General features: G+C 61.3%; 52 protein-coding genes and 1 pseudogene (1 of these 53 cut by a window edge). 33 read left to right on the top strand and 20 right to left on the bottom strand.

The window, feature by feature from the left end:
* Window positions 1-262: 262 nt before the first annotated feature.
* On the top strand, window positions 263-613 hold the full coding sequence (locus OLZ32_RS08885) for a hypothetical protein (protein ID WP_003542353.1): 351 nt from the start codon (window positions 263-265) through the stop codon (window positions 611-613).
* A 206-nt stretch (window positions 614-819) separates the two neighbouring features.
* Here OLZ32_RS08885 and OLZ32_RS08880 read toward each other — a convergent pair whose 3' ends face one another.
* Entirely contained in the window at window positions 820-1,098 is a 279-nt protein-coding gene (locus OLZ32_RS08880; RefSeq protein WP_264397475.1) for a GNAT family N-acetyltransferase, read from the bottom strand.
* A 55-nt stretch (window positions 1,099-1,153) separates the two neighbouring features.
* On the opposite strand from OLZ32_RS08880, the gene OLZ32_RS08875 reads away from it, so the two are divergent.
* A complete protein-coding gene (locus OLZ32_RS08875) occupies window positions 1,154-1,720 on the top strand; it encodes a paraquat-inducible protein A (protein ID WP_017961758.1) in 567 nt (188 codons plus the stop codon).
* A 23-nt stretch (window positions 1,721-1,743) separates the two neighbouring features.
* Here the strand turns inward: OLZ32_RS08875 and sciP are convergent, their stop codons facing one another.
* Window positions 1,744-2,019, bottom strand: coding sequence for a CtrA inhibitor SciP (sciP, locus tag OLZ32_RS08870; protein WP_007533628.1), 276 nt, complete (start codon window positions 2,017-2,019; stop codon window positions 1,744-1,746).
* Between the two features lie 398 nt (window positions 2,020-2,417).
* Between sciP and OLZ32_RS08865 the strand changes: the two are divergent.
* Window positions 2,418-3,263, top strand: a pseudogene (locus OLZ32_RS08865) (LuxR C-terminal-related transcriptional regulator).
* Window positions 3,264-3,393: 130 nt separating this feature from the next.
* Here OLZ32_RS08865 and OLZ32_RS08860 read toward each other — a convergent pair.
* Both OLZ32_RS08860 and cysQ read right to left on the bottom strand, forming a co-directional pair.
* Entirely contained in the window at window positions 3,394-4,119 is a 726-nt protein-coding gene (locus OLZ32_RS08860; protein ID WP_026158830.1) for a sugar transferase, read from the bottom strand.
* A 649-nt stretch (window positions 4,120-4,768) separates the two neighbouring features.
* Complete coding sequence (gene cysQ, locus OLZ32_RS08855) at window positions 4,769-5,566, bottom strand: 3'(2'),5'-bisphosphate nucleotidase CysQ (RefSeq protein WP_003542343.1); 798 nt, start codon at window positions 5,564-5,566, stop codon at window positions 4,769-4,771.
* 543 nt (window positions 5,567-6,109) lie between these two features.
* On the opposite strand from cysQ, the gene OLZ32_RS08850 reads away from it, so the two are divergent.
* From OLZ32_RS08850 to OLZ32_RS08825, 6 genes are all read left to right on the top strand, one after another.
* Complete coding sequence (locus OLZ32_RS08850) at window positions 6,110-7,012, top strand: branched-chain amino acid ABC transporter permease (protein WP_003542342.1); 903 nt, start codon at window positions 6,110-6,112, stop codon at window positions 7,010-7,012.
* Between the two features lie 4 nt (window positions 7,013-7,016).
* Entirely contained in the window at window positions 7,017-8,408 is a 1,392-nt protein-coding gene (livM, locus tag OLZ32_RS08845) for a high-affinity branched-chain amino acid ABC transporter permease LivM (RefSeq protein ID WP_264420552.1), read from the top strand.
* Window positions 8,408-9,283, top strand: a complete 876-nt coding sequence (locus OLZ32_RS08840; protein ID WP_020486809.1) for an ABC transporter ATP-binding protein — start codon at window positions 8,408-8,410, stop codon at window positions 9,281-9,283. The genes livM and OLZ32_RS08840 overlap by 1 nt, the downstream gene beginning before the upstream one ends.
* Entirely contained in the window at window positions 9,283-10,026 is a 744-nt protein-coding gene (locus OLZ32_RS08835; protein ID WP_018073714.1) for an ABC transporter ATP-binding protein, read from the top strand. The genes OLZ32_RS08840 and OLZ32_RS08835 overlap by 1 nt, the downstream gene beginning before the upstream one ends.
* Before the next feature lie 19 nt (window positions 10,027-10,045).
* A complete protein-coding gene (locus OLZ32_RS08830; RefSeq protein WP_017961754.1) occupies window positions 10,046-10,399 on the top strand; it encodes a DUF6867 family protein in 354 nt (117 codons plus the stop codon).
* 120 nt (window positions 10,400-10,519) lie between these two features.
* The gene (locus tag OLZ32_RS08825; protein ID WP_003542332.1) at window positions 10,520-11,641 is read left to right on the top strand and encodes a branched-chain amino acid ABC transporter substrate-binding protein; all 1,122 of its coding nucleotides are present in this window, start codon (window positions 10,520-10,522) and stop codon (window positions 11,639-11,641) included.
* A 317-nt stretch (window positions 11,642-11,958) separates the two neighbouring features.
* Here OLZ32_RS08825 and OLZ32_RS08820 read toward each other — a convergent pair whose 3' ends face one another.
* A complete protein-coding gene (locus OLZ32_RS08820) occupies window positions 11,959-12,876 on the bottom strand; it encodes a response regulator transcription factor (RefSeq protein ID WP_264397477.1) in 918 nt (305 codons plus the stop codon).
* Window positions 12,869-16,255: a hybrid sensor histidine kinase/response regulator gene (locus OLZ32_RS08815; RefSeq protein ID WP_264420548.1), complete on the bottom strand. Its 3,387-nt coding sequence runs from the start codon at window positions 16,253-16,255 to the stop codon at window positions 12,869-12,871. The genes OLZ32_RS08820 and OLZ32_RS08815 overlap by 8 nt, the downstream gene beginning before the upstream one ends.
* A gap of 179 nt (window positions 16,256-16,434) precedes the next feature.
* Here OLZ32_RS08815 and OLZ32_RS08810 point away from each other — a divergent pair, with 179 nt between their 5' ends.
* The 18 genes from OLZ32_RS08810 to ureG all read left to right on the top strand — a co-directional run bounded on the left by OLZ32_RS08810 (window position 16,435) and on the right by ureG (window position 33,151).
* Complete coding sequence (locus OLZ32_RS08810) at window positions 16,435-18,339, top strand: acid phosphatase (protein WP_264397479.1); 1,905 nt, start codon at window positions 16,435-16,437, stop codon at window positions 18,337-18,339.
* A 196-nt stretch (window positions 18,340-18,535) separates the two neighbouring features.
* Complete coding sequence (gene urtA / locus OLZ32_RS08805) at window positions 18,536-19,828, top strand: urea ABC transporter substrate-binding protein (protein ID WP_003542328.1); 1,293 nt, start codon at window positions 18,536-18,538, stop codon at window positions 19,826-19,828.
* A 114-nt stretch (window positions 19,829-19,942) separates the two neighbouring features.
* Entirely contained in the window at window positions 19,943-21,595 is a 1,653-nt protein-coding gene (gene urtB / locus OLZ32_RS08800; protein ID WP_017989232.1) for an urea ABC transporter permease subunit UrtB, read from the top strand.
* Window positions 21,592-22,755: an urea ABC transporter permease subunit UrtC gene (gene urtC / locus OLZ32_RS08795; RefSeq protein WP_264420545.1), complete on the top strand. Its 1,164-nt coding sequence runs from the start codon at window positions 21,592-21,594 to the stop codon at window positions 22,753-22,755. Before urtB ends, urtC begins: the two co-directional genes overlap by 4 nt.
* A 5-nt stretch (window positions 22,756-22,760) precedes the next feature.
* On the top strand, window positions 22,761-23,516 hold the full coding sequence (gene urtD / locus OLZ32_RS08790; protein WP_264420543.1) for an urea ABC transporter ATP-binding protein UrtD: 756 nt from the start codon (window positions 22,761-22,763) through the stop codon (window positions 23,514-23,516).
* 224 nt (window positions 23,517-23,740) lie between these two features.
* The gene (gene urtE / locus OLZ32_RS08785; protein ID WP_003542323.1) at window positions 23,741-24,436 is read left to right on the top strand and encodes an urea ABC transporter ATP-binding subunit UrtE; all 696 of its coding nucleotides are present in this window, start codon (window positions 23,741-23,743) and stop codon (window positions 24,434-24,436) included.
* Window positions 24,437-24,587: 151 nt separating this feature from the next.
* On the top strand, window positions 24,588-25,409 hold the full coding sequence (locus tag OLZ32_RS08780; RefSeq protein ID WP_026159992.1) for an urease accessory protein UreD: 822 nt from the start codon (window positions 24,588-24,590) through the stop codon (window positions 25,407-25,409).
* Window positions 25,410-25,442: 33 nt separating this feature from the next.
* A complete protein-coding gene (locus tag OLZ32_RS08775; RefSeq protein WP_003542318.1) occupies window positions 25,443-25,745 on the top strand; it encodes an urease subunit gamma in 303 nt (100 codons plus the stop codon).
* Window positions 25,746-25,755: 10 nt separating this feature from the next.
* The gene (locus OLZ32_RS08770; RefSeq protein WP_264420541.1) at window positions 25,756-26,007 is read left to right on the top strand and encodes a DUF1272 domain-containing protein; all 252 of its coding nucleotides are present in this window, start codon (window positions 25,756-25,758) and stop codon (window positions 26,005-26,007) included.
* 10 nt (window positions 26,008-26,017) lie between these two features.
* Window positions 26,018-26,323 carry an urease subunit beta gene (locus OLZ32_RS08765; RefSeq protein WP_003542314.1) on the top strand — a complete coding sequence of 102 codons (306 nt, stop codon included), beginning with the start codon at window positions 26,018-26,020 and terminating at the stop codon, window positions 26,321-26,323.
* A gap of 22 nt (window positions 26,324-26,345) precedes the next feature.
* Window positions 26,346-26,753, top strand: coding sequence for a lysozyme inhibitor LprI family protein (locus tag OLZ32_RS08760; RefSeq protein WP_003542308.1), 408 nt, complete (start codon window positions 26,346-26,348; stop codon window positions 26,751-26,753).
* A 16-nt stretch (window positions 26,754-26,769) separates the two neighbouring features.
* A complete protein-coding gene (locus tag OLZ32_RS08755) occupies window positions 26,770-27,393 on the top strand; it encodes a glycosyltransferase family 29 protein (protein ID WP_264420643.1) in 624 nt (207 codons plus the stop codon).
* Window positions 27,394-27,396: 3 nt separating this feature from the next.
* Entirely contained in the window at window positions 27,397-29,109 is a 1,713-nt protein-coding gene (gene ureC / locus OLZ32_RS08750; protein ID WP_025395685.1) for an urease subunit alpha, read from the top strand.
* A 31-nt stretch (window positions 29,110-29,140) separates the two neighbouring features.
* Window positions 29,141-29,812: a TIGR02117 family protein gene (locus OLZ32_RS08745; protein ID WP_003542302.1), complete on the top strand. Its 672-nt coding sequence runs from the start codon at window positions 29,141-29,143 to the stop codon at window positions 29,810-29,812.
* A gap of 331 nt (window positions 29,813-30,143) precedes the next feature.
* On the top strand, window positions 30,144-31,007 hold the full coding sequence (locus OLZ32_RS08740) for a GGDEF domain-containing protein (protein ID WP_003542300.1): 864 nt from the start codon (window positions 30,144-30,146) through the stop codon (window positions 31,005-31,007).
* An 85-nt stretch (window positions 31,008-31,092) separates the two neighbouring features.
* Entirely contained in the window at window positions 31,093-31,671 is a 579-nt protein-coding gene (gene ureE / locus OLZ32_RS08735) for an urease accessory protein UreE (RefSeq protein WP_003542298.1), read from the top strand.
* A gap of 6 nt (window positions 31,672-31,677) precedes the next feature.
* On the top strand, window positions 31,678-32,349 hold the full coding sequence (locus OLZ32_RS08730; RefSeq protein WP_264397483.1) for an urease accessory protein UreF: 672 nt from the start codon (window positions 31,678-31,680) through the stop codon (window positions 32,347-32,349).
* Between the two features lie 190 nt (window positions 32,350-32,539).
* Window positions 32,540-33,151, top strand: coding sequence for an urease accessory protein UreG (gene ureG, locus OLZ32_RS08725; protein WP_003542294.1), 612 nt, complete (start codon window positions 32,540-32,542; stop codon window positions 33,149-33,151).
* 58 nt (window positions 33,152-33,209) lie between these two features.
* On the opposite strand, the gene OLZ32_RS08720 is transcribed toward ureG, so the two are convergent.
* The 7 genes from OLZ32_RS08720 to OLZ32_RS08690 all read right to left on the bottom strand — a co-directional run bounded on the left by OLZ32_RS08720 (window position 33,210) and on the right by OLZ32_RS08690 (window position 43,200).
* A complete protein-coding gene (locus OLZ32_RS08720) occupies window positions 33,210-33,893 on the bottom strand; it encodes a Crp/Fnr family transcriptional regulator (protein ID WP_003542291.1) in 684 nt (227 codons plus the stop codon).
* Window positions 33,894-34,059: 166 nt separating this feature from the next.
* The gene (locus OLZ32_RS08715) at window positions 34,060-37,389 is read right to left on the bottom strand and encodes an efflux RND transporter permease subunit (RefSeq protein ID WP_003542289.1); all 3,330 of its coding nucleotides are present in this window, start codon (window positions 37,387-37,389) and stop codon (window positions 34,060-34,062) included.
* 12 nt (window positions 37,390-37,401) lie between these two features.
* A complete protein-coding gene (locus tag OLZ32_RS08710; RefSeq protein ID WP_264397484.1) occupies window positions 37,402-38,592 on the bottom strand; it encodes an efflux RND transporter periplasmic adaptor subunit in 1,191 nt (396 codons plus the stop codon).
* 505 nt (window positions 38,593-39,097) lie between these two features.
* Window positions 39,098-40,069 carry an ABC transporter substrate-binding protein gene (locus OLZ32_RS08705; protein WP_003542286.1) on the bottom strand — a complete coding sequence of 324 codons (972 nt, stop codon included), beginning with the start codon at window positions 40,067-40,069 and terminating at the stop codon, window positions 39,098-39,100.
* Between the two features lie 59 nt (window positions 40,070-40,128).
* Window positions 40,129-41,256 (bottom strand): ABC transporter permease, encoded by a 1,128-nt coding sequence (locus OLZ32_RS08700; RefSeq protein ID WP_264397485.1) that lies wholly within the window; start codon window positions 41,254-41,256, stop codon window positions 40,129-40,131.
* Entirely contained in the window at window positions 41,253-42,182 is a 930-nt protein-coding gene (locus OLZ32_RS08695; protein ID WP_264397486.1) for an ABC transporter permease, read from the bottom strand. The genes OLZ32_RS08700 and OLZ32_RS08695 overlap by 4 nt, the downstream gene beginning before the upstream one ends.
* Before the next feature lie 241 nt (window positions 42,183-42,423).
* Entirely contained in the window at window positions 42,424-43,200 is a 777-nt protein-coding gene (locus OLZ32_RS08690; protein ID WP_020486807.1) for an ABC transporter ATP-binding protein, read from the bottom strand.
* A gap of 94 nt (window positions 43,201-43,294) precedes the next feature.
* Between OLZ32_RS08690 and OLZ32_RS08685 the strand changes: the two genes are divergently transcribed.
* Complete coding sequence (locus OLZ32_RS08685; RefSeq protein ID WP_138386806.1) at window positions 43,295-43,708, top strand: cupin domain-containing protein; 414 nt, start codon at window positions 43,295-43,297, stop codon at window positions 43,706-43,708.
* A 58-nt stretch (window positions 43,709-43,766) separates the two neighbouring features.
* On the opposite strand, the gene hydA is transcribed toward OLZ32_RS08685, so the two are convergent.
* Genes hydA through OLZ32_RS08670 form a run of 3 tightly spaced genes read right to left on the bottom strand, consistent with a single transcriptional unit; the run spans window position 43,767 to window position 47,061 of the window.
* Complete coding sequence (gene hydA, locus OLZ32_RS08680; RefSeq protein ID WP_264397487.1) at window positions 43,767-45,221, bottom strand: dihydropyrimidinase; 1,455 nt, start codon at window positions 45,219-45,221, stop codon at window positions 43,767-43,769.
* A gap of 2 nt (window positions 45,222-45,223) precedes the next feature.
* Entirely contained in the window at window positions 45,224-45,808 is a 585-nt protein-coding gene (locus OLZ32_RS08675) for an endonuclease domain-containing protein (RefSeq protein WP_264397488.1), read from the bottom strand.
* Complete coding sequence (locus OLZ32_RS08670) at window positions 45,808-47,061, bottom strand: Zn-dependent hydrolase (protein ID WP_264397489.1); 1,254 nt, start codon at window positions 47,059-47,061, stop codon at window positions 45,808-45,810. Before OLZ32_RS08670 ends, OLZ32_RS08675 begins: the two co-directional genes overlap by 1 nt.
* Window positions 47,062-47,337: 276 nt before the next feature.
* Between OLZ32_RS08670 and OLZ32_RS08665 the strand changes: the two genes are divergently transcribed.
* Window positions 47,338-48,015: a TetR family transcriptional regulator C-terminal domain-containing protein gene (locus tag OLZ32_RS08665; RefSeq protein ID WP_221967311.1), complete on the top strand. Its 678-nt coding sequence runs from the start codon at window positions 47,338-47,340 to the stop codon at window positions 48,013-48,015.
* A gap of 4 nt (window positions 48,016-48,019) precedes the next feature.
* On the opposite strand, the gene OLZ32_RS08660 is transcribed toward OLZ32_RS08665, so the two are convergent.
* The 3 genes from OLZ32_RS08660 to OLZ32_RS08650 form a co-directional block, all read right to left on the bottom strand.
* Window positions 48,020-50,587 carry an HWE histidine kinase domain-containing protein gene (locus tag OLZ32_RS08660; protein ID WP_264397490.1) on the bottom strand — a complete coding sequence of 856 codons (2,568 nt, stop codon included), beginning with the start codon at window positions 50,585-50,587 and terminating at the stop codon, window positions 48,020-48,022.
* Window positions 50,584-51,120, bottom strand: a complete 537-nt coding sequence (locus tag OLZ32_RS08655) for a biliverdin-producing heme oxygenase (protein WP_003542268.1) — start codon at window positions 51,118-51,120, stop codon at window positions 50,584-50,586. Before OLZ32_RS08655 ends, OLZ32_RS08660 begins: the two co-directional genes overlap by 4 nt.
* Before the next feature lie 140 nt (window positions 51,121-51,260).
* Window positions 51,261-52,160, bottom strand: coding sequence for a LysR family transcriptional regulator (locus tag OLZ32_RS08650; protein ID WP_264397491.1), 900 nt, complete (start codon window positions 52,158-52,160; stop codon window positions 51,261-51,263).
* Between the two features lie 102 nt (window positions 52,161-52,262).
* Between OLZ32_RS08650 and OLZ32_RS08645 the strand changes: the two genes are divergently transcribed.
* Entirely contained in the window at window positions 52,263-53,285 is a 1,023-nt protein-coding gene (locus OLZ32_RS08645) for a zinc-dependent alcohol dehydrogenase family protein (RefSeq protein ID WP_264397492.1), read from the top strand.
* 58 nt (window positions 53,286-53,343) lie between these two features.
* Here the strand turns inward: OLZ32_RS08645 and OLZ32_RS08640 are convergent, their stop codons facing one another.
* Window positions 53,344-53,754, bottom strand: coding sequence for a rhodanese-like domain-containing protein (locus tag OLZ32_RS08640; RefSeq protein ID WP_264397493.1), 411 nt, complete (start codon window positions 53,752-53,754; stop codon window positions 53,344-53,346).
* A gap of 68 nt (window positions 53,755-53,822) precedes the next feature.
* On the opposite strand from OLZ32_RS08640, the gene ftrA reads away from it, so the two are divergent.
* The 3 genes from ftrA to prfH form a co-directional block, all read left to right on the top strand.
* Window positions 53,823-54,824: a transcriptional regulator FtrA gene (gene ftrA / locus OLZ32_RS08635; protein ID WP_264397494.1), complete on the top strand. Its 1,002-nt coding sequence runs from the start codon at window positions 53,823-53,825 to the stop codon at window positions 54,822-54,824.
* Between the two features lie 233 nt (window positions 54,825-55,057).
* Window positions 55,058-56,248, top strand: a complete 1,191-nt coding sequence (locus OLZ32_RS08630) for an RNA ligase RtcB family protein (RefSeq protein WP_264397495.1) — start codon at window positions 55,058-55,060, stop codon at window positions 56,246-56,248.
* Window positions 56,235-56,716, top strand: the 5' portion of a protein-coding gene (gene prfH / locus OLZ32_RS08625) for a peptide chain release factor H (RefSeq protein WP_094087574.1). The gene runs 133 nt beyond the window's last position; 482 of the gene's 615 nt are visible here — the first part of the coding sequence; its start codon is at window positions 56,235-56,237; its stop codon lies beyond the right edge, outside the window. Before OLZ32_RS08630 ends, prfH begins: the two co-directional genes overlap by 14 nt.

The following is a 56,716-nucleotide window of genomic DNA, read 5'->3' as shown; positions in this document are numbered from 1 at the left end:
AAAAGGTGCTCCTCAACTTTAACATTAGGAAACAGCGCTAAGTGATTCATCCGACTCGCCAATGAAAAGGTTCGAACTTCATGCCTCGGCATTTACCGACCCTTAAATCATCGGGGCTATCATTAACGATGCCCGTAAACGAAAGGTTACCAGCGGTAGGTATTTGTTAATATCGCAGGAAATTTTTTAGCAAACCGTGTCAAAGCGGCGCGCAGGGCGGTTTCAAGTTGAGCCGGGGTCTCGCATCACGGGAGTAATGCGTATGAAGTCGCGAGAAAGTCTCGTTCGCCTGAAGGAATTTCAGGTGAACGAAAAACGACGTCAGTTGCAGCAGTTGCAGATGATGATGTCCGAATTCGAACGGATGACGAAGGATCTGGAGAGCCAGATCGTCGTCGAGGAAAAGAAGTCCGGTATTTCCGACCCGAATCACTTTGCTTATCCGACCTTCGCCAAGGCCGCGCGTCAGCGGGCCGACAACCTGCAGGTTTCGATCAAGGAACTGAAGATGCAGGAAGAGACGCTGGAAATGGCGCTCGAGGAGATGCAGGCGGAATATGCAAGGGCCACAGCGCTGGAAGAGCGTGACGGCGGCGCCAGAGCAAGGGCGTAACAGAAACGGCTGGGTGCCGGCTTCGGCGCCCTGGGATCGCCACTGAGAAGCCATGTATGATGGGCGCGCTGTCCGTTATACATGGCTTTTGGTGTTTGCCTTATGGCGTCGCTCCCATGCGAAACGAGATTCGTCTCCCGCGGGGATGATTTGTCTTATGCATGTCCTTGTCCCAAAACCCGCTGTGCGTTTTTGGGCGACATGGATTAATTCACGACATCCTTCCATTCCGGATGGTGTTGCGCCTGCGCCTTGAAAAATGGGCAGAGCGGGAAGATCTTCCAGCCGCCGGTGCGGGCTGCCTCTACGGCGTGGAGCGCCAGTGCCTGGCCGACACCTTTGCCGCGCAGCGCATCGGGGACGGCGGTGTGATCGATGATGACCAGCTTCGGCGATGTGCGCGAATAGGTCATCTCCGCCTCGTGCCCTTCGACCTCGGCCACATAGCGGCCGCCGGAGACGCCTTCCTCACTTCGAATGTCCATTGTCTTTCCTCATAACCGATATTGTCGTAGCGGACCGTGACATGGCGGCGCGGTCGTGCCAAGCCGTGGAGGCAATACAGGCAGGAGACAGAGTGTTCATGCAAAATGTCGGATCGATGAGAGGTTCAGGGCAATGAGTGCGCTTTCGATGGCTCGCCCCGTGCTTCTCGTGGCTGCGCCGTTCTTCCTGGCGCTCGGCCTCGTCTTGCCTCTGGTCCGTTTCGAGACGCTGTATTTCTTCGACGAAACGCCGTCGCTCATCGAAATCATCGTCTCGCTTTGGCAAGGCGGGGACGGGCTGCTGGCGGCAATCGTCGCCCTGGTTTCGATTCTGCTCCCGTTTCTGAAGATGATCGGCATCACCGTGGAGGCGATGGGGATCACCGCAGAAGCGACGGCCGCCGGAGGTGGGGCCGGCAGCCTGTTCTATCGTCGCGTCGTACCGCATCTGTCCAAGTGGTCGATGATGGATGTGCTACTCGTCGCGATCGTCATTGCGGCGGCGAAGACGACGGGGCTGGCGGATGCCTTCACGCAGCCCGGCCTCTGGTGCTACGCGGCCTCGTCAATGATTTCGGGCCTTCTTCATTCCCTCATGGGAGATGCGTCCGGCCCGAAATAAATGTCGTCAATGCTGGGGTGTGATCAGTGACGATATTGCTGAATGCGCGTGGTGCGCAGGCCGGCAAGACCGTGGCTGTTGATCGACGACTGCCAGGACAGGAATTCTTCGACCGTGAGCGTGTAACGCTCGCAGGCCTCTTCCAAGCTCAACAAGCCACCGCGGACAGCCGCGACAACCTCTGCCTTCCGGCGAATCACCCAGCGCCGCGTATTGGGCGGCGGAAGATCCGCGATCGTCAGGGGGCTGCCATCGGGGCCGATGACATATTTTACTCGGGGACGTATCATTTCGGTCATTGGACTCTCTACACAACGCAAGACCACGAGCCCCACTCTAGCCTGCCACATTTAAAAATTGCCTAAACCCATCGTAAGACTTTGATAACAAATTTAGACGCCCGCTCTGGCAGACGATCGGGGCGGCTGCCTGCCGCTACGTCAATTTGTAGCGCCTGCGTGAGAGCCATGCGGAATAAATATCAGCTGATTTTCCGGGACGATCTTGTAAGGGCGGCACATAAGAATGAGCGCAAGACTTCGTCTCCGTTCTTCCCGCTGTATCAGTCCAGTTCGCGTTTTTGATGCTTCGTATCCTTGGGATGCGGGCAGAAGCCGCCTTTTGCTGATGCCCCGGCGCGAAGTTTTCGCCGCCGGCAGCGAGGCCGAACCGAAGCTGGCCATACGAGGATACGAAGATGAAAAGACGTGAACGCGCAGTCGGCGACTGCGCTGAGGATGCTGCATTTTCGCCTTCGCAGGCCGATGGCGCCGGGGTTTCGGCCGACGACGGCAAGGAACGGCTCGACGCGATGGCGAAGCTTGCGGGCTTCGATTTCTATCTGCTCTCGGCTTTCCCGCGGGGCGACCGCACAGCTTTCACCGAAAACCGGTTGATCAGCAATTGGCCGCAAAGCCTTGTCGGCTCTTACGAGGCTGCCGATCTCTTCTATTGCAGCAGATTGGTGACCGCGATGAAGCGGACGATCGTGCCGATCTTCTGCGAGGAGGGGTCGTTTGCGGGCAGCGCCGCCAATCAGGAAAACCGCAAACTCAACGTGCTCCTTCAGATGCATGGGCTGAAGAATACCTTCGCCTTCACGCTGCACGACGCTGACCTGAAACAATACATCTTCGCCTTCTGAGGCGGCTGTCCCATACCCAAGCGAGAGCAGGCGATGGCGCTGCTCTATGGCTGCATGGAGCTTCTGGACAAAGTTTCGCGTAGCAGCAGCGTGGAGGATGGCCCGTTGGAGACGCTCACCCGGCGCGAAATCGAATGCCTGCGACGCTGGCTGATTCCCTAAATCGGAATCGATTTAAGGAATCAGCCAGCAATTCAAAGTGCTACAGCGTCCTTTGCGCGTCTAAAAAGACGCGCGGCGCTGTAGTCGGCGGCCGGCAAGAGCAGCGACGAGATCGCGATCATTCTCGATCTCTCGTCGCATACGGTGGTGGGTTATCTGAAGAGCGCGATGCGCAAGCTCGATTCGGTCAGCCGCATGCAGGCGGTCGCCGGAGCATTCCGGTACCGGCTGCTCTGAGGCAGCCGGCCCTTTCTCACAAAGCTAAAGCTGGGTAGCATGTCGCGCAAAGTGTGCATCACTTTTTGTGCGACATGCGCAAAACAAAGCCTAAAGCGCGAGGAGCGAATCTGAAAGATCGCGACGTGCTTTAGAAGCCCTTTCCGCGGGTCAGCTCCGACACGACGGTTCCGAAAATGATGCGCATGTCCATCAAGATCGAAAAATTCCCGACGTAGTAGAGATCGCTGGCGATGCGGGCGCGCGCCTTGGCCGGACGATCGGTCGGACCGCGCAGGCCGCGCATCTGGGCAAGACCCGTCATGCCGGGGCGCATCGCATGGCGCTGATGGTATTCCGGTACGAGCTCTTCGTAGAGCACGCCGCCGGCGCGCATGCCGATCGCATGGCAGCGCGGGCCGACGACCGACATGTGGCCCAGCAGTACGTTCAGCAGCTGCGGCAACTCATCGACATTCGTGCGGCGCAGAATGGCACCGACGCGAGTGACGCGCGGATCGTTCATCACCGTCTGGGCAACGCCGGAGACGTCGCAGAGGTCGGTGCGCATGGAACGGAACTTGTAGACCTTGATGGCCTTGCAGTTCTTGCCCCAGCGGGTCTGCTTGAAGAGCACCGGCCCTGGGCTGTCGATCTTGATCAGCAGGGCGACGAACAGAAGGAAAGGGGCAAGGACGAGGAGGGCGCTCAACGACGAAACAATGTCGAACGCCCGCTTCAGGACCAGATCCACCAACGGCGCCTGCGGCGCATCGCTGTGGATAACAGGGGTCTGGATCTTCAGGCTCGGCTGCTGGCGGCGGCTCGGCCGGAAGGACTCTGTCGAAATGCTGTTGTTTAATTCCGTGATGCTCAAGGATCGTACTCTGTTGTCTTCGAGGGGGCGCGGCGGCAATAGGCGATCAATGGTTAACCCTGTCACCAGGGCTGCACTTAGGTCTTGGTAACCCTACTAAAACGGAAAAATGCGACAATTGTGTAATGGTGTCCAGAGAAATATCGCATCGCAGCAAATCTTTCGCATCTGCGTTAAGTTGAGGCAAGCTCATGATATTTCGTTAATAATTGAAATTTTGTCAAAGTTTCTAGGCCTTTGGAGGGGTTCGCCGGGGGCTGGCGACGTGCCGTTTCGACACCTGGCCCGTGGCTCTTAACCGTATTTCTTAACGGCAGACGAGGCGAAATTTTTCTGATGAAGATATCGATCGGTGTCGAAGCCGTGTCAGAATGTGACAAAATCAAGGCGGGTTGGGTGGCGGTATAGCGTCCGGAAACGATACAGAGCGCCGAGTTTCTGGCCAGAATCACTTGGTGAGGCCCGATCGGGCGAATCACTCACGGCTGGAAATTGGGATCGTGGACACCCTTCCGGACCCGCAGGGGAGGATATCGGTGGGTAAGGGGCTGCTGCAGGTCAATCGCGGATCGTTGCGTCAGACCTGGACGCGTGGCGGCGATGCAAAGGATTGCGCCGCCTGCCGGTATTCAGCGATACCCGCGGGTGGTTACGCCGGTTCAAGGACGCGTTTCCTGCCGCCCCAGGAGATGAAGTTCGGGTTGGCGAAGTCGAAATCGGCCGCCGGTCCCGTCTTGCCGTAGGTCAGCGGCGTTCCGTCCAGCGTCACCGTCGAACCGCCAGCGGCGCGTAGCACCGCATCACCGGCCGCGGTGTCCCATTCCATCGTGCGGGTGAAACGCGGATAAACGTCGGCCTTGCCTTCGGCGAGCAGGCAGAACTTCAGAGAGGAACCGATATTGGTGCATTTGAAGATCGCATGGTCGGCGAGGAAGCTTCCGGTCTCCGGGCTGTTGTGGCGAAGGCTTGCAAGCGCCAGCCTGTCGTCCGGCTGTTCGCGCACCGTGATTGCGTTGCGTGCGCCAACCGTGAAATCGTCCATGACGACGAGCCTTTCGGCGTGGCCGCGTTCTCCAGAGAAGGCAAGCCCCAGCGCCGGCGCATAGACGATGCCGGCCACCGGGGCGCCGTTCTCGATATAGGCGATGTTGACGGTGAATTCCTGTCGTCCGTCGACGAATTCACGCGTGCCGTCGAGAGGGTCGACGAGGAAGAAGCCTCGGCCAGCGATGTCGGGCACCTTGCCGGCGGCGACCGATTCTTCCGCCACCACGGGTATTTCGGGATAATCTCTGGCGAGATGAGCGAGGATGATACGTTCGGCCTCCTCGTCGGCGACCGTGACCGGACTTGCATCCGCCTTCATGGCGACGGGGAAGCCTTCGCGCAAGACCGTGATGATGGCCTTGCCGGCTTCGAGCGCCGCCTTTTCAAATGTCCTCAGCATTGTCCTTTTGCCGTTCGCCACGCGGCGAGCACCCCTGTGTCGCTCGTCCGCAAACCATCCCTGTCACAACCAGATACTCAAGTTAATATGGTGTTCCCCGTCGTGCTCCGCATCCCTCAATACGCAGCCTGATGATGCTACCATAAGTTTTCAGCCTTGTCAGACGAAGATGCGGCATCGTTGTTGAAATGGCATTCGTCAAAGCGGCTGCCTTGGGGTCGGAATTTGCTCCATCTTCCAATTCTGTGGAATAGCTTACGCAGCAAGCGGCGCAGGAATTCGACGGCGATATCTCCGGATGGTTAACCCAGTGGCCGTTTCTGGCTAAAAATAGGCCCTGCTCTGCCGTTTTTCTGTGGATTTTGGTTCAAAATGCGCCAGTTAACCCTGTTTCCGCAAGAATCTGTCGGAGTAACCCCTTTTTGTCTTCACATTTTCGACGAAACCGCTATGCATTCGGCCTATGAGGTTCCCTGAAACGGGGAACCGAAGAACCAAAAAGAGATGCAGCGTGTTTCGCTCGCATCCAGGGGAAAACGACATATGGAGTATTTCGTCCAGCAGCTCTTAAACGGGCTGACGCTCGGATCCATCTATGGCCTTGTGGCGATTGGCTATACGATGGTTTACGGCATTATCGGCATGATCAATTTCGCCCATGGCGACATCTTCATGCTCGGTGGTTTCGCCGCTCTTATCGTCTTCCTCGTCCTCACATCCATCTTCGCAGGTCTCCCGGTGGCCGTTCTGCTGCTGGTGATGCTTGTCGTTGCGATGCTGATGACGAGTTTATGGAATTGGACGATCGAGCGCGTCGCATACCGGCCCCTGCGCGGGTCCTTCCGCCTGGCGCCGCTGATTACCGCGATCGGCATGTCGATCACGCTGTCCAACTTCATCCAGGTGACGCAGGGTCCACGCAACAAGCCGATCCCGCCGATGGTGAGTTCGGTCTACCAGTTCGGCAACATCTCGGTGTCGCTGAAGCAGATTATCATCATCGTGATCACCGCAGTGCTGCTGACGATCTTCTGGTACATCGTCAACCGTACGGCACTCGGCCGTGCCCAGCGCGCCACTGAGCAGGATCGCAAGATGGCGGCGCTGCTCGGCGTCAACGTCGACCAGACAATCTCCATCACTTTCGTTATGGGTGCGGCACTCGCGGCCGTGGCCGGCACGATGTACCTGATGTATTATGGCGTCGCCTCGTTTAACGACGGCTTCACGCCTGGTGTGAAGGCCTTCACGGCAGCCGTTCTCGGCGGTATCGGTTCGTTGCCCGGCGCCGTCTTCGGCGGCCTCCTTATCGGCCTTATCGAGTCGCTGTGGTCGGCATACTTCACCATCGCCTACAAGGACGTCGCGACCTTTGCGATCCTGGCTTTCGTGTTGATCTTCAAGCCGACCGGCATCCTCGGGCGGCCGGAAGTCGAGAAGGTATAACGTCATGGCAAACATCGAAAATTCTGCAGGCAAGCCCGATGCCGGACTTGTCCGCAAAGGCCTTACCGAAGCTCTTTTCGCCGCCGTCCTGTCGTTCGGCATGTTCGTTCTCTATGTCGGCCTCAAGACCGACCAGAACATCAGCAACGAGTTGATCATTGTCCAGCGCTGGGGCCTGCTTGCGATCTTCGTCGCGGTCGCCGCCATCGGCCGCTTCGCCATGGTCGTTTTCATCAGGCCGAATATCGACCGCCGCAAGCTCAGCAAGGCGCGCGAGGGCGAGCTTGCCATCTCGACCGAGAAGAGCTTCTTCCACCGGCATTTCCTGAAAATCGCGCTGATCGCGCTGCTGCTTTATCCCATGGTGGTGGTGGCGATCAGAGGCCCTCAGGGCTCGCTGACATATGTCGACAATTTCGGCATCCAGATCCTAATCTATGTGATGCTCGCCTGGGGGTTGAACATCGTCGTCGGCCTCGCCGGCCTGCTCGACCTCGGCTATGTCGCCTTCTATGCCGTCGGCGCTTATTCCTACGCGCTGCTTTCGAGCTATTTCGGCCTGTCCTTCTGGGTGCTGCTGCCGCTTTCGGGCATCTTCGCGGCACTCTGGGGCGTCATTCTCGGCTTCCCGGTGCTGCGCCTGCGCGGCGATTACCTTGCCATCGTGACGCTTGCCTTCGGTGAAATCATTCGTCTCGTCCTCATCAACTGGACTGACGTGACGAAGGGCACCTTCGGTATCTCGAGCATCCCGAAGGCAACACTCTTCGGCATTCCCTTCGATGCGACAGCCGGCGGCTTTGCCAAGCTCTTTCACCTGCCGATCTCCTCGGCCTATTACAAGATCTTCCTTTTCTATTTGATCCTGGCGCTCTGCATGCTGACGGCCTATGTCACCATCCGACTGCGCCGCATGCCGATCGGACGCGCCTGGGAAGCTTTGCGCGAAGACGAGATCGCCTGCCGTTCGCTCGGCATCAACACGGTGACGACCAAGCTCACCGCCTTTGCGACAGGCGCGATGTTTGCCGGTTTCGCCGGCTCGTTCTTTGCCGCCCGCCAGGGCTTCGTCTCGCCGGAATCCTTCGTCTTCCTGGAATCGGCCGTCATTCTCGCCATTGTTGTCCTTGGCGGCATGGGGTCGTTGACCGGCATCGCGATCGCCGCCATCGTCATGGTCGGCGGCACCGAGTTGCTGCGCGAGATGAGCTTCCTAAAACTCATCTTCGGACCAGATTTTACGCCGGAACTCTACCGCATGTTGATCTTCGGCCTCGCCATGGTCGTCGTCATGCTGTTCAAGCCGCGCGGCTTCGTCGGCTCGCGTGAGCCGACAGCCTTCCTCAAAGAACGCAAGGCGATATCCGGAAGCTTCATCAAGGAGGGCCATGGTTGATGAGCCCCGTAACGAATACGATGTCTGACGACACTCTTCTCAAGGTCGAACACCTGTCGATGAAGTTCGGCGGCCTGATGGCCATCAACGACTTCTCCTTCGAAGCCAAGCGTGGCGATATCACCGCGCTGATCGGGCCGAACGGCGCCGGCAAGACCACCGTCTTCAACTGCATCACCGGCTTCTACAAGCCGACGATGGGCATGATCACGTTCAACCAGAAGAGCGGCAAGCAATACCTGCTGGAGCGCCTGCCGGACTTTCGCATCACCAAGGAAGCCAAGGTCGCGCGTACCTTCCAGAACATCCGGCTGTTCTCCGGCCTGACCGTTCTCGAAAACCTGCTGGTTGCCCAGCACAACAAGCTGATGAAGGCATCGGGTTATACGATCCTCGGCCTTATCGGTGTCGGCCCCTATAGGCGGGAAGCGGCCGAGGCGATCGAGCTTGCCCGTTTCTGGCTTGAGAAGGCCGACCTGATCGACCGCGCCGACGACCCCGCCGGCGATTTGCCTTACGGCGCCCAGCGGCGTCTCGAAATCGCCCGCGCCATGTGCACCGGCCCGGAGCTGCTTTGCCTGGATGAACCGGCTGCCGGCCTCAACCCACGGGAATCGGCAACGCTCAACGCGCTGCTGAAGAGCATTCGCGCCGAAACCGGAACGTCGATCCTGCTGATCGAGCACGACATGTCTGTGGTCATGGAAATCTCCGACCACGTCGTCGTCCTCGAATATGGTCAGAAGATTTCCGATGGCACGCCGGATCACGTGAAGAACGATCCGCGGGTCATCGCGGCCTATCTTGGCGTCGAGGATGAAGAAGTGGAAGAGGTGATCGCAGCCGTCGAGCAGCTCGAAGGAGGCGCAAACTGATGGGCGATGAAGTAATGACGGGTCAACCGCTCCTTCAGGTGAATGGCGTCGAAACCTATTACGGCAATATCCGGGCGCTGGCCGGCGTCGATGTCCACGTCAACAAGGGCGAGATCGTCAGCCTGATCGGCGCCAATGGCGCCGGCAAGTCGACACTGATGATGACGATCTGCGGCAGCCCGCAGGCCCGCACCGGTTCGGTGGTCTTCGAGGGCCGCGACATCACCCGCATGCCGACGCATGAAATCGCCCGTCTGCGCATTGCACAGTCGCCGGAAGGCCGCCGCATCTTCCCGCGCATGACGGTTCTGGAAAATCTTCAGATGGGTGCCGGCCTCGACAATCTGAAACACTTCGCCGAAGACGTCGAGAAGATCTTCACGCTCTTCCCGCGTCTCAAGGAACGTCACGCCCAGCGGGGTGGAACACTTTCGGGCGGCGAGCAGCAGATGCTGTCGATCGGCCGCGCGCTGATGGCGCGCCCGAAGCTGCTGCTTCTCGACGAACCCTCGCTCGGTCTTGCGCCGCTGATCGTCAAGGGCATCTTCGAGGCGATCAAGAAGCTCAACGAGGCGGAGGGGCTGACCGTTTTCCTCGTCGAGCAGAACGCGTTCGCCGCCCTCAGGCTTTCTCACCGCGCTTATGTGATGGTGAACGGCAAGGTGACGATGAGCGGCTCCGGCAAGGAGCTTCTTGCCAATCCCGAGGTCCGCGCCGCCTATCTCGAAGGCGGAAGACACTAGGTCGAAAGGAGAGTTTGACATGCAGGGACTTTTCTTCGAAGCGGATGCCGGCCCCCTTGTGGCGATCCGAGTCATCGTCTTGCTCTTAGGCTTCTGGACGGCCTGGCGCGCCGGCAAAGCGGTTGCCGAGGGCTGGAGCGATTATCCGCTGGTCATCGTCTATACATTTCTGCTCGCCTGGGCGATGCAGTTCCTGCATCATGCCCTGTTCAATGGGCCGATGCTCAATGCCTTCTACTATATCCTCGACTTCGTGACGCTGCTGGTGTTCTCGACGGCCGGCTTCCGCTACCGCCGCACCAATCAGATGGTTAACAACTATTACTGGCTGTACGAAAAAACTTCCGCGTTTTCGTGGAAGGACAAACATTGACAGTCCGTTGAAACTAGGCATGAATTGCCTTCCGAGTGGAACAGCTTTCCTGGCGCAGTCAATGGTGGGTAGTGCGCTGGGCCTTGGACCGGAACCCGCCCAAAAATTGGGAGTAATAATATGAAGAAGTCTCTTCTGTCGGCAGTGGCTCTGACGGCGATGGTCGCCTTCAGCGGCAATGCATGGGCCGACGTTCTCATCGCTGTCGCTGGTCCGCTGACTGGCCCGAACGCCGCGTTCGGCGCTCAGCTCCAGAAGGGTGCTGAACAGGCAGCCGCTGACATCAACGCGGCTGGCGGCATCAACGGCGAGCAGATCAAGATCGAGCTCGGCGACGACGTCTCCGACCCGAAGCAGGGCATTTCGGTCGCCAACAAGTTCGCTGCTGACGGCGTCAAGTTTGTCATCGGCCACTTCAACTCGGGCGTTTCGATCCCGGCTTCGGAAGTCTATGCCGAAAACGGCATCCTCGAAATCACCCCGGCCGCGACGAACCCGACCTTCACGGAGCGGGGCCTCTGGAACACGTTCCGCACCTGCGGCCGTGACGACCAGCAGGGTGCCATCGCCGGCAAATATCTTGCCGATCACTTCAAGGACGCCAAGATCGCTGTCGTTCACGACAAGACCCCCTACGGTCAGGGCCTTGCCGACGAAACCAAGAAGGCTATGAATGCCGCTGGCGTCACGGAAGTCATATATGAAGGCATCAACGTCGGCGACAAGGACTTCTCGGCCCTCATCGCCAAGATGAAGGAAGCCGGCGTCTCGATCATCTATTGGGGTGGTCTGCACACCGAAGCCGGTCTCATCATCCGCCAGGCGGCCGACCAGGGCCTGAAGGCGACGCTGGTTTCGGGCGACGGTATCGTCTCGAACGAACTGGCCTCGATCGCTGGTGACGCTGTCGCCGGTACGCTGAACACCTTCGGCCCCGATCCGACAGCGAACCCTGCCAACAAGGAACTCGTCGAAAAGTTCAAGGCCGCTGGTTTCAATCCGGAAGCCTACACGCTCTATTCCTACGCTGCGATGCAGACGATCGCCGGGGCCGCCAAGGCTGCCGGTTCGCTGGATCCTGAGGCCGTTGCCAAGGCCATGAAGGAAAAGGGCCCGTTCCCGACCGTTCTCGGCGACATTTCGTTCGACGAAAAGGGCGACCCGAAGATTCCTGGCTACATCATGTATGAATGGAAGAAGGGTCCGGACGGCAAGTACAGCTACTTCCCGCAGGGCATGTAAGCCTCGCTTCCCTTTATGGGACATGATTATCGAAGCCCGGTTCCGACCGGGCTTCTTTCTTTTGGCAGGTGTTTCAATTCCGGCCTGGCTACCTTGCCGCAATCGCTCATCGATCGATCCCACGAAGACGGTGCATTATGGCGCCCGGCAGCTCGCTTCACTGGAAGGGTTGCTGACGGCGAAAAACGGTACGATCCGGGGGTGGGCTTGACGTTTACGAGGCGGAATCTGATGTGCCGGAGGCGCTTCGGCGGATCGAGACCGTCATGGTCCCACGGCATCTCGGCAGCGCCACGGAACCAGCCTCCATCACCCTCTTACATCTCGTACAGCACGTGCGTGGCTTTCACGGCGGCCGAGGCGCGGTTCTCGACGCCGAGCTTCACGTAAATCTGTTCGAGGTGTTTGTTCACCGTTCGCGCCGACAGTCCCAATATTTCGCCGATGTCGCGGTTGGCCTTGCCCTTGGCGATCCAGAGCAGCACTTCGGATTCGCGCTGGGTGAGCGAGAAGCGCTGGCGCAGCACCTCGTCGTCGCTGCGCTGATTAGCGGCGGTGAGGCGGAAGAGATATTCGTCAGGGCCGATTGCGCCGAGGAAGGCGAGCTGCAACGCTGCCTGGCCGGCATGGGCGATCGAGATGATGCCGTCGCGCACTGCGGCGACGCGGTCGCGCATCCAGCCGGCGATATGGCGGACGACGATTTCCATGCCGTCGTCGCTGCCCATGGCGGCATTGACCAGCCGTGTCGCTTGCGGCGTTGACCAGTGGATGGCGCCGTCGCCCTTGACTGCCAGCAGATGGCGGCCGGCTGCGTCGAGCGCCACGCGGGCGCTTTGGGCCGAGCGAGCGTTGCGCAGATGGACACGGATGCGGGCGCGCAGTTCATCGATGTTGATCGGCTTGCTGAGATAATCGACGCCGCCGGATTCCAGCGCGTGCACGACATGCTCGGTCTCGGTCAGGCCGGTCATGAAGACGACAGGCACCTGCGCTACCGCGGCATTCGCCTTCAGCCGGCGGCAGGTCTCGAAGCCATCCATACCCGGCATCACCGCGTCGAGCAGGATGAGATCGGGCGTGATGCGCTCGACGATACCAAGTGCTGCCGTGCCCGATGTGGCGATCAGCACGGAGAAGCCGGATTGTTCGAGCGCGTCGGTCATGAAGCCGAGTGCTTCGGCCGAGTCGTCGACGAGCAGAACGATGTCGCGGGGGAGGGCCGGCTCAGCCAATGGATTCCACCTTTTTGTCGAAGTCGTGCAGGAAGGTCATGAAGCCGGCGAGATCGAAGGCGGCGACATAGGCGCGAAGTTCCTCCGTGAATGGCTGATTTGCCTCCACCTTGGCAAGGTCCGAAAGCTTGGCTTCAATGCCTCTGATATAGCCGATCTCGCCGAGCCGCAGCAATTCCTGCACATGGGCAGCACCTGGGCTCAGCATCGGCGCTTCGATCTTGACAGGAACGGCTGGCGCGGCATCGGCATAGATCCATGTCACGCCGAGATGCAGGGCGAGCTTGTCGCGCAGCTGGCGGATGTCGACCGGCTTGCCGATCGCATCATTGTGGCTGTCGTCGCTGTCGCTGAGAACGGCCGCATCACCGATATTGGCCGACAGCATCAGCACCGGCGCCGTCTGGCCGGCCTCGCGCAGACGCGAGACGAGCTGCCAGCCGTTCATGCCGGGCATCAGGATATCGACGAGGAAAAGGTCCGGCATGATGCCCTCGATCAGCGTCAGGCATTCGCCGCCGCCTGCCGCCGTCAGCACGATGAAATCGAGCGGCGCCAGGATCTCGCGCATCATCTCGCGGTGGTCCTCGTTATCGTCGACGACGACGACCGTGCGGCGCGGGCCGTCATAACCGACGATGCGCTTCTCCTGCGGCGCGGCGGCCACGGCGCGCATGACGGCGGACAGCATCAGCCGGACGCGGAAGGTCGAGCCTTCGTCCTTCACGCTTGCAACCGAGATCTCGCCGCCCAGCGTATTGGTCAAAAGCCGAGTGATGGTGAGGCCGAGGCCGAGCCCCGGCATCGGCCGCACGCTTTCGGCTTCACCGCGCTGGAAGGGTTCGTAAATACGGGGCAGGTCGTTCTCCGTGATGCCGCGGCCGGTATCGGCAACGGTGAAGGTCGCGACCTGGCTGCGATAGCCGACATCGAAGGTGACGCTGCCCTCGTCAGTGAACTTAATGGCATTGGAGAGCAGATTGACCAGGATCTGGCGCAGGCGCTTTTCGTCGGTGCGGACGAATTGCGGCAGGGCCGGCGCGCGCTCATGGATGAAGGCAAGCCCCTTTGCCTGCGCCTGCGGGCGGAACATATCGACGATCTGGTCGAGGAAATCCTGGATGTTGATCTCGTTGGAATAGACCTGCAGGCGACCGGCTTCGATCTTGGAGATATCGAGCAGGCCGTCGATCAGCCCGGAGAGGTGTTCGGCGCTGCGGCGGATGACCTTGATCGAGGATTGGCGCGGCGCCGGGATGGTCTCGTCGCGTTCGAGGATCTGGGCGTAGCCGAGCACGGCGTTCAGCGGCGTGCGTAATTCATGGCTGAGCCCGACGACATAGCGGCTCTTGGCGCGGTTGGCGGCCTCGGCGGTTTCCTTGGCGTTCTGCAAGGCGGCGTCGGTCTTCTTGTGGGCGGCGATTTCCTTGAGCAGCAGCGTGTTCTGGCGCGAGGATTCCTCCTCGGCAACGACGCGGCTGTCATGGGCGAGCACATAGAACCAGCAGACGACGCCTGAGATCACCGAGAAGACGAAGAAGACGATGAGGATGGTGCGATTGACGACCTCGCCCGTCTCGGGCGAGGCGGAGGCGACCTGATGGGCAATCATCGCCAGGATTGCTCCGATGGCGGTCAATGCCAGCACGACGGCGATGCCGTAGCGGCCAAGGCGCGTCGTCAGCTTCCCCAGAATGGCTTCCGGCAGCAGCGCCTTGGCGACGGTGCCGACCTGCGCGTTGAAACGGGCGGCCGGCTTGCACATGTCGTGGCAGCGGCTGTCGAGCGAGCAGCAGAGCGAGCAGATCGGCGCGGCATAGGCCGGGCACCAGGCCATGTCCTCCGGCTCGAAGGGATGCTCGCAGACCGAGCAGGTGATGTTCGTCAGGTTTTTCCAGCTTTGGCGCGGCTTGCGGGCGAGATAGAACTTGCCTTTCGTTGCCCAGGCGATGACAGGCGAGGCGACCAGCGCGATGACGAGGGTGATATAGGGCGCGAGCGAGGCGGCGATCTCGCCGAAGGCGCCGAAATGGGCAATCAGCGACACCGTCGCCGACAGCGTCATCGCGCCAAGGCCGACCGGGTTGATGTCGTAGAGGTGGGCGCGCTTGAACTCGATGCCGGGGGGAGCCAGCCCGAGCGGCTTGTTGATGAAGAGATCGGCGGAGATCGTGCAGAGCCAGGCCATGGCGATGATCGAGAAGATGCCGAGCGTCTCCTCCAGCAGCCGGTAGATGCCGAGTTCCATCAAAAGCAGGGCGATTGCGACGTTGAACACCAGCCAGATGACGCGGCCGGGATGGCTGTGGGTCAGCCGCGAGAAGAAGTTCGACCAGGCGAGCGAACCGGCATAGGCGTTCATCACATTGATCTTCAGCTGCGAGACGACGACGAAGGCGGCCATCAACAGCAGCGCGCCATTATGCCAGGGGACCATGTAGCCGAAGGCGGTCAGATACATCTGCGCCGGGTCGGCAGCGCGATCGAGTGGGACGCCCGAGGTGAAGGTCAGTACGACCAGGAAGGAGCCGGCAAGCAGCTTCGGCGCGCCGATGATGACCCAGCCGGGCCCGGCGAGAAAGATCGCCAGGCGGTGGCGCCACTTGCGCTGCGGGTCCGGCGGCAGGAAGCGCAGGAAGTCGGCCTGTTCGCCGATCTGCGACATCAGCGCCAGGATGACGGCGGAGGCAGCGCCGAACTCCACCAGATCGAATTCGGCGATGGTGCCGGGCGGGCCGGAGGCATGGCGGATGCCGGCAAAGGCGCGCCAGAGATCGAATTTTTCCCAGTCCAGCAAGGCGATGAAGATGAAGGGAAGGATATTCAGCACGATCCAGAAGGGCTGGGTCATCAGCTGGAACTTGCTGATCAGCCGCACGCCGTGCGTCACCAGCGGGATCACCATGACGGCGCTGATGATGTAGCCGATCCAGAGCGGGATGCCGAGGGTGAGCTCCAGCGCCCCGGACATGATCGATGCCTCGATCGCAAACAGCATGAAGGTGAAGCTCGCATAGATCAGCGAGGTGATGGTCGAGCCGATATAGCCGAAGCCCGCGCCGCGCGTCAGCAGATCGATGTCGACGCCGTGGCGGATGGCGTAGCGGCTGATCGGCAGGCCGATCGCTAGCATGGCGACCGAGGCGACGATGATGGCGTAAAAGGCGTTGGTGGTGCCGTAGGAGAGGGTGATTGCGCCGCCGATCGCCTCCAGCGCCAGGAAGGAGATCGCGCCGATCGCTGTCTGCGAGATGCGCTGCGAGGAGAAATGGCGGGCGCTTTTGGCAGTGAAGCGCAGCGCGTAATCTTCCAGCGTCTGGTTGGCGACCCAGCGATTATATTCGCGTCTCACCGGAATGATGCGTTGGCGCGCTGCCATGTCTTCCTTTCCGGCAATCCGGTTGGGCTCATTGTCTCTCCGGCAGTTTTGGCGGGATGGTTGGGAAAGGCAAGAGGCGGGCACCGGCTGGTTCACAGAATGGCAATATTTTTGCAATTGATCTGTCACATGAGAGCTCTAACTCTCCCGGCGTTCCTTCAACCATTTCGGGTATCACCATGTCTGTTTTAAGCCTTTGCCGCCTGAGCACTGCCCTCGTCTGCCTTCTTTCCATCGTGCCATCGCTTGCCAGCGCCGAGCAGGCCACGGCGGCGAAAGCGCCTTATGCGGAGGCCGGAAACACCAACAAGCGCGGTGACGCCTGCTTCTCGACGGTGGACACCAACGCTGCCGTTCACCTTCTCTCCGGCTTCCTGGAAATCTGGACACCGCGCACGCCTTTTGTCGATGCCGGCGTCGAAGCCCCGGCCAAGGACAATTGCCCGGCGGTCGCCAAGACGGATTGGGATGGTATTCCCGCCAGCAAGACCGACGGCCATATCGTCAACCAGGCCGTCCATGACGCCAACATCGCCTATGTCGTCAATGCGACGCGGGCGCGGACGGCCGATCAGGCGGCGGCTGCCTATCTCGACGATCGGCGCGGCAAGAATGCCAGCATCGTCGATGGCCTCGGTCCGCTGACGGATGCCTGGAAGGCCGGCTCGAAGCAGACCACCACGATCACCGAGGTGGCGGCCGATGCGACAACAGTCAAATATGACGACAAGGGTAACAATCGCGGCGCCGGCAGCAAGCCGGACACGGAAAACAAGACCGATGCCAACCCCGACATGGGCCTTGCAATCGACTTCATCATTGCCGCAAGCGGTGACGGCTCGACGGAGCCTGCCAAGCGCTATTTCAAATATGGCCGTCCCTACCGCTGGAGCCAGGACGTATCGGTCGTCCCGACGCTGGAGCCCGCCAAGAGCGGCAAGCCGGTCGAAGACGGCGGTTTCCCCAGCGGGCATACGGCGGAAGCCTGGCGGGATGCACTCGCCATGGCCTATCTCGTGCCGCAACGCTTCCAGGAAATGGTCACGCGCGCCAGCGAACTCGGCGAAGACCGCATCCTCGCCGGCATGCATTCTCCTCTCGACGTGATGGGCGGCCGGATGCTCGGCACCGCCACGGTCGTCTACAATCTGAACAAGGCCGACAATGCGGCGCTGAAGAGCGATGCTTACGCCCAAGCGCAGGCATGGCTCGTCGCCAAATCAGGCGTTGCGGATGCGGGCGCACTTGAAGTCGCCGCCCATGCGGCACCACTGGCTACAGACCGTTTCGCCGATCATGACGCCAATCGCGCCTACGTGCTGCAGCGCCTGAGCTATGGCCTGCCGACGATCCATGCGACCGATCAGCCGGCGCGCGTGCCGCAGGGCGCCGAAGCGCTTCTCGAAACGCGTCTGCCCTATCTGGACGGCGAGCAGCGCCGCGACGTGCTGAAGACGACGGAGATCGCCTCCGGCTACCCGCTCCTCGACGACGCGGAGGGCTACGGCCGCCTCAACCTGTTTGCCGCCGCCGATGGCTACGGTGCGTTCGAACAGGAGGTGACCGTGACGATGGACGCGGCAAAGGGCGGTTTCAATGCGATCGATACCTGGCGGAACGACATCACCGGCAAGGGCAGGCTGGTGAAGCGCGGCGAAGGCATCCTCGGGCTGTCGGGCGCGAACAGCTATGCCGGCGGCACCGTGCTGGAAGAGGGCGCGCTGGTTGCCCTGTCGCCGTCGGCCTTCGGTCTTGGCGGGCTGACGGTTAACGGTGGTTCGCTGGTTCTGGCGACCGACAGGCCGCTGACCTTGAGCGGCGATTATCAGCAGTTCGCCAATGCCGCGGCGAAGCCGGCGCTCGGTGCGAACGGCGGAGGCACGCTGGTCGTCGAGGGCAAGGCGGCGCTGGCCGGCGACCTCGACGTGACGTTTGTCGATGGCTATGTCCTGACGCCCGGAACCAAGATCGAAATCCTGAAGGCGAGTGCCGTGACCGGCACCTTCGGCAAGTTCACTGTCTCCGGCCACAAGGCGAGCCTCTCCTACGGCCCGACATCAGTCGTCTTGACGATCGACGGATAATTCCCCCGAGAGAACCGACAGGGCATCTCCCGCGGTGGGGGATGCCACCTCTCTCCCGGCCTGCTGCCTGTTTGCCCCCCGCGCCTACGTCAATCGACGTATGTGTTTTCGCGCTGCAGCACCCGATAGTTCTTTAAGCAACAGTTAATCTCCGTTTCCGGTCTGTTGCGGAACAAGAAGAGGGGAGTTCAACCAGATGAATCTCAAATCCACTATTACGGGCGCAGCGCTCGGCGCCGTCATCGCGGCGTCGGCTGCCTTCGGCGGTGCAGTTGCCGCAGATGACACGATCAAGGTCGGCATTCTGCACTCGCTCTCCGGCACCATGGCCATCTCCGAGACCACGCTCAAGGACGCCATGCTGATGCTCATCGACGAGCAGAACAAGAAGGGCGGCCTTCTCGGCAAGAAGCTCGAGGCCGTCGTCGTCGACCCGGCTTCCGACTGGCCGCTGTTTGCCGAAAAGGCACGTGAGCTGATCCAGAAGGACAAGGTTGCCGCCGTCTTCGGTTGCTGGACGTCCTCGTCGCGCAAGTCCGTTCTGCCGGTTTTCGAAGAGACCAACTCGATCCTCTTCTACCCGGTCCAGTATGAAGGCGAAGAGTCCTCGCGCAACATCTTCTACACCGGTGCTGCTCCGAACCAGCAGGCCATTCCTGCTGTCGACTACCTGATGGAAAAAGAAGGCGTCAAGCGCTTCGTTCTCGAAGGTACGGACTACGTTTATCCGCGCACGACCAACAAGATTCTCGAGGCATACCTGATTTCGAAGGGTATTCCGAAAGAAGACATCATGACCAACTACACGCCGTTCGGCTTCTCCGACTGGCAGACCGAAGTTTCCAAGATCAAGGAATTCGGTTCGACCGGCAAGAAGACCGCTGTCGTGTCTACGATCAACGGCGATGCCAACGTTCCGTTCTACAAGGAACTGGGCAACAAGGGCATCAAGGCAACAGACATCCCCGTCGTCGCCTTCTCGGTCGGCGAAGAAGAGCTTGCCGGCCTCGACACCAAGCCGCTCGTCGGCCATCTCGCTGCCTGGAACTACTTCGAGTCGGTCGAAAGCCCGGCGAACAAGAAGTTCATCAAGGACTGGCACGCTTTCACCAAGAACGACAAGCGCGTGACCAACGACCCGATGGAAGCTGCGTATATCGGCTTCAATGCATGGGTTAAGGCCGTCCAGGCTGCCGGCACGACCGATACCGACAAGGTTCTCGACACCATTATCGGCGTCAGCGTTCCGAACCTCTCCGGCGGTTATGCGACCGTCATGCCGAACCACCACATCACCAAGCCGGTGCTGATCGGTGAAATCCAGGCCGACGGCCAGTTCGAAATCGTCCAGCAGACACCTGCCGTCGTCGGCGACGAATGGTCAGATTTCCTGCCTGACTCCAAGGATCTGATCTCCGATTGGCGCAAGCCGATGTCCTGCGGCAACTTCAACGTCGCTACCGGCAAGTGCGGTGGCAAGGGCTCCTGAGTCGACGCCGATCCGATGATTGCCTGAAGGATTCCGTCCGGGCTTGATCCCGGGCGGAAGCTCCGTCCCAGCGATTGCGCCGCGAGGCCAACACTATCAAGGGCGAGAAAGCCGATGTATCGCGCCATAAAGATTTTCCTCATCACGGTTTGCCTGACATTTTCGGGTCTCGTATTTTCAGGCTTTGCATTTTCGGGCCTGACAATCTCGAGCGAAGTCCAGGCCCAGGACGATATCCACGTGCTTATCGACGCGCTCGGCGTCGGCGACTTCCCGGAACGAGAAGCGGCCATCAAAGCGCTGGTTGCTTCCAAGGATCCGCATGTCAGCCAGATCCTGCAGCAGTTGAGCGACGGCCTTCTCTATGTCAATTCCGATGGCGGCCCGGTTCTCCTCCAGGGCGGTACCGATGACGAACCAACCTATTCCGATCCGATCACCGGCGAAGCCGCTGCCGATGTCGATCCGGATCTGATGACGAAGGTCAAGATCAACAACGCGCTTCGCGGCGTCATCGGCGCCGCCACCAGCCAGCTGACGCTGATGAGCCCGGACCGTTCCGCGCGGCTTGCCGCGGCGCAGGGCCTCCTGAAAGATGCCGATCCCGCCAATCTCGACCTGCTGAACACGGCGCTTGCGGCCGAAAAGGACGCTGAGATCAAGAATACGATGGAAGCGGCGCGCGCAGTGCTGCTGCTCAAGACGGATGCGAGCGTTGAAGACAAGAAGGCTGCGATCGATACGATCGCGGCGCGCGGCAATCGCGATGCGCTGACCATCCTCACGACCACACTCGAAACCGCGCCTGACGACCTGAAGCCGGCGATCCAGGCGGATATCAGCTCCATCAATCGCAGCCTGGCGCTGTGGGATATCGTCCAGAACATCTGGTACGGATTGTCTCTCGGCTCGGTACTGCTGCTTGCCGCGATCGGCCTTGCCATCACCTTCGGCGTCATGGGTGTCATCAACATGGCGCATGGCGAAATGGTGATGATCGGCGCCTACACCACCTATGTCGTGCAGGAATACATCACCTCCGCCTTTCCTGAACTTGCCGATTATTCGCTGGCCTTTGCCGTGCCTGCGGCCTTCGTCTTTACCGGCTTCGTCGGTCTGGTGATCGAGCGTGCCGTCATCCGCTATCTCTACGGCCGGCCGCTCGAAACGCTGCTCGCCACCTGGGGCGTGTCGCTCATCCTGCAGCAGGCGGTGCGCAGCATCTTCGGCCCGACCAACCGCGAGGTCCGCAATCCGACCTGGATGTCCGGCGTCTTCGATCTCGGCGGGCTCTCCATCACCTGGAACCGACTGTGGATCATCGTCTTTTCGATGGTGGTCTTTGTAGCGCTGCTCCTGCTGCTCAAGCGGTCCGCCTTCGGCCTGCAGATGCGTGCCGTTACGCAGAACCGGCGCATGGCGTCGTCGATGGGCATCCGCACCGGCTGGGTCGATGCCTTCACCTTCGCGCTCGGCTCGGGCATTGCCGGCATTGCCGGCGTGGCGCTCAGCCAGATCGACAATGTCTCGCCGAACCTCGGTCAATCCTACATCATCGACAGCTTCATGGTCGTCGTCTTCGGCGGTGTCGGCAATCTCTGGGGCACGCTGGTCGGTGCACTCTCGCTCGGCGTCGTCAACAAGTTCCTCGAGCCCTTCGCCGGCGCCGTGCTCGGCAAGATCCTGGTGCTCGTCCTCATCATTCTCTTCATCCAGAAGCGTCCCCGCGGGCTCTTCGCACTCAAAGGAAGGGCGGTGGAAGCATGATAACGGCCTTCCTTCTCCGATCACTCGATCGCAAGATCGTCATTGCCATCGCCCTCCTGCTTCTGGTCGCGGTTCTTGTGCCGGTCCTGAACCTGATGACGGGGCCGAGCAATCCGCTGCACGTGCCGACTTATATCATGTCGCTGTTCGGCAAGTATCTGACCTATGCGCTGCTGGCGCTGGCGCTTGATCTCGTCTGGGGCTTCTGCGGTATCCTCTCCCTCGGCCACGGTGCCTTCTTTGCGCTCGGCGGCTATGCGATGGGCATGTATCTGATGCGCCAGATCGGCACGCGCGGCAGCTACGGAGATCCGATCCTGCCCGACTTCATGGTGTTCCTGAACTGGAAGGATCTGCCCTGGTTCTGGTTCGGCTTCAACGATTTCTGGTTTGCGGCGCTGATGGTGCTCGTCGTGCCCGGCCTGCTCGCCTTCGTCTTCGGCTGGTTTGCCTTCCGCTCACGCGTCAACGGCGTCTATCTCTCGATCATCACCCAGGCGATGACCTATGCGCTGCTGCTGGCCTTCTTCCGCAACGACATGGGCTTCGGCGGCAATAACGGCCTTACCGATTTCAAGGACATTATCGGTTTTAGCGTCCAGGCTGACGGCACGCGTGCAGTCCTCTTTGCGGCAACTGCGATCTTCCTGGCTCTATCGCTGCTGATCGCCTCGGCGATCGTGCGCTCGAAGTTCGGCAAGGTGCTGGTCGGCGTACGCGATGCCGAAAGCCGCACGCGCTTCCTCGGCTACCGCGTCGAGCATTTCAAGCTCTTCACTTTCGTCGTCTCGGCGATGATGGCCGGTATTGCCGGCGCGCTCTACGTGCCGCAGGTCGGCATCATCAATCCCGGCGAATTCGCGCCTGCCAATTCGATCGAAGTCGTCATCTGGACGGCGGTCGGTGGGCGGGCGACGCTGATCGGTCCGATCATCGGCGCGATCCTCGTCAACGGCGGCAAGACGATCTTCACCGGCCTCTTCCCGGAGTTCTGGCTGTTTGCGCTCGGCGGCCTCTTCGTTGCCGTCACGCTGTTCTTGCCCAAGGGTGTCGTTGGCACGATCGCCCAATATCTCGGCAAGCGGAAGGTCGTCTCCAAGGTGGCACCATCGGCGGCTGAGGAAGATGGCATCGAGCCGAAAATCCAGGCAGCGGAGTGAGCGCCATGATCCCCGACGACAAACCCACCAGCGTGCTTTACCTCAACGGCGTCTCGGTTTCCTTCGATGGCTTCAAGGCGCTGAATTCGCTGTCGATCGTCATCGAACCCGGCGAGCTTCGCGCCATCATCGGCCCGAACGGCGCCGGCAAGACGACGATGATGGATATCATAACCGGCAAGACCAGGCCCGACGAGGGCGAGGTATTCTTCAACGGCACGATCGATCTTACCAAGAAGGACGAGGCCGATATCGCCCAGCTCGGCATCGGCCGCAAGTTTCAGAAGCCGACGGTCTTCGAGAGCCATAGGGTGTGGGACAATCTGGAGCTGGCGCTGAACCGCCGTCGCGGCGTGTTCTCAACACTGTTCTACCGGCTTTCGGGCGAGGACAAGACGCGCATCGAGGAGATCCTCGAAACGGTGCGGCTGACGCATCGCCGCGACGAATTCGCCGCCAATCTCTCGCACGGGCAGAAGCAATGGCTGGAGATCGGCATGCTCTTGGCGCAGGAGCCGAAGCTCCTGCTGGTCGACGAGCCGGTGGCCGGCATGACCGATGCGGAGACGGCGGAAACCGCGATCCTGCTCAAGGATATCGCCAAAACCCGCTCGGTCGTCGTCGTCGAACATGACATGGGCTTCATCCGCGACCTCGGCGTCAAGGTGACCTGCCTTGCTGAGGGATCGGTGCTGGCGGAGGGCTCGATCGACTTTGTGAGTTCGGATCCGAAGGTCATCGAGAACTATTTGGGGCGGTGAGGGATGATGGATACATCGGATGTTGATGGGTGTGCCACCCCTCCCCAACCCCTCCCCACAAGGGGGAGGGGCTTAACCCCGGCGCTCGCTCATCGCTACGATTGCCAGCTTTCCTATGATCTCCTGAGAAGTGGGACGGCAGCTCCGAGTTTGCCCCTCCCCCTTGTGGGGAGGGGTTGGGGAGGGGTCTTTTTTGGACCCGCAAAGATTCAGGAGACGGCATCATGCTGACAGTCGAAAACGCAAACCTGCATTATGGCGCCGCTCAGGCGCTGCGCGGCATCTCGATCAAAGCGGAGATGGGCAAGATCACCTGCGTGCTGGGGCGTAACGGCGTGGGGAAGAGTTCTCTTCTGCGCGCCGTTACCGGCCAGCATCCGCTGTCGGCCGGCACCGTCACCTTCAACGATACCAAGCTCAACGGCCTGCCGCCCTTTGCCCGCGCCAAGCAGGGCATCGGCTATGTGCCGCAGGGGCGCGAAATCTTCCCGCTGCTGACAGTCAAGGAAAATCTCGAAACCGGCTTTGCTCCGCTTGGCCGCCGCGACCGCAACATCCCCGATGACATCTTCAGTCTCTTCCCGGTGCTGAAGTCGATGTTGTCACGTCGCGGCGGCGATCTTTCCGGCGGGCAGCAGCAGCAGCTGGCGATCGGGCGCGCGATGGTGACACGGCCGAGGATTCTCGTGCTCGACGAGCCGACCGAGGGCATTCAGCCATCGATCATCAAGGATATCGGCCGGGCGATCCGCTATCTGCGCGACTCCACAGGCATGGCGATCCTGCTCGTCGAGCAGTATCTCGATTTCTGCCGCGAGCTTGCCGACTATGTCTACATCATGGACCGCGGCGAAATCGTGCATGAAGGGCTTGCCGAGACGCTGGATACGCCGGAGGCCCGCCGCCACCTGACTGTCTGACCGGCAGATGCCACATTTTGCAGCAGAGGGCGCGGCGCCTGGAAAACCGTCCGCCGCCGCCAGAGGTCTGCTCGGGGCGGCATAGGAATTGCTTGCTTTCCGTTATCCGCGCGCTTGAATGAAAACCAGGGGCGCGACCGAAAGGGACGATATGACGATTGCGGCGGCAGGCACGAGACCGCAAAGAGCGGAAGGGCGCGGGCATCTGGCGGCAAAGCTGTTCGATGGCCGCACGCGCATTCGTGAACTCTATCAGGAGGGGGCAGCGAAAATCCGCCTGCCCGATACCTTCGACGCCTCCATGGAAGCCGTCATCATCAATACTGCTGGCGGTTTGACGGGCGGCGATCGGATGGATTGGAGCGTGGATGCCGGCCCCGGCACGCGCATCGACGTCACCACTCAGGCTTGCGAGAAGATCTACAAGGCATCGGCAGGCATCGCCGAGGTGGCGACCAGCATCAAGGTCGAAGCCCAAGCCCGCGTCGACTGGCTGCCGCAGGAAACGATCCTCTTCGACCGGGCCGCACTTTTCCGCCGGCTGGATGTCGATCTTGACGAGAGCGCCGAATTTCTGGCCGTCGAAGCCGTGCTGCTCGGCCGCAAGGCGATGGGTGAGGCGGTGGTATCGGGGCTGTTCCGCGATCGCTGGCGGATCCGCCGCTCGGGTCAACTGATCCACGCCGAAGAACTCAGGCTTTCCGAAGGTGTGGCGGCACTGGCGGCGCGGCAGGCCGTGCTCGGCGGACAAGTGGCCTTTGCGACGCTGCTTTATGCCGGGCCGCTTTCAGAAGCCTATCTTAGCAAAGTCCGGCCGCTGGTCGAAGGATTGATGGGCGGTGCGAGCGCTTGGAATGGCAAGCTCGTCGTTCGCCTTGCCGCAGCCGACGGCTTCTCACTCAGAAAAATCCTGATCCCCGTCATTTCCGCCTTGCGCAATGGTGCGCCTGTGCCGAAAGTCTGGAATCTATGAACGTAAGCATTCGGTCAAGCAGATGGACAAGCGATGAACCTCACTCCGAGAGAAAAAGACAAGCTGTTGATTTCGATGGCGGCGATGGTGGCGCGGCGACGGCTGGAGCGCGGCGTCAAGTTGAACTATCCCGAAGCGATCGCGCTGATCAGCGACTTCGTCGTCGAAGGCGCCCGCGATGGCCGCCCGGTTGCCGAGCTGATGGAAGCCGGCGCCCATGTGATCGGCCGCTCCCAGGTGATGGAGGGCATTGCCGAGATGATCCATGACGTGCAGGTGGAGGCGACGTTTCCTGATGGCACCAAGCTCGTCACCGTGCACGAGCCGATCCGGTGAGGAGATAGGGATGCTCGAGCTCAGGCCCAACTGCGAATGCTGCGACAAGGATCTGCCGCCGGATAGCACTCAGGCACGGATCTGCACCTATGAATGCACCTTCTGCGCCAATTGCGTGGACGGCGTGCTGGAGGGTGTTTGCCCGAACTGCGGCGGCAATCTCGTCGCGAGACCCATTCGGCCGGCGGCCATGCTCGCCAAAAATCCGGCGTCGACGAAGCGTGTGCTGAAAGCCGAGGGCTGCGCGCCCAAGGCGGCTTAAGGAGAACGAGATGATTCCAGGCGAAATCATTGCCGCAAGCGGCGACATCGAACTGAATGCCGGCGCGCCGACGGTGACGCTGGAGGTTTCCAATACGGGTGATCGGCCGGTGCAGGTCGGCAGCCACTATCATTTCGCCGAGACCAATGCCGGGCTTTCCTTCGATCGCGCGGCAGCACACGGCAAGCGGCTCGATATTCCGGCGGGGACGGCGGTGCGCTTCGAGCCGGGGCAGACGCGCTCGGTGACGCTGATCCCGCTTTCCGGCAAGCGCGAGGTTTACGGTTTCCGCCAGCTGGTGATGGGCAAGCTTTAAGAACAATAGGCTGGAGGAATGCATGCGCTTGAATATCTGCCTCGTCGGGGCGGCGATGCTGCTGACGACAGGTGCTGCCTCTGCTGAGGATATCGATTGCAACAGTCCCAAGACACAATCGGACATGACGTCTTGCGAGGCGGCGCGCCATGAGGCCGCCGACAAGGCTTTGAATGTGCAATACAAGAAGACTCGCGCCGTCCTGGCAGCGATCGACAAGGATCTGGATGGCGACATGAAGGGTGCGGAGCAGGCGCTGGTCAAGGCGCAACGCGCCTGGATCGATTATCGCGATGCCGAATGCGACGCCTTCGGCTTTCAGGCCCGTGGCGGCACGATGGAGCCGATGCTGGTCGCCGGATGCCTCGCCAACATTACGGACAAACGCACGAAAGAGCTGAAAGAGCTCGAAGATACGATGAGCAACTAGGGTGATCAGGAAGATCATGATCGTCGGCAATGGCGAAGTCGGAGACGGGATATCAGGCATCATCGATGCCGCCGATTTCGTCATCCGCTTCAATGATTGCCGCTCCTATGGCGCCGGCGGCAGCCGCACGGATGCCGTCGCGGTCTGCAACACCGGCAGGCCGGCAAAGGCTATGCTCGGTTCGCGTGAGTGGCGCGCCCATCCGGGCGTCGTTGCGGCCGACGAAATCTGGAGCGTGCGCGACCCGGAAAAATTCGCCGCGATGCGGGCGCCGCTTGCCGTCTCGCATCCGGAACTCGACGATTTCTGCGACGACTATACCGCTGAGTTCAGCGCCTTCTGCGCCGACACCGGCAAGACGCACGTCGTCATCGACAAGTCGATTCACGATGCCGTCGATGCAGCGATTTCGGCGTTTTCTCCAGCGCCCTATGTCGTGCCGAGCAGCGGTATGATCGTCATTGCCGAGGTGCTGAACACATATGCCGCGGCCGAGGCGACACTTGCCGGCTTTGGCCACGTCGGCTGGGAATGGCACCCGTTTTCGGCCGAACGACAACTTGTCGATAGCTATATTGCCGCTGGCCGCCTCAAGCGGCTCGGCGGAGAAACACTCGTCTCTTCCTCCCAAGGAGCCTGATAGATGCCCTACAAGATCTCGCGCGCCGCCTATGCCGGCATGTTCGGACCGACCACCGGCGACAAGGTGCGCCTTGCCGATACGGAGCTTTTCATCGAGATCGAGAAGGATTTCACCACCTATGGCGAGGAGGTGAAATTCGGCGGCGGCAAGGTGATCCGCGACGGCATGGGACAGAGCCAGGTGACGCGGGCCGATGGCGCGGTCGATACGGTCATCACCAATGCGGTCGTCGTCGATCATTCGGGCATCTACAAGGCCGATATCGGCCTCAAGGATGGGCGCATCGTCGCGATCGGCAAGGCCGGTAATCCCGACATGCAGCCGGGTGTCAACATCATCGTCGGCCCCGGCACGGAGGCGATCGCCGCCGAAGGCAAGATCGTCACCGCCGGTGGCATGGACAGCCATATCCATTTCATCGCGCCGCAGCAGATCGAGGAAGCGCTGATGAGCGGCATGACCTGCATGCTTGGCGGCGGCACCGGTCCGGCACACGGCACGCTTGCCACCACCTGCACGCCCGGCCCCTGGCATCTCGCGCGCATGATCGAAGCGGCCGACGCATTTCCGATGAACCTCGCCTTTGCCGGCAAGGGCAATGCCTCGCTGCCGGGGGCACTGACCGAAATGGTGCTGGCCGGCGCCACTTCGCTGAAGCTGCACGAGGATTGGGGCACGACACCAGGCGCCATCGACTGCTGCCTGTCGGTTGCCGACGAATACGACGTGCAGGTGATGATCCATACCGATACGCTGAATGAAAGCGGCTTCGTCGAGGATACGATCGGCGCCATCAAGGGCCGCACCATCCATGCCTTCCATACGGAAGGCGCGGGCGGCGGGCATGCGCCCGATATCATCAAGATCTGCGGCCAGCCGAATGTCATCCCGTCGTCGACCAATCCGACGCGTCCCTATACGGTCAATACCATCGCAGAGCATCTCGACATGCTGATGGTCTGCCACCATTTGTCGCCGTCGATCCCCGAAGATATCGCCTTTGCCGAAAGCCGGATCCGCAAGGAGACGATCGCCGCCGAAGACATCCTGCACGATATCGGCGCCTTCTCGATCATCTCGTCCGACAGCCAGGCCATGGGCCGCGTCGGCGAAGTGGCGATCCGCACCTGGCAGACGGCCGACAAGATGAAGCGCCAGCGCGGCCGGCTGAAGGAGGAAAAGGGCGACAACGACAATTTCCGCGTCCGCCGCTATATCGCCAAATACACGATCAATCCGGCGATCGCTCATGGTCTCAGCCGTGAGATCGGCTCGGTCGAAGTCGGCAAGCGCGCCGACCTCGTGCTGTGGAATCCGGCCTTCTTCGGGGTGAAGCCCGATATGGTGCTGCTCGGTGGCTCGATCGCGGCCGCCCCGATGGGCGATCCGAACGCCTCGATCCCGACGCCGCAGCCGGTGCACTACCGGCCGATGTTTGCCTCCTATGGCAAGAGCCTCACCAATTCCTCCGTTACCTTCGTCAGCCAGGCCGCGCTCGATGCCGGCCTGAAGGGCCGGCTCGGCGTCGCCAAGGAACTGGTCGCGGTGAAGAATACGCGCGGCGGTATCTCCAAGGCATCGATGATCCACAACGACCTGACACCCGAGATCGAGGTCGATCCCGAGACCTACGAGGTCAGGGCGAACGGCGAATTGCTGACATGCGAGCCGGCGACGGTGCTGCCGATGGCGCAGCGCTATTTCCTGTTCTAGGCCCAAGTCCGATGTGTGATGGACGGCTGCGATGAGGACAGGCATCCGCTGGTTGTTGCGGATGGTATTCCTGCTCGTGCTTTCGGCGGTCTGCGGGACCCTTATTCCCCGGCCGCTGATTGCGCCGGTCAAGGCGTCGTCTGCCGCAGTGACGCATCGGATCCTGCTGCTGTCGGGCTCGATCCATACCGATATTGCCATTCCGCTCGACGCGGAAACGCGGGCTGCCTTTTCCTTCCTCGATGATACCGGTTTTCCGCTCGGCCATCCGAGCGCGGAGTGGCTCATTATTGGCTGGGGCGGTCGTGCCTTCTATCTGGAAACTCCCACATGGGCGGAGCTGAAGCCACTGCCGGTGTTGCGCGCGCTGACGATCGACCGTTCAGTGCTGCATGTAGACCTTGCCGGCCCTATCACCGAGCCGCAGCCCACCGTTACGGCATTCGATGTCAGTGAGGATCAATTGGCGCAGCTGCGCGCTTTTATCTCGGACAGCTTCGTCCGTGACGCGGGCGCGGTGGTGCCGATTGCGGATGCGGGTTACAGCGAGATCGACCGGTTCTTCGAGGCCAGGGGATACTTCAACGCCCTATTCGGTTGCAACACCTGGACTGCCGCTGCCTTGCGCTCGGCGGGGCTTCGAACCGGCATATGGAACCCGCTTCCACAAGCATTGCGATTGTCTGTTTCTGTCTACAATTGAAGCAGCCGTCGGGCCAGTCCGCTCTTAAAGTGAATTGTGAATAGCGCTCTCCATTTGGTTGTAAAAATCGGTGGAGAAACCGTTATTTTCTCCAGCTAAACCATTCTGGAGCATTCGCGTCGCCAAGCTCGATAAATTCCTTTCATATCAGTTATTTAACTGTCTCTCTGCAGTGTTCGATTCAGAGACTGGAAAGTTGCATCCCCTGCTAGAAAAATTCTGTCCACCGAAACGTCCGAAACCGTTCGAATTTTAACGAGTCAATTAAGACACCCGCAGCAATTGGGCTCTTATCAATGCCTGGAAACGCCGAGCAGGAAGGTTGATTCTCATGAGAAACTGGATTTCGCTGCAGGCCGATTTTGGCGATCTTCAATACCGCAGGAACGTCTACGTCTTCGCCCTGAAGATGGCTTTTCTTGCCGTTATTCTCTCAGGAGTCATTATCGCATTGACGATGCCGTCGCTCGATCTTCTCGGGCTTCTACCGGTGACGCTTGCCCATGCAATCGGCTTCAGCGCGATCTTTTCCTGGCTGATCGGCGGTACCGTTTCCGGCATGCTGTCGCTGTTTGCCGGCTTTGCCATGCGCGATCTCGCGCTCTCGCGGGCGGAATTCGAAAAGCTCAGCCGCACCGATACGCTTTCCGGGCTGCTCAACCGGCGCGCTTTTACCGAGGCGCTCGAGAATACCGATGGCAACGCGTCTCTGGTGATTTTTGACGTCGACCGTTTCAAGACGATCAATGACCGCTTCGGCCATGGCTGCGGCGATGCCGTTATCGTCGCCGTTTCGGCCATGCTCACCTCCGCCTTCGATGAGATGTCCGTCGTCGCACGGCTGGGTGGGGAGGAGTTCGGCGTCATCGTCTCCGGCGAGCCGCTGGAGGCGCGGATGGAGCGCATCGAAAGCGTCCGAGCCCGGATCGCCGGCGGCGCCATCAGGATTGAGGGGCACGATATCCGCATCACCGTTTCCGGCGGCGTTGCCGATCTCGTCGCCGAGCGCAACAAGGAGGCGGTCTATGCTTCCGCCGACCGGGCGCTCTATCTCGCCAAGGCGCTTGGGCGCAATCGCGTCGTACACGAACGGGAAGGTCTGCATCACGCCTGGCACGGGCTCGTCGATAACGGCGTCGATGGCGAGAACAGAGGACCGGAGAGCGACAATGTGATGCAGGCTTACGGAATATAAAAGCCGGACCCGACGAAAGGCCATTGGTGCTTGCATCGGGAAGAGCTATTTTGCATGGTCGTCCTCTCAGAAAAACGGACATGTCATGCAGCGCGTCACCTCTTATCTTCCCGCCGGAACCCCTTCTTCTCATCCGATCGCCCAGGTCAAGCTGCCGCATGATCTGCGCCATCTGCGCCGCAAGCTGCTGCATCTGGAAAATGGCGAGATGGTCATGCTCGATCTCAAGGATCCGGTGCTTTTCGCCAATGGCGACCTTTTGGTGCGCGACGACGGCGAACTGATCGAGATCCTCGCCGCCGACGAGAAGCTCTTCGAGGTTCGCGGACGCGACCGCACGCATCTGGTCGAGCTCGCCTGGCATCTCGGCAACCGGCATCTTGCCGCCCAGATCGAGGAAGACCGCATCGTCATCCTGCGCGATCACGTCATCCGCACCATGCTGCAGGGCCTCGGCGCCGTTGTCCTCGAGATCGACGAGCCGTTCCAGCCGGCGCGCGGCGCCTACCATTCCCAAGGCGGGCATTCGCATGGGCATGATCACGATCACAATCATGAGCACGGGCATGACCACGGGCATGATCATGATCACGAACATGGCTACGAGCATGAGCATGAGCACCGCCACGATCGCGGTCATGATCACGACCACAAGCATGACTGAGCCTTGATGACCAGGGATCGCGAGCTGCAGGCACTGCTGCGCCTGACGGCATGGCTCTCACCGGCCTTTCCGATCGGCAGCTTTGCCTATTCGGGCGGGCTGGAGCGGGCGGTTGCCGACGGGCTCGTCACAGGTGCTACCTCGCTTGCTACCTGGACAGGCACGCTGATCGGCAATGGTTCGGTCTGGAACGATGCGGTGCTCCTGGCTGAAAGCCACAGGCACCAAGCGGAAGCTGTGCGCCTTGCCGAAATCGCCGCGCTCGCCGAGGCGCTTGCCGGATCACGCGAGCGCCATCAGGAAACGATGCTGCTCGGCGAGGCTTTCCTCGCAGCGGCGCGGGCTTGGCCGGACGGGGTGTTTGAGCGGCTGCCCGACAAGGTCGCTTATCCGATTGCGGTCGGGGCGGTAACGGGCGCCCATGGCATAAAGCCCGAGAAGGCACTCGCCGCCTTCCTGCACGCCTATGCCTCACAAGCGGTTTCATCAGGCATCCGCCTCGGCGTCGCCGGACAGAGGGATGGCGTTGCCGTGCTTGCCGGTCTCGAAGATCATATCGCGGAGGTCGCCCGGCGGGCGGCGGCCTCGACGCTCGACGATCTGGGTTCGGCGACGGTGCAGGCCGATATTGCCAGCCTGCGCCACGAGACCCAGGCGACACGGCTGTTCCGCTCGTGATTGTCCGAAATTATCGCTGCGGCGAGAGCAATTCCAGCAAAAGCGCGCAGCGGTTTTGCGTCCGGAATTGCGTGAAAACAAAGAGATAGAGCGCTTCCGTGATTCGAAGAAAAACAAGCGCTCTAAGTCATTTGACGGTGGCGCAGGCGGGCGGCTTCGTTATCATCGGGGTTCGATTGGAGTAAGGCACATGAAATCAAGAAACGGACCTTTGCGTGTCGGCATCGGCGGGCCGGTCGGCTCGGGCAAGACGGCGCTGACCGAAAAGCTCTGCAAGGCGATGCGCGACGATTATTCCGTCGCCGTCGTCACCAACGATATCTACACGACCGAGGATGCCGAGGCGCTGGTGCGGATGCAGGCATTGACTTCGGACCGCATCGTCGGCGTCGAGACGGGTGGCTGCCCGCATACCGCCATCCGCGAGGATGCGACGATCAATTTGCAGGCGATCGCTGGCCTCAACCAGCGGATCCCCGATCTCGACGTCGTCTTCATCGAATCCGGCGGCGACAATCTGGCAGCGACCTTTTCGCCCGATCTTGCCGATATCACCATCTATGTCATCTCCGTCTGCCAGGGCGAGGAAATCCCGCGCAAGGGCGGACCTGGCATCACCCGATCGGACCTGCTTGTCATCAACAAGAAGGATCTGGCGCCCTATGTCGGCGCCGATCTCGAGGTCATGGACCGGGATGCAACGCGCATGCGTGCGAGCCGCCCCTTCGTCTTCTCCGACATGAAGCGCGGCGACGGCGTCAGCTCGATCGTCAGCTTCCTCAGGGAGCAGGGCGGGCTCTGAAGCGCTTGCACAGTTTGCGCGACATGCTTTTGAGCCTTTCGGCATCATGCTCTGACGGTCAGATCTGCCGCAGCACTTTGATGTCGCTGATGGCGATCGCCCGGCCGCGGACCGTGACACCTCTCGTCTTCAGCGTCGAGAAGGCGCGCGAAAGCGCCTCCGGCGCGAGACCGAGCTTGCGGGCAAGCAGGTTTTTCGGAAAGGGCAGCCGCAGCGACGCGGCCGCACCGTCCTCGACGCAATGTGTCAGCAGATAGTTTGCCACGCGCTGCGGCGCCGTCTGCATGCGGTCGCTTGCCAGGCATTCCATTGTCGAGATCAGATGCAGCGACAGGCTGCGCATGATCGCCTTGCCGATCCGCGGCCGTTCCTCGAGCAATAGCCGAACCTTGGGAATGTGGAAGCGCGCCAGCACGGCATGATCCATCGCCTGTGCGCCGTAACGATAGGTTTCGGCGGTATGGATCAGGCATTCGGCGAAACTGTCGCCGGGTTCGCAGATGCGGATATCGACCTGCCTGCCGTCGCCATTGTGGCGATAGAGCCTGACATAACCGCTGAGCACGCAATAGAAATAGGCCGCCTTGTCGCCCTCCTCGAAGAGAACGTCGTGCGGGTCGCAGAGGAGAACGGTGGCGCAGGCGCGCAGGCCTTCGGCCTCGTCGTGGTCGAGCCCGGCCATGAAGGCGGCCCTGGCAAGTACAGCGGCCTCATGGCCGTTGAGTGTCAGCGTTCTGTTCATCTCCCGGTCTCCTGATATGGCCGGTCTTTTCAATTCTTTATGCTGCCGGACAAAATACGGGAAGGAGACGGCGACGGAATTGATTTTGGTCAACCGTCAGAGATGAATGAAAAAAACGAAACGGGCCGGGAGATCGCTCCCGGCCCGTTCAATTCCTCGGCTTTGCTTATTCCGCCGCGAAGGGCGGTAGTCGCAGCACGTTGGTGTCGTTGCCGTTGGCGGTCTTGCGTTTGCTTTCCGGCTTTTCGATCGCGGTCAGGCGCTCCTCCAGCGAGTCGATGTCCTCGCGGTTCTCCCGGGTGACGCGGGTGAGATCCTCGCGTGACAGCGGCAGTTCCTCTTCGTCCTTCCTGCCGACCAGGCGGCCGAAAGCCCAGCCGAGCAGGCGGGACAGATCGTCCATGATCAGGAAGAAGGAGGGCACGACAACGAGCGAGAGCACGGTCGAGACGATGATGCCGCCGATCACCGCGATTGCCATCGGCGCGCGGAACGAGCCGCCTTCGCCGACACCAAGCGCGGAAGGCAGCATGCCCGCCGACATGGCGATCGAGGTCATGATGATCGGTCGGGCGCGCTTGCGGCCGGCTTCGACCATGGCCTCGACGCGAGGCATGCCCTGATGGCGCATCTCGATTGCGAAATCGACGAGCAGAATGGCGTTCTTGGTGACGACACCCATCAGCATCAGGATGCCGATCATGACAGGCATCGACAGCGGATTGCTGGTGAGGATCAGGCCGGCTGCGACGCCGCCAATGGCGAGCGGCAGCGAGAACAGGATGGTGAAGGGCTGGATCACGTCCTTGAAGAGCAGGATCAGCACCGTCAGCACCAGCAGCAGGCCCATCAACATGGCGTTGACGAAACTCTGCTGCATCTCGCTTTGCACCTTGGTGTCGCCGCTTTCGGCAAGGTGCACCGTGGCCGGGATATTGGCGTCGTTGACGATCTGACGGAAGCGGGCCGAAGCGGTGTCGAGTGCTACGCCCTGCGGCAGGTCGGAACCGATCGAGACGACGCGGTAGCGGTTGTTGCGCTTGATCGAGCTTACGCCTTCCGAATAGTCGATATTGGCGACGCTCGCGAGCGGAACGGTGCCGCCGCTGGCGGTCTGGATCTTCAATGTCCGGATGGCCGCGAGATCGCGACGCATGTCGACCGCTGCCTGGACCCGGATCGGGATCTGGCGATCGTCGAGCGAGATCTTGGCAAGGGCGGCATCGACATCGCCGATGGTGGCGACGCGGATCGTCTCGGAGATCTGCTGCGGCGTGATACCGAGGCGAGCAGCTTCATCCATGCGCGGGTGAACCTGCAGTTCCGGGCGGGGCAGCGAGCCGTCGGCGCTGACATTGGCAAGCAGCGGATCGGCGCGGAGCTTCGATTCCAGAATGCCGACCGCGTCGTTCAGGTCCTTCTCGTTCTTGGAGAGGAAGTTGAAGGTGAGGCCGCGTTCGCCGCGGTCGTTGAGCTTGAGGATTCGAACGTCGGGAATGTCGCGCAGCTTGGCGTAGACTTCCGTTTCGATGTCCCATTGCGGGCGTTCGCGGCCATGGACTTCCACCTTCGGCAGTATTGGCCCTATGACCGGGATAGCGCCGAAGACGTCATTGACCACCTTCTTGATCAGTGACTGGTCGAGCTTGTGAAGTGCCAGCGTGATGGTCGCGCGGCGCAGCTCGAGATCGCCCTTCGGCGACGCGCCGCCGAGGACGAAGACGCTTTCGACGCCGTTGATGTCCTTGACCCTGTCATAGATCGCATCCGTCGTCTTCTCGGTATCGTCGAGCCGTGCATTGGGCGGCAGCTCGACGGAGAGAACGATGCGCGAAGCGTCTTCCGTCGGTAGGAAGCTGCCGGGCACGAACATGAACAGCGCGATGACCGAACCAACCGTGAAGAGGAGGGCTACGATCAGCGTCGTATAGCGCCAATACCACTTGCGGGTCGTGCCTGTGACAAGGCGCGTGTATCCCCGCATCAGCAGGCCGTCATTGTCGTGATGGTCGTCGACGCCGTCTTCGGCGCGCATGAGATAGGCGGCCATCATCGGGGTGATGAGGCGCGCGACCATCAGCGAGAAGAAAACCGAGAAGGCGACGGTCAGGCCGAACTGGATGAAGTACTGGCCCGGAATACCCGGCATGAAAGAAACGGGCACGAAGACGGCGATGATCGTGAAGGTGGTGGCGATGACGGCAAGGCCGATTTCATCGGCCGCCTCGATCGCCGCCCGATAGGGCGTCTTGCCCATCTTGATGTGGCGGGCGATGTTTTCGATTTCGACGATCGCATCGTCGACAAGAATGCCGGTCGCAAGCGTCAGCGCGAGGAAGCTGACCAGGTTCAGCGAGAAGCCCATCATGTCCATAACCCAGAAGGTCGGGATCGCAGACAAGGGTAGGGCGATTGCCGAAATCAGAGTCGCACGCCAGTTCCTCAGAAACAGGAAGACGACGATAACGGCGAGCAGCGCACCTTCGAGGAGCGTATGAATGGCGGCTTCGTAGTTGCCGTAGGTGAAATAGACCGAATCATCGATCAGTTCGATCTTCACATTCGGATTTTCGGCTCGCACCTTGTCGAGGTTTTGTGCCACGGTTTCGGCGACGCTGACTTCGCTGGCGCCCTTCGAGCGGAAAACGCCGAAGGTAACGACCGGCGTAGCGTTGAATCGCGAGAAGGATTTCGGCTCCTCATAGGTGTCCTTGATAACGCCGAGATCGGATAGTTTGACGAAGCGGCCGTTCGGCAGGCCAATGGTGGTATTGGCGAGGTCGGCGACGTTGCGGGCGTCGCCGAGAACACGGATCGCCTGTTCGCTGCCCGCCACCTGGCCGCGGCCGGAGCCGAGGTCGATGTTGGTGCCGCGCAGCTGCTGGTTCACGCTGGCGGCAGTGATGCCATAGGCATTGAGCTTGTCAGGGGTGAGTTCGATACGCACTTCGCGATCTGCGCCGCCGTAACGGTCTACACGGCCGATGCCGGCCTGGCCCTGCAGCGAACGTTTGATCGTGTCGTCGACGAACCAGGAGAGTTCTTCCAGCGACATGGCCGGCGAGGAAACGGCGAAGGTCTGGATTGCCTGACCCTCGACATCGACCTTGGTGACGATCGGCGCTTCGGCCGTCGCCGGCAGATCGCTGCGAATGCGATCGATCGCGTCCTTGACGTCCTGCACGGCCTGTTCCGTCGGCACTTCCATCCGGAACATCACATTGGTCTGCGAGCTGCCGTCGGTTACCGTGGACGAGATTTCGTCGATGCCGGTGATGGAGGCGATCGCGTCTTCGATCTCCTTCGTCACCTGCATTTCGAGTTCGGCCGGTGAAGCGCCGCTCTGCGTCACGCTGATCGAAACGAGCGGCACGTCGATGTTCGGAAAGCGCGTGATTGGCAGCTTGTTGAAGGACTGTATGCCGATGAACATCAGCAGGCAGAAGGCCAGCAGCGGCGCGATGGGATTTCGGATGGACCAGGCTGAAAAATTCATCGGATGGTCTCTTTAGTTGGAAGCCGAGGGCTGTTCACGCACCGGCGTGATGCGGTCGCCGTCGCGGACGTAAGCGCCCGCCTTGGCCACGACCTCGTCGCCGGTCTTCAATCCATCGATGACCTCGACATAGGCGCCGTCCTGGATGCCGGTCTCGATCTTGGCGAATTTCACCACGCCGTCCTCGACTTTGCGGGCGGAGGAGCCTTCGTTGCTGGTGAGCACCGCGGTCAGGGGAAGCGCTACGCCTTCAGTCTCGCGCACGATGATCTCGGCGCTGCCATACATGCCGGAACGCGCCTTGCTGTCATCGTCGATGGAGATATGGACGAGGCCAAGGCGGGTGACCGGATCGACAGTCGGCGAAACCAGGCGTACGGCGCCGGAAAGCTTGTCACGGCTGCCGGAAAGCGAAATCGTTGCCTTTTGGCCGGCCATGATCCTGACAACATCGCTTTCGGCGACCTCGGCGACAAGCTCGATATCGCCGTCGCGGATGATGGTGAACAGCGGATCGCCGTTGCCGGCGGCAATGGCGCCGACCTTGGCATTCTTCGCCGAGACCGTACCGGCGACCGGCGTCTTCACATCGGTGCGCGCCAGCTTCAAATCCGCATCGGCGATCTGGCTGTCGAAGACCTTGAGATCGGCTTCGGAGACCTCGATCGCCTGTTCGGCGGAGACGACGCGGGCATTGGCTGCGGCAGCAGTCGCATCGGCCTGTTCGACCTGGGCGGTGGAAACCGTGCCCTTCTTGACCATTTCCTGGGCGCGGGCCTGCTGCTGCCTTGCCTGTTCGGCGTTGGCCTGCGCCTCGATGAGCTGGGCGCGCAGCTGGGCGAGGCTTGCCTCGCCCTTGGCCTTCGTCGCCATCATCTGGCTCTTTTCCAGGACCACTGCGTCATCGTTGAGCGTCGCCAGCGTGCTTTCGGCCTGAACCTTGTCGCCGATATCGGCTTTCAACGTGCGAATCGAGAGGCCCTCGACCTGCGGCTGGATATAGACTTCCTCGACAGGCTTGACCGTTCCGGTGCCGATGACACGGTCGACGAGGGTGCGATTCACCGCCGTGGTGACGACGATCGCCGGCAGGTTTTGCTGCGGTTTTGCGACCGGCGCTTCCTGCGAAAATGCGGTGGATGCAGCAAGTGCCGCTGCAAAAAGAGTAGAGGCGCCTAGAATTCCAATCGGCTTGCGTGCCATGCGTCGTCGTCCAATCTTATGATAAGGTTGGCCGAACTCGAGCGTCTGCCACTCAGCGCGCGATCAGGCCACTGCCCTTCCTGCATTCTCAGAGGTATCCGCCGATCCTTTGCCGTCTTCATCCCTCGCCGGCAAATTCGGCTTGTAGGTGGTATCGATTTGCTCGATCTACAAGTCCGGCAGAAAACAATTCCCCATTAGGCGATAATAATTACCATTCCGACGTCAATCAATCACCGCAAGGTTATGTCAACATTACGAAGATTGATCACGCTCATCCCTAAGACGTTTGACGCCCGATAAATGCGACAGTTGCAAGGCATTTTTTTTCGGTTGCTGGATGCAGATGATTTAGGCCGACTGACCGGAAATCTGAATCAGCATCTAAATCAAATAGATAGAGAATGTCGTCCGAATACCGCGGACACTTTTTGGCATCATGCTCTAGAACAAGACGAAACGCGCGGGAAATCTCCCGCGCGTTTCGCTTAGCATCTTGCCGAAACTACTTGGAAGCGGCGTCGGTGATGTCGTGCGTCCAGGCGCCCGACGGCTCCTTGCTGATGATCTTCTGGTCGAGCAGCGCCTTTGCCGTGCGGGCATAGAGCGCCTCGTCCAGCTTGCCGGAGCTGTCGCCGACCAGCTTCGCGACTTCGCCCATCATGCGCTTCTGATGGTTGTCGTCCTGGCCGCCATTGTCCATGACGATCTCAGCGGCTTCGTCGGGATTCTCGGTGGCGTATTTCCAGCCCTTCATCGAAGCGCGGACGAACTTGACCATCTTCTCCTTGAAGGCCGGGTCTTTCAGCTTGTCTTCCATCGCATAGAGGCCGTCTTCAAGAAGGTCGTTGCCCATTTCCGTGTAGTTGAAGACCGTCAGTTCTTCCGGCTTGAAGCCGGCATCGATCGCCTGCCAGTATTCGTTATAGGTCATGACGGAGATGCAGTCGGCCTGCTTCTGGACGAGCGGCTGCACGTCGAAGCTCTGCTTCAGCACGGTGACGCCGTTTGGACCGCCTTCGGTCGACAGGCCGAGCTTGTTCATCCAGGCGAAGAAGGGATACTCGTTGCCGAAGAACCAGACGCCGAGTGTGTGGCCCTTGAAGTCGGCTTCGGTCTTGATCGGCCCGTCCTTGCGGCAGACCATTTCCAGGCCCGCCTTCTGGTAGGGCTGGGCGATATTGACGAGCGGAACGCCCTTTTCGCGGGCAACCAGGGCGCCGCCCATCCAGTCGACGATGACATCGGCGCCGCCGCCGGCGATCACCTGCTCGGGGGCGATATCGGGGCCGCCCGGCTTGATCTCGACGTCGAGGCCTTCTTCCTTGTAAAAGCCCTTGTCCTTGGCGACATAATAACCGCCGAACTGGCTCTGCGTGACCCATTTCAGCTGCAGCACCACCTTGTCGGCGGCCATCGCATGGGCCGATGCAAGCGACATCGCGCTCGCCATCATTGCAACCATCAACTTTCTCATTTTCTTATCCTTACCCTCTGAAGTTATGCCCGGGACCCGTTTCTGGAGCCCGCGCGCGCCTAGCCACCACGGATAGACGGATGCCAGAACGTCACCGCCCGTTCGGTCAGGGCGATGATGCCATAGAAGATCGAGCCGGCCAGCGCCGCGACGGCGATTTCCGCCCAGACCATGTCGACATTCATGCGGCCGATCTCGGTGGAGATGCGGAAGCCCATGCCGACGATCGGCGTCCCGAAGAATTCCGCAACGATGGCACCAATCAGCGCCAGCGTCGAGTTGATCTTCAGTGCATTGAAAATGAAGGGCATTGCCGCCGGAAGCCTGAGTTTCAGCAGCGTCTGCCAATAGCCGGAGGCATAGGTGCGCATCAGGTCGCGCTCCATGCTGCCGGAGGCGGCAAGGCCGGCGACGGTATTCACCAGCATCGGGAAGAAGGTCATGATGATGACGACGGCGGCCTTCGACGGCCAGTCGAAGCCGAACCACATGACCATGACAGGGGCGACGCCGATGATCGGCAGGGCCGAAACCATGTTGCCGATCGGCAGAAGGCCGCGGCGCAGGAAGGCGATGCGGTCGGCGAGCACCGCGACGACGAAGCCACTGAGGCAGCCGACGATATAACCGATCAGCACCGCCTTGAAGATCGTCTGCCTGACGTCCGCGCCGAGGATGGGCAGCGACGCCATGAAGCGCGCGCCGATGGCGCTCGGCGGCGGCAGCAGGATGAAGGGAACGCCGGCGCCACGCGTGACCGCTTCCCAGAGAATGAGGATCCAGGCGCCGAAGATCGCCGGGATCAGGAGCTGGAGCGTCGACTTGCCGAAAGTGGTGACGGGGTGCAGTTTCGACAGTTCGGTGACGCATCGCCAGGCAAGCAGCCAGCAGGCAAAGAGCAGCAGGAAGAAAGGCCGCGTCGCCGTGCCCTCGTTGCCGGAAAGAGCCGAAAGCAGCATCCAGGCGGCGCCATGCGCGCCGATAAACAGCACGGTGGCCCGATAGGCCGGCGGCTGCGGTGCGAATGACAGCAGGGCAGCCGCGATGACGATGGTGAAAATGAGGCTTGCCGTGCCGTCGGTAAGGGGGCGCGCCGCGCCCTCGGCCAGGAGCGGCAGGGCCGTCAGCGCCCCGACGCAGAGGAGGAGAGCAACCACGCCTTGCCAAGAGAAGGTCAGATGTCTCATGCCGGCCTCCCGCCCATGGCGCGGTCGACGATCTTCGCTGCAACGCCGACAATCGCAACCAGGATGCCCGCCAGTAGCGATCCGGCGACGAGGGCGGCCCAGATATCGATAGTCTGGCTGTAATAGGAGCCGGCGAGCAGCTTCGAACCGATGCCGGCGACGGCACCCGTCGGCAGCTCGCCGACGATGGCGCCGACGAGGCTGGCGGCGATCGCGACCTTCATCGAGGTGAAGAGGAATGGGATCGAGGCCGGAACGCGCAGCTTCCAGAACGTCTGCATCGGGCTGGCAAAATAGGTGCGCATCAGGTCGAGATGCATGATTTCAGGCGAACGCAGCCCCTTCACCATGCCGACGGCGACCGGAAAGAAGGAGAGGTAGGTGGAGATCAGCGCCTTCGAGACAAGGCGGGAGGCGTCGGAATCGAGATTCAACAGATGCGCAACGGCATTGTCGCCGGTCAGTACGTTGTAGGAGATGATGACGATCATCGGCGCGATGGCGAGGATCGGTATGGTCTGGCTCGCCACCAGCCAGGGCATCAGCGAGCGGTCCATGGCGCGGTTGTGGACGATCAGCACGGCGAGAAGGATGCCGAGCAGCATGCCGAAGCCGAAGCCGAGCAGGGTGGAGGAGAGCGTTACCCAGCTGTGATAGACGAGGCTGCGGTTGCTCGAAAGGCTGCGCAGAAAGGTGTTCTCGTAGACGTTCTGCGCCACCTGATGCGGCGCCGGCAGGATCGGCTTCGGCTGCGCCAGCGTCTTGCCGATGAATTCGAGGGTCGAAGGTGTGACGCCGGCGCGGCCGTCCATGTCGCGCTGGAACGGAGCGTTCATCAGGATGGCGGCGACATACCAGATGACGACGAGGGCCAGCAGGATTGTGGTGACGGGGACGATCTTGTCCTTGAAGGTGTCGGGTTTCACAGCGACTGCCCCCATTTGTTGGCGTCGAACGCGCAGCCACCCCCCTCTGCCCTGCCGGGCATCTCCCCCACAAGGGGGGAGATCGGCAGGAGGATAGCGCGTCGGTCCCCGTTGGCTCTACAGCGAACGGAACGGCGATCCTTGTTTGGGGAAGCCGGTGCAGCATATCGATCTCCCCCCTTGTGGGGGAGATGCCCGGCAGGGCAGAGGGGGGTGACCCCAGGGCGCACGCTCCCGCTCCTCATGCGTGCCCCGTCCTCAGCCCTTCGCGGACGCGATGAGCGATTTCCAGGAACTCGGGGGTTTCGCGGATGTCGAGCGGGCGTTCGGCCGGCAGGGTCGAGTCGATCACATCGGTCACGCGGCCCGGGCGGGGAGACATCACCACGATCTTGGTCGAGAGGTAGACTGCCTCGGGGATGGAATGGGTGACGAAGCAGATCGTCTTATTAGTGCGGGTCCAGAGTTTCAGCAGCTCTTCGTTCAGATGGTCGCGGACGATCTCGTCCAGGGCACCGAAGGGCTCATCCATCAGCAGCAGGTCGGCGTCGAAGGCGAGCGCACGGGCGATCGAGGCGCGCTGCTGCATGCCGCCGGAAAGCTGCCAGGGGAATTTCTTCTCGAAACCCGAAAGACTGACGAGATCGAGCGCTTCGTCGATGCGCCGCGTCCGGTCGGCGCCGGAATAGCCCATGATCTCCAGCGGCAGGGCGATGTTGTTTTCGATGGTGCGCCAGGGATAGAGCGCCGGCGCCTGGAAGACATAGCCGTAGGCGCGGGCCTTGCGAGCCTCTTCCGGTGTCATGCCGTTGATCGAGATCTCGCCCGACGTGCTCTTCTCGAGATCGGCGATGACACGCAGGAAAGTGGTCTTGCCGCAGCCCGACGGGCCGATGAAGGAGACGAAATCGCCCTTGCGGACATCGAGGTTGACATTGCTCAGTGCACTCACCGGGCCGTCATTCGCCTGGTAGGTGAGACAGAGATCCTTGGCGGATACGACGGAGGGTGCTTGCATCAATGCGACCAGTCTTGTTTTCGCCGCGGGAGCGCGGTTTGCGTGCTATCATTACCGCCGGTTTTATCGACGACACACTCCATGGAGGATGAGGATGGACGTGACATCAAAGCCCACCTGCCACATCGTTCGCCCCAATCATGCCTATAGCGGCAAGCAGGGGCTCAGCTATTTCGAAGGGGTCGCGGCCGAGACGGTCGGTGCCAAGGGCATCTGCATGCACCTCCTGACGATCCCGCCGGGCGTACGCGCCAAGGCGCATCTGCACGAGGCGCACGAGACGGCGATCTACATGCTCTCCGGCGAAGCCCATACCTGGTACGGAGACCGGCTCGAGCATCACGTCATCGTCCATGCCGGCGAACTTTTCTATATCCCGGCCGGCGTGCCGCACCTGCCGGCGAACCTCAGCAGCACGCCGTGCACGGCGATCATCGCCCGCACCGATCCGAACGAGCAGGAAAGCGTCGTGCTTCTGCCGGAGTTGGACGCATTGGTGCCGGCGTGAGGTCATTGGCATAGAGGCAGCGGTCCCCCGTTGATGGCCGTGTCGTCATGCGCCATCGTCATACGCCGCTTGCCGGAATGCCGCTCCGCGTCACCTTGCGCGGCGCGGTGATGTCCTTCCACTGGGAAAGCGCCTTGCTGACAGCCGTGACCGGCTCGCGCCTGACAAATTCGCCGTGGCCCTCGCGCGTCTTGATGGTGTTTTCCTCGATCGCGACAACGCCGCGCGTCAGCGTATAGCGCGGCAGGCCGGTCACTTCCTTGCCTTCGAAGACATTGTAGTCGATCGCCGACTGCTGGGCCTTGGACGAAATGGTCTTGGAACGGTTCGGGTCCCAGACGACGATGTCGGCATCGGCGCCGACAAGGATCGCGCCCTTCTTCGGATAGATGTTGAGGATCTTGGCGATGTTAGTCGAGGTGACGGCGACGAATTCGTTCATCGTCAGTCGGCCAGTGTTGACGCCATGGGTCCAGAGCATCGGCATGCGGTCTTCGAGGCCGCCGGTGCCGTTCGGGATCTTGGTGAAATCACTGAGCCCGAAGCGCTTCTGCGCCGTGGTGAAGGCGCAATGGTCGGTGGCAACGACCTGCAGCGAGCCGGAGGCAAGCCCTGCCCAGAGTGAATCCTGATGCTGCTTGTTGCGGAAGGGCGGCGACATCACCCGGCGGGCGGCATGATCCCAGTCGGGGTTGGAATATTCGCTCTCGTCGAGCGTCAGGTGCTGGATCAGCGGCTCGCCATAGACGCGCATGCCTTTGGATCGCGCGCGGCGAATCGCCTCGTGTGCCTGTTCGCAGGAGGTGTGGACGATATAGACCGGGCAGCCGGCCATGTCGGCGATCATGATGGCGCGGTTGGTCGCTTCGCCTTCCACCTCGGCCGGGCGGGAATAGGCATGCGCCTCGGGGCCATTATTGCCCTCGGCGAGCAACCTTGCCGACATCGAGGCGACGACGTCGCCGTTTTCGGCGTGCACCAGCGGCAGCGCGCCGAGTTCGGCGCAGCGTTGGAAGGAGGCGAACATCTCGTCGTCATCGACCATCAGCGCGCCCTTGTAGGCCATGAAGTGCTTGAAGGTGTTGATGCCCTTCTCGCGGACGATGGTCTCCATCTCCTTGAAGACTTGCTCGCTCCACCAGGTGACCGCCATGTGGAATGAATAATCGCAGTTGGCGCGGGTCGATTTGTTGTCCCACATGGTCAGTGCCTCAAGCAGTGACTGGCCGGGGGCGGGCAGGGCGAAATCGACCACCATGGTCGTGCCGCCGGAAAGGGCGGCGCGGGTGCCGCTCTCGAAATCATCGGAGGAGTAAGTGCCCATGAAGGGCATTTCGAGATGGGTGTGGGGATCGATGCCGCCGGGCATGATATAACAGCCGGAGGCGTCGAGTGTTTCGTCGCCGGAGAGGTTCGGACCAATCTCGATGATCTTGCCGCCGTCGATTTTCACGTCAGCCTTATAGGTCAGGTCGGCGGTGACGATGGTGCCGTTCTTGATGACTGTGGTCATGATCATTCCCCGTTCTTGTCTGCAGATTGGGCTGGCGAATAGAAGCTGGGCAGTTCTAAGCTGACCTCGATCCGGCCCTGCAAGGCGGCCAGAATCGTTTCGAGAACTGAGCGGCGTTCGCGCGAGATTTCCCGATTCCAGAAGCGCAGCACGGAATAGCCATTCCCATTGAGCCATTCAGTTCGGCGCTGATCGGACGCGCTATCGGCATGCTGGAAGCCGTCGACTTCGACGATCAGTCGTTGTTCACGACAGAGGAAATCGACGATGAATGGGCCGAGGGGAACTTGCCTTGCAAACTTATAGCCGTTCAAGCGGCGGGCGCGCAGGTCGCTCCAGAGGTGGTATTCCTCTTCAGTTTCGTTGCGGCGAAGCGTTCTCGCCTGGTCGGTCTTGTTGGTGCGATGCTTCCGGATATCCTGCTTGATAATTTTCTTCGCGCCCGGAGCCCCCTCATCCGCCCTTCGGGCACCTTCTCCCCGAGGGGAGAAGGGGAAGACCGCGACGTCTACCGATCCCTTCTCCCCAGCGGGGAGAAGGTGGCCCGAAGGGTCGGATGAGGGGGCTCGGGGCGCGACATAAGCCATCACACCACGATCTCCGCCGTCTCGACCACCGCATGGAACAGCACATCGGCTCCCGCCATCGCCCATTCCTTGGAGATCTCTTCCGCCTCATTGTGCGAGAGCCCGCCGACGCAGGGGCACATGACCATCGTTGCCGGTGCGACCTTGGCGGCCCAGCAGGCGTCGTGGCCGGCGCCGGAGATGATGTTCATGTGGCTGTAGCCGAGCCGCTCGGCGGCATCGCGCACCGACGTGACCAGTTTCGGATCGAAGGTGATCGGCTCGAAGTGGCCGATCGCCTCGATGGAACAGCCGACGCCGAGTGCGTCGGTGATCTCAGGCGCTTTCGCCTCGATCCTTGCCCGCATGCGGTCAAGCTTCTCCTTGTCGGGCGAGCGGATGTCGACGGTGAAGACCACCTTGCCGGGCAGTACGTTGCGGGAATTCGGCGAGAAGAACACCTGTCCGACGCCGCCGACGGCGCCCGGCTGTTCGCCCATCGCCACGCCCTGGACCATTTCCAGGATGCGGGCCATGGCGAGGCCGGCATTGACGCGCAGGTTCATCGGCGTCGAACCGGTATGGGCTTCCTTGCCGGTCAGCGTGAATTCCAGCCACCAGAGACCCTGGCAATGGGTGACGACGCCGATCTGCTTTTCCTCGGCTTCGAGAATCGGTCCCTGCTCAATGTGATATTCGAAATAGGCGTGCATCTTGCGGCCGCCGACTTCTTCGTCGCCGACCCAGCCGATGCGCTTCAGTTCGTCGCCGAACAGATTGCCCTCGGGGTCCCTGCGATTATAGGCAAAGTCCAGGCTGTGCACGCCGGCGAAGACGCCTGACGCCAGCATGGCAGGAGCAAAACGCGCCCCTTCCTCGTTGGTCCAGTTGGTCACGACGATCGGATGTTTGGTCTTGATGCCGAGATCGTTCATCGTGCGCACGACTTCGAGAGCCGCAAGCACGCCGAGCACCCCGTCATATTTGCCGCCGGTCGGCTGGGTGTCTAGATGCGAGCCGACATAGACGGGCAGAGCATCGGGATCGGCGCCGGGGCGGGTGGCGAACATCGTGCCCATCCGGTCGACACCCATGGTCAGACCGGCATCGTCGCACCACTTTTTGAAAAGGCTGCGGCCCTGCGCATCGGCGTCCGTCAGCGTCTGGCGGTTGTTGCCGCCCGCTATGCCGGGGCCGATCGTCGCCATCTCCATGAGACTGTCCCAGAGACGGTCGCCATTGACGCGCATGTTCTCGCCTGGTGCTGCCACCATTTTGTATGCCCTCACCTGTTTGCGGCAGTCATGCAAAGAGGCATGCCCGCCTGTTCCCGTGGTCCTTTCCTGCGCCCCCTTATTGGTTTTGTCGAGCGCCGGAAAATCGCCGGTTGCCTTTGTTTTGCATCTGGCGGATAATTTGACCGATTGGTAAACATTACAACTTCCACCGCCGGGCTCAAGACGAAAATCACGAAAATTGCCGATAAAAATACGGGCAGTTGCTCAAGGAAGCGGTGAGGGTCGTCCCCAATCCAAACTTGAGCGAAGAAGTTGAATTTCAAGGGGAAACGACAGCCTGTGACCATACCGAGAGCAGCGAAAACCCTGAGGCGGACGCGAATCCAGGAGGAGAAGGAAGAGCAGATCCTGGAAGCGGCCCTCGACGTGTTTTCGGCAAGCGGCTTTCGCGGCTCGACCATCGACCAGATCGCCGAAGTGGCCGGCATGTCGAAACCCAACCTGCTCTATTATTTCCGCACCAAGGAAGCGATGCACCGGGCGCTGATCGACCGGGTGCTCTACACTTGGCTGGAGCCGCTGCGGGCCTTTAACGCCGAAGGCAATCCGGAGGCGGAAATCCGCAGCTACATCCGCCGCAAGCTGGAGATGGCCCGCGATTTTCCGCGCGAGAGCCGGCTCTTCGCCAATGAGGTGCTGCAGGGCGCGCCGCATATCGAGGACGAGCTGAAGGGGCCGCTGAAGGAACTGGTCGACGAGAAGGCGGAGGTCATCCGCGCCTGGGCGAAATCAGGCAAGATCGTCAAATGCGATCCTTACCATCTGATCTTTTCCATCTGGTCTACAACGCAGCATTACGCGGATTTCGACGTCCAGGTGCGTGCCGTGCTGGGGCAGGAACATTCGGGCGAAGGACGCTTCGAGGATGCGGCGCGGTTTCTGGAACAGCTCTTCATCGGCGGGCTGCGACCGGATCCTCTCGGGGGGTGAAGGTTTACCCTCTTCTTGGAAGCGGAACCCGGGCAAGAATATCCGTCATGCCTTCCATCGTATAAGGCTTCTGTAGCACGGGCGCGTCCGAGTGGCTGTTTGCCTGGGCGATGCCCTCCCCATAGCCCGTGGCAAAAACGAAGGGCACGCCGTCGGCTGCCAGCCGGTCGGCAATTTCGAAACTCGTCTCATCGCCAAGATTGACATCGAGAAGCGCCAGATCGAAGGACTGGTCTGCCAGAATTTCCATCGCCTCCCTGACACTTGGCGCCGTAGCCACGTCGGCGCCCAGGCGGCGCAGGATGTCCTCGCCATCCATGGCGATGATCAGATTGTTTTCCACCAGCAGCACGTTCAGGCCGGAAAGCGGCTGATCGTCGGGATTGCTCTTGGGTTCGGTCGTTCCGAGCGGAGCCGGATTTGACCGTTCGCTCGTGGGACCGACGACATGTCGCGCCGGAATGCAGAAATCCGCCTCGAGCCCATCCTTGACGTAGCGAACCTCGGCCTTGCCGCCGAGGTCATAGGGGATCGAGCGGCGGATGATGGTCGAACCGAAGCCATGGCGTTTGGGTTCGAGGACGGGCGGACCATCCTTTTCGCGCCAGCCAATGCGCAGATTGCCCTCGTCGTCGCGGTGCCAGCCAAGTTGGACCGTGCCGCTGCCGGTGCCGGAAAGGCTGCCGTATTTGGCGCTGTTGGTCATCAGCTCATGGAAAACCAGGGCGGCGGTGGAAAAGGCCTGCGGTTCCAGCAGCATGTCCTCGCCGCTCATCTGGATGCGTTGCGCGTTTTTCCCGAGATAGGCGGCGGTCTCTGCCAGCAGCAATTGCCGAAGCGAAGCGGGCGCCCAGTGATCGCGGGTGATCTGGTCATGGGCGCGGGCGAGCGACTGGATGCGGCCCTCGAGCTGGCGGATGTAGTCGCCAAGGCCGACCGACGTTGCCTGCGACTGCCGGATGATGCCGGTGATGAGGCTCAATATGTTGCGGACGCGGTGGTTCAGCTCGGCAATCAGCAGTTCCTGGCGCTCGTTTGCCGTCTGGCGCGCCATGCTGACCTCGTCGGTGAGGCGCAATACCACCTCAATCAGTGTGACGCGGATCGTTTCGGCGACACGGTGCTCGGCCTCCGTGAAGGGGAGGGAGCGACCACGCACCAGTTCCGACCAGGCCTCGAAACTCTTGCGCGGCGTTAGCCGCGGGCCGTTCGGGCCGTATTCCACCGGCTTGTGCGGGTCGCCGCCCCAGCGGACGGTGCGCACCAATTCCTGACGGAAAAGCACGACATAATCGCGCGGCGAACGCGAGATCGGGATGGCGAGCATGCCTGCCACAGCATCGTCGACCTCAAGATCCGGATAGGCTTCCGCGAGCCTGTCCACGGCATAGATGCGGCCGGCGGCGTTGCGGTTGAGGTGGCGGACGAGAGCCGCGAAGCCTCGCTCATTCGGCCCGATGCCGGCAAGGGCCAGGCGGCCGTTGATCCAGACGCCGATCCCGTCGGCAGGAATGGCGTCGGCGAGCGCCTCGATCAGCCAGGCCGGATCGTCGAGCAGGCTCGCATTGTCTGCGACGGAGGTGAGAAGCCGGTCGGCAATGCGGCGCGCCTTGGTCTCGTAGTCGAGAGCCAGTCGCCGTTCGCGGCTTTCAAGGCGGGACGCAAACATCTGGCCGAAGAGTTCGGCAGTGGAGCGGCTTTGGGCCGAAGGCAGACGCGAGCCATAGTGATGGCAGGCAAACAGGCCCCAGAGCCTGCCATCCACAACGATCGATATGGAGAGCGAAGCGCCAACGCCCATGTTTTTCAAATATTCGATGTGGATCGGCGAGACCGAACGCAATACCGACATGGAGAGATCGAGCGGCCGGCCGTGCTCGTCGAGCTGCGGCAGGATCGGGACCGGGACGGCGTCGACATCGGCAATGATGCGGAACAGGTTGCGCAGATAAAGCGCGCGCGCCTGTACCGGAATGTCGGAAGCCGGATAGTGCAGCCCGAGGAACGAGCCGATGCCGGCCCTGGCGGCTTCCGCCACCACTTCGCCGGAACCGCCTTCGTCGAAACGATAGACCATGACCCGATCGAAACCGGTGAGCGCCCGCGCTTGTCTTGCACCTTCACGGAAGAAAGCTTCCAGTGTTTCCGTGTGGTCGAGGCGCGACATCATGCTGCGCATCGAGAGCGACGCGGCGTCGTGCCTGTCTTCCTGGCAGCGCTCTCCTTCGATGATGACCTCACCGCCGTTCAGGTGCACGGCAAGGTCGAACCTGTTTTGATCGGGCATCAGGGCAATGCCGAAAATACGCTCGACGACGTCGGAACCACGCAGCGTGGTAAGCTTGTTGCGGATTGCGTGGAGTGCTTCGGGTGTGATCACAGAGATAACGGGACGGCCGACCGCTTCGGCCTGCGTCACTCCAAGAAACTCCGCCAGATTTGCGGAGGCGCGCATGACGATCCAGTCTGAGGATACCGCCATGAGAAAACCGAAAGGCTGGATCGAGCCGAGCTGGTGGATCGGCTCACGGTCGCAGTTGGTGAGATCGACGGGTTCGTGCGTGCCGCTCATGGGACGGCTTCCAGTTCAACTTGCCCCGCTTTGAGGAAGAGCTCGAAGATATCGCGGGCTGCTTCGGCGGCAAGACAGGGATCGTCCACCTTGCTTGCGTCAAGACGATCCATGAAAAGCCGCATGGCGCCCTTCGGGCCTTGCGGGCTCAGGTAGCTGCTGGGCAAGTGGTCGGGCACCGCCTTGGCGAGCAACGCTCCGCCGAGCTTGGAGCCTTCAAGGACATAGGCTGCGCCCCAGACCGCTGCTTCGCTGCGCAATACCGGTTGCGGAAGCAGTACCGGCAATCGATCATCGAGTTCCCGGATGTCGGCAGCCAATAGATGCGCGCGCCTTCGGTCCGGCCAGTCCGGCAGCAGACGGCCGATTCCTCCATTCTCAAGCGCATGTTCGACTGATGGTACGACCCGGGCATGCGCGCGCAAGAAAGCCTTGTAATCCTGGGTGCGTGAGAGGTTGAAACTGCCGAAGAGGGTGTCGACCGCGGCGTGGCAATCTGCAGTTTGTGCGCGGAGGGCGCTGCGAAGTGACATGCTGACGTTTTTCCGAGTGATATGGCGGCCGCCCACAACGGACGGTGACTTGGCCGATATACTGCGGTATCGCGTTATTTCCAGAGAAAGCCGAAGAATAACATGGGTTTCTCGTCGCTCGCAGACGCGCGGCGAGCGCTTCAGCCCATCATTGCCGGCAGTCCGGCGGCGAGCGTATCGATCGCGAGCCGCACCTTCGGTAGCATGACCGGAGAGCGCAGCCAAACGGCATGGGCATCGAAGACATTGGCCGGTTCCTGCTTCAACACCTGAATGAGCCGGCCTGCCAGCACCTCCTCGCGGACCAGCCAGCAGGGCAGCCAGGCAAGACCGCGCCCGGCGACGGCCGCATCGGAAATCGAAGCGAGGTCGTCGAGCCGCAGTCGCGCCTTTGGCACCAGCCGCCGCCCGGTATCGGCTGCGGTCGGAAATATCCAACCCTTGTCGTCATCGCCCCGCCTGTAGACGATGCCTTCATGCTGGGGAATATCGAAGACCGTCTGCGGCGCGCCATGTTTTTCCAGATAGGCGGGCGATGCGCAGACGGTCATCCGCTGGCGGGCGATCGCCCGGGCCATCAGATCCGGATTGTCCTTCAACGGCCCGTTGCGAATGACAAGATCGAAGCCGTCCTCAAGCAGGTCGACGATACGGTCGTTGAAGGAAAGGTCCAGTTCGAGGTTCGGATGTTCATCGAGCAGGCGGGCGAGGGTCGGCGCGATGCAGTGGCGGCCGAAAAGCACGGGCATCGAGATGCGCAATCGGCCGCGCACGTCACGCCGGCCGGATTCCAGCATGGCTTCCCCGAGGCGGATTTCTTCAACCGCCCGCAGGCAGCGCTCGTAGAAGAAGCGGCCTTCCTCGGTGAGGCTCTGCATGCGTGTCGTGCGGTTGAAGAGGCGCACGCCGAGACGCTGCTCCAGACGTGCGATCGTCTTACCGACCGCCGAACGCGTGAGATGGAGCCGTTCGGCGGCAGCCGAAAAGCCACCTGCCTCGACGGCTTCGACAAAGATCGAGATGCCCTTCAGCTGTTCCATTTGTTTCCTCTTTGGAACCATTCTGGAGAATTAATATCGCAACTGGTGCGAAATATTCAACGATATGTTTTGCGCTCCCTGCAATGGACAAGGAGCAAGACAATGCAGACAACACGGCAATGGCAGATCGACGCGGTTGGGCCGGAGCGCCAGCTAACGATCGGCGAGCGGAAGCTCGAACCGGTTTCGGGAAACAGGGTTCTGGTGCGGACGGAAGCCGTCTCGCTCAATTTCCGCGATCGGTTGGTGATGGAGAGCGGCATGGGGTTGCCGCTGCAATTTCCCTTCGTGCCGGCTTCCGATATGGCGGGGGTCGTCGAGGCAGTCGGACCCGAGGTCAGCCGTTTCAAGCCGGGAGATCGGGTCATCTCGACCTTTTCACCCGATTGGATCGACGGACGCGGCTTGGGCGATGCGCGCACGCCACCTTACAAGACACGCGGCGGCTTTTATCCCGGCGTCCTCTCCCAATATACCGTGCTTTCCGAGGAGTGGTATTCACGCGCGCCTGATACGCTCGATGCGGCGCAGGCGAGCACCTTGCCATGCGCCGGGCTGACTGCCTGGTTCGCACTGATCGAACGCGGCGGCCTGAAGGCCGGCGACAAGGTGCTGGTGCAAGGCACCGGCGGTGTGGCGCTCTTCGGTCTGCAGATCGCAAAGGCGCATGGCGCGGAGGTCTTCATCACATCAGGCAGCGCCGAGAAGCTCGAACGCGCCATTGCTCTCGGCGCCGATCAGGCGATCAACCGACATGAGGGCGACTGGGTTGAGCAACTCTATCAGTTGACCGGCGGCTATGGCGCCGATCACGTGCTCGAGATCGTCGGCGGCCCGCATCTCGGCCAGGCGCTGAAGGCGGTGGCGATCAATGGCCGCATTTCCGTCATCGGCGTGTTCGAGGGGTTCGAGGTTTCCGGCCCGGCCGGCCCGCTGCTGCTCAAGGCGCCGGTTGTGCAGGGCATTTCCGTCGGCCATCGCCGCGCGCTTGAAGATCTGGTGCGGGCAATCGACCAGACCGGGCTGACGCCTGTGGTCGACAGGCGTTATGCCTTCGACGAATTCCCTGAGGCGCTCGATCATCTCTATCGCGGGCCTTTCGGCAAGGTGGTCGTCGAGTTCTGACGGCGGCGAATTTCCCTTCTCCTCGCTGCAATAATTGTCGGGAAGAGAAGGGAGGCCATCAGGCGGCAGCGGGAACGCCCTGTTCGAAGGTGAAGCCTTCATCGGCCCAGCCGGTCATGCCGCCGATCATCAGCTTGGCCTGGAGGCCGAGATTGGCGAGGCGGAAGGCAGCCTTGTCGGCGCCGTTGCAGTGCGGGCCGGCGCAATAGACGACGAAGAGTGCATCGCTTGCCCATGTCGACATGCGGTGCGCCGTCATCTTGCCGTGCGGCAGGTTGATCGCTCCGGGAATGTGGGACTCTGCGAAGAGCTGCGGCGAGCGCACGTCGAGGAGAACGAAATCGACTTTCCCGGCCGCAAAGGTGGCATGCACGTCCGAGCAATCGGTTTCGAAAGCGAGCTTGGCGGCAAAGTGAGCGACAGCGGCATCCGGAGCTGCAGCAGGTGTTTGGGAAACGGGGCTTGGCATCGGTTTTTCCTTTTTCTGAAGTTGCCGCCTGGTATCGCCGATGCTAGAGCTTTGCGAAATTGGCCATCATGACCGACAGCGTAAAGATCATGCCAAATTCATCGCCGCAGCAGACCAAAGGACCGCTGGTCGCAGCACTTGCCTATGACGGGCTCTGCACCTTCGAATTCGGCATCGCCTACGAGGTCTTCGGCCTGCCACGCCCGGAGATGGGCGAAGGCTGGTATCGTTTCTCGGTCTGCGGCATCGAACCGGGTCCGCTTCGCGCTGCGGGAGGGCTGACGGTCGCAGTCGACAAGGGACTGGAAGTGCTTGACGAGGCGGACCTGATCGTCGTGCCGGGTTGGCGGTCGATCGATGCCGCCGTTCCCGAGCCGCTGGTTTCAGCGCTCAAGGCAGCGCATGAACGCGGCGCGCGGATCATGTCGCTTTGCTCGGGTGTTGCCGTTCTTGCCGGGTCGGGTCTGCTCACGAACCGCAGGGCGACGACGCATTGGCGCTATGTCGCCTCGATCGCCGCGCGCTATCCCGATATCGCACTCGATGCCGACGTTCTCTACATGGACGAGGGCAGCCTGCTGACGGCGGCAGGAAGTGCCGCCGGCATCGATCTCTGCCTGCATGTGGTGCGCGGCGATTTCGGTTCGGAAGCCGCAAACAGCGTGGCAAGACGTCTCGTCGTGCCGCCGCATCGCGAAGGCGGACAGGCGCAGTTCATTCACGCACCGGTTCCCGAGGAACGCGAGGGCATCCGCTTGGGGCCGCTGATCGAATGGATGCGCGAGAGCCTTTCCGAGGAGCAGCCGATCAGCCTGCTTGCCAAAAGAGCGGGCATGAGCATGCGCACCTTCCAGCGGCGCTTCGAAGCGACGACGGGCCTCAGCGTCGGCGAATGGCTGTTGAAGGAGCGGCTGCGGCATGCCCGCGATCTGCTGGAAAGGGAACTTGCTGTTTCGCTCGATGACATCGCCGCTGCAAGCGGCTTTGGAACACTGGCGACCATGCGGCATCATTTCCGCAGGCGGCTCGGGACGAGCCCCAATGCCTATCGGAAGTCATTCGGCGGTTAGAGCATCCCATGCTTGCATTTCTTTGCCATTTCACCTAAAGGGGCGCTCTCGATGTTTCTGGAAAGGGAGCGCCACGATGACGAATATCTCAGCACGCCCCGAGAGGGTTTCGGCTTAACTCGGCCAACGGGTCGATGAATGCCGGTTGAACATCGCCGTTTTTGGCGATGAAAGACCACTCATATCCAGAGTTCATTATCATGGGCAATTCCATTGGGAGCGGAAGCTCCCCGATGACGTCGTCGGCACATCCGGCACTCATCAATCGTTTCTTTTCCGGTAGCGCCTGGATCGAAGGCGCCGCTTTAGATCAACTTGACGAAATGTCCCGCCTGCCGGGCGTTTTGGAGATCGCCGCCTTTCCAGATTTGCACCCGGGCAAATATGGTGCGACCGGCGTGGCACTGTTGTCCTCTCGGCTGCACCCGCTGTTGATCGGCAACGATATCGGCTGCGGCATGTCGCTCTTCGGCTTGGATCTTCCGCTGCGCAAACTGAAGATCGACAGGGCGGCGGAACGGCTTCGCCGGTTTGAAACGCAGGCGATCGGAGATGCCGCGGAATTTCTCACGGAGGCAGGTCTGCCCACTGATCTGACACCCGGTGCTCTCGGCACGATCGGCGGCGGAAATCATTTCTGCGAGTTGCAGGCTGTGGAGAATCTCGCCGAAGGCGGATCTGCCGACGGTCTCGATGATCAGGGGCTCTATCTGCTGGTTCATTCCGGTTCGCGCTCTCTTGGCGCCACCATATTCTCGGAGATGGTGGCCGCTCATTCGGGGCTCGCAGCCGGTCTTGATGCCGGTTCGGAGGCCGGCGCCGCCTGGCTTATGCGCCATGACCAGTGCGTTGCCTGGGCATCGTTGAACCGACGGCTGATCGCAGAACGGGCGGCCGCAGCGCTTCATGCCGATCTGCGTCTCATCGCCGACGTGCCGCACAATCTCGTTCGCCCGTCCGATCGTGGTTTTGTACACTACAAGGGTGCGGCAGCGGTCGTAGCCGGCGAACTCGCGCCGATTGCGGGATCTCGAGCGAGCCTCAGTTACGTGGTTCGTCCGAGCACCAGCGTTGCCCGTTCGCTGGGTGGCATCTCTCACGGGGCCGGTCGCAAATATGACCGCGCCACCATGCACGGGCGTGTCGGCCGCAATCGCTCCGAACGAGAACAGCTCTTGCGCAATTCCTGGGGCGGTATCGCCATCTGCGACGATCGCTCCCTTGTGGTCGAGGAGGCGGCATCCGCATACAAGGATGCCGGGCAGGTGGTGACCGATCTGGAAAACGAGAGCCTGGTCGTGAGGCTTGCCAGCTTTCGGCCGCTTGTCACCTTCAAGAAGGCGGTTGATGAAGCGGAGGTCGAGCAGCGCCGGCGAAAACCCGAATATCGCAGGGAAGGAGGACGTGGCCATGAGCGCTATTGATCTTCTCATTACCGCAGGCAACGGCCCGGTGGAATGCCGCATGGCGCTGTCGGCGCTTCTCGGCATCCTCGAACGGGAGGCCGTTCGGCTCTGCTGCTCTTTCGAGACCAGCCTTGGCCCGATGCCGGATCAGCACGGTGCGAAGTCAGCGATCGTCAGCCTCAAAGGTTTCGAGGCTGAGCAGATTGCCAGTGACTATTGCGGCACGATCCGCTTCACCTTCAGGAGCCAGGTGCGTCCGGGTCACAAACGGCAGAACTGGTACGTCTCGGTTCAGCGTATCGATACCAAACCGGAAGGTGGCGAGGTGACGATCGATCCAGCCGACCTGCGTTTCGAGACGCTGAGGGCCGGCGGACCGGGTGGGCAGCATCAGAATACGACCGATAGTGCGGTTCGTGTCCTGCATCGGCCGACCGGTCTCGTCGCGACGGCGCGCGACGAGCGTTCCCAGCACCGCAACAAAGC

Source organism: Rhizobium acaciae (assembly GCF_025941625.1).
In the GTDB taxonomy this organism is placed as follows: domain Bacteria; phylum Pseudomonadota; class Alphaproteobacteria; order Rhizobiales; family Rhizobiaceae; genus Rhizobium; species Rhizobium acaciae.
This window is presented reverse-complemented; position numbering and strand designations above follow the sequence as displayed.

Coding starts and splice junctions, on each gene's coding strand:
- OLZ32_RS08885 (WP_003542353.1), top strand. CDS start 263: ATGAAGTCGCGAGAAAGTCTCGTTCGCCTGAAGGAATTTCAGGTGAAC.
- OLZ32_RS08880 (WP_264397475.1), bottom strand. CDS start 1,098: ATGGACATTCGAAGTGAGGAAGGCGTCTCCGGCGGCCGCTATGTGGCC.
- sciP (WP_007533628.1), bottom strand. CDS start 2,019: ATGACCGAAATGATACGTCCCCGAGTAAAATATGTCATCGGCCCCGAT.
- cysQ (WP_003542343.1), bottom strand. CDS start 5,566: ATGCTGAGGACATTTGAAAAGGCGGCGCTCGAAGCCGGCAAGGCCATC.
- OLZ32_RS08850 (WP_003542342.1), top strand. CDS start 6,110: ATGGAGTATTTCGTCCAGCAGCTCTTAAACGGGCTGACGCTCGGATCC.
- livM (WP_264420552.1), top strand. CDS start 7,017: ATGGCAAACATCGAAAATTCTGCAGGCAAGCCCGATGCCGGACTTGTC.
- OLZ32_RS08840 (WP_020486809.1), top strand. CDS start 8,408: ATGAGCCCCGTAACGAATACGATGTCTGACGACACTCTTCTCAAGGTC.
- OLZ32_RS08835 (WP_018073714.1), top strand. CDS start 9,283: ATGGGCGATGAAGTAATGACGGGTCAACCGCTCCTTCAGGTGAATGGC.
- OLZ32_RS08830 (WP_017961754.1), top strand. CDS start 10,046: ATGCAGGGACTTTTCTTCGAAGCGGATGCCGGCCCCCTTGTGGCGATC.
- OLZ32_RS08825 (WP_003542332.1), top strand. CDS start 10,520: ATGAAGAAGTCTCTTCTGTCGGCAGTGGCTCTGACGGCGATGGTCGCC.
- OLZ32_RS08815 (WP_264420548.1), bottom strand. CDS start 16,255: ATGGCAGCGCGCCAACGCATCATTCCGGTGAGACGCGAATATAATCGC.
- OLZ32_RS08810 (WP_264397479.1), top strand. CDS start 16,435: ATGTCTGTTTTAAGCCTTTGCCGCCTGAGCACTGCCCTCGTCTGCCTT.
- urtA (WP_003542328.1), top strand. CDS start 18,536: ATGAATCTCAAATCCACTATTACGGGCGCAGCGCTCGGCGCCGTCATC.
- urtB (WP_017989232.1), top strand. CDS start 19,943: ATGTATCGCGCCATAAAGATTTTCCTCATCACGGTTTGCCTGACATTT.
- urtC (WP_264420545.1), top strand. CDS start 21,592: ATGATAACGGCCTTCCTTCTCCGATCACTCGATCGCAAGATCGTCATT.
- urtD (WP_264420543.1), top strand. CDS start 22,761: ATGATCCCCGACGACAAACCCACCAGCGTGCTTTACCTCAACGGCGTC.
- urtE (WP_003542323.1), top strand. CDS start 23,741: ATGCTGACAGTCGAAAACGCAAACCTGCATTATGGCGCCGCTCAGGCG.
- OLZ32_RS08780 (WP_026159992.1), top strand. CDS start 24,588: ATGACGATTGCGGCGGCAGGCACGAGACCGCAAAGAGCGGAAGGGCGC.
- OLZ32_RS08775 (WP_003542318.1), top strand. CDS start 25,443: ATGAACCTCACTCCGAGAGAAAAAGACAAGCTGTTGATTTCGATGGCG.
- OLZ32_RS08770 (WP_264420541.1), top strand. CDS start 25,756: ATGCTCGAGCTCAGGCCCAACTGCGAATGCTGCGACAAGGATCTGCCG.
- OLZ32_RS08765 (WP_003542314.1), top strand. CDS start 26,018: ATGATTCCAGGCGAAATCATTGCCGCAAGCGGCGACATCGAACTGAAT.
- OLZ32_RS08760 (WP_003542308.1), top strand. CDS start 26,346: ATGCGCTTGAATATCTGCCTCGTCGGGGCGGCGATGCTGCTGACGACA.
- OLZ32_RS08755 (WP_264420643.1), top strand. CDS start 26,770: ATGATCGTCGGCAATGGCGAAGTCGGAGACGGGATATCAGGCATCATC.
- ureC (WP_025395685.1), top strand. CDS start 27,397: ATGCCCTACAAGATCTCGCGCGCCGCCTATGCCGGCATGTTCGGACCG.
- OLZ32_RS08745 (WP_003542302.1), top strand. CDS start 29,141: ATGAGGACAGGCATCCGCTGGTTGTTGCGGATGGTATTCCTGCTCGTG.
- OLZ32_RS08740 (WP_003542300.1), top strand. CDS start 30,144: ATGAGAAACTGGATTTCGCTGCAGGCCGATTTTGGCGATCTTCAATAC.
- ureE (WP_003542298.1), top strand. CDS start 31,093: ATGCAGCGCGTCACCTCTTATCTTCCCGCCGGAACCCCTTCTTCTCAT.
- OLZ32_RS08730 (WP_264397483.1), top strand. CDS start 31,678: ATGACCAGGGATCGCGAGCTGCAGGCACTGCTGCGCCTGACGGCATGG.
- ureG (WP_003542294.1), top strand. CDS start 32,540: ATGAAATCAAGAAACGGACCTTTGCGTGTCGGCATCGGCGGGCCGGTC.
- OLZ32_RS08720 (WP_003542291.1), bottom strand. CDS start 33,893: ATGAACAGAACGCTGACACTCAACGGCCATGAGGCCGCTGTACTTGCC.
- OLZ32_RS08715 (WP_003542289.1), bottom strand. CDS start 37,389: ATGAATTTTTCAGCCTGGTCCATCCGAAATCCCATCGCGCCGCTGCTG.
- OLZ32_RS08710 (WP_264397484.1), bottom strand. CDS start 38,592: ATGGCACGCAAGCCGATTGGAATTCTAGGCGCCTCTACTCTTTTTGCA.
- OLZ32_RS08705 (WP_003542286.1), bottom strand. CDS start 40,069: ATGAGAAAGTTGATGGTTGCAATGATGGCGAGCGCGATGTCGCTTGCA.
- OLZ32_RS08700 (WP_264397485.1), bottom strand. CDS start 41,256: ATGAGACATCTGACCTTCTCTTGGCAAGGCGTGGTTGCTCTCCTCCTC.
- OLZ32_RS08690 (WP_020486807.1), bottom strand. CDS start 43,200: ATGCAAGCACCCTCCGTCGTATCCGCCAAGGATCTCTGTCTCACCTAC.
- OLZ32_RS08685 (WP_138386806.1), top strand. CDS start 43,295: ATGGACGTGACATCAAAGCCCACCTGCCACATCGTTCGCCCCAATCAT.
- hydA (WP_264397487.1), bottom strand. CDS start 45,221: ATGACCACAGTCATCAAGAACGGCACCATCGTCACCGCCGACCTGACC.
- OLZ32_RS08675 (WP_264397488.1), bottom strand. CDS start 45,808: ATGGCTTATGTCGCGCCCCGAGCCCCCTCATCCGACCCTTCGGGCCAC.
- OLZ32_RS08670 (WP_264397489.1), bottom strand. CDS start 47,061: ATGGTGGCAGCACCAGGCGAGAACATGCGCGTCAATGGCGACCGTCTC.
- OLZ32_RS08660 (WP_264397490.1), bottom strand. CDS start 50,587: ATGAGCGGCACGCACGAACCCGTCGATCTCACCAACTGCGACCGTGAG.
- OLZ32_RS08655 (WP_003542268.1), bottom strand. CDS start 51,120: ATGTCACTTCGCAGCGCCCTCCGCGCACAAACTGCAGATTGCCACGCC.
- OLZ32_RS08650 (WP_264397491.1), bottom strand. CDS start 52,160: ATGGAACAGCTGAAGGGCATCTCGATCTTTGTCGAAGCCGTCGAGGCA.
- OLZ32_RS08645 (WP_264397492.1), top strand. CDS start 52,263: ATGCAGACAACACGGCAATGGCAGATCGACGCGGTTGGGCCGGAGCGC.
- OLZ32_RS08640 (WP_264397493.1), bottom strand. CDS start 53,754: ATGCCAAGCCCCGTTTCCCAAACACCTGCTGCAGCTCCGGATGCCGCT.
- ftrA (WP_264397494.1), top strand. CDS start 53,823: ATGACCGACAGCGTAAAGATCATGCCAAATTCATCGCCGCAGCAGACC.
- OLZ32_RS08630 (WP_264397495.1), top strand. CDS start 55,058: ATGACGTCGTCGGCACATCCGGCACTCATCAATCGTTTCTTTTCCGGT.